This window comes from Bacteroidales bacterium (genome assembly GCA_016707785.1).
In the GTDB taxonomy this organism is placed as follows: domain Bacteria; phylum Bacteroidota; class Bacteroidia; order Bacteroidales; family UBA4417; genus UBA4417.
The window spans coordinates 1-51,096 of sequence record JADJGZ010000042.1; the positions used below are offsets into that span (position 1 = coordinate 1).

49 protein-coding genes and 2 pseudogenes are annotated in these 51,096 nt (G+C 40.8%); 22 read left to right on the top strand and 29 right to left on the bottom strand.

What is annotated here, in order from left to right:
- The first annotated feature begins 55 nt into the window (after positions 1 to 55).
- The gene (locus IPH84_16905; GenBank protein MBK7174860.1) at positions 56 to 340 is read left to right on the top strand and encodes a GIY-YIG nuclease family protein; all 285 of its coding nucleotides are present in this window, start codon (positions 56 to 58) and stop codon (positions 338 to 340) included.
- Positions 341 to 378: 38 nt separating this feature from the next.
- Positions 379 to 621 carry a GIY-YIG nuclease family protein gene (locus IPH84_16910; GenBank protein ID MBK7174861.1) on the top strand — a complete coding sequence of 81 codons (243 nt, stop codon included), beginning with the start codon at positions 379 to 381 and terminating at the stop codon, positions 619 to 621.
- On the opposite strand, the gene IPH84_16915 is transcribed toward IPH84_16910, so the two are convergent.
- From IPH84_16915 to IPH84_16975, 13 genes are all read right to left on the bottom strand, one after another.
- The gene (locus IPH84_16915; protein MBK7174862.1) at positions 614 to 1,705 is read right to left on the bottom strand and encodes a hypothetical protein; all 1,092 of its coding nucleotides are present in this window, start codon (positions 1,703 to 1,705) and stop codon (positions 614 to 616) included. The two genes, IPH84_16910 and IPH84_16915, sit on opposite strands and share 8 nt — an antisense overlap.
- 205 nt (positions 1,706 to 1,910) lie before the next feature.
- On the bottom strand, positions 1,911 to 2,255 hold the full coding sequence (locus tag IPH84_16920; GenBank protein ID MBK7174863.1) for a hypothetical protein: 345 nt from the start codon (positions 2,253 to 2,255) through the stop codon (positions 1,911 to 1,913).
- A 23-nt stretch (positions 2,256 to 2,278) separates the two neighbouring features.
- Positions 2,279 to 3,985 carry a response regulator gene (locus IPH84_16925; GenBank protein ID MBK7174864.1) on the bottom strand — a complete coding sequence of 569 codons (1,707 nt, stop codon included), beginning with the start codon at positions 3,983 to 3,985 and terminating at the stop codon, positions 2,279 to 2,281.
- Positions 3,986 to 4,264: 279 nt separating this feature from the next.
- The gene (locus IPH84_16930; GenBank protein MBK7174865.1) at positions 4,265 to 4,750 is read right to left on the bottom strand and encodes an NAD(P)H-dependent oxidoreductase subunit E; all 486 of its coding nucleotides are present in this window, start codon (positions 4,748 to 4,750) and stop codon (positions 4,265 to 4,267) included.
- 44 nt (positions 4,751 to 4,794) lie between these two features.
- A complete protein-coding gene (locus IPH84_16935; protein MBK7174866.1) occupies positions 4,795 to 6,564 on the bottom strand; it encodes an iron hydrogenase small subunit in 1,770 nt (589 codons plus the stop codon).
- 16 nt (positions 6,565 to 6,580) lie between these two features.
- Positions 6,581 to 8,374: an NADH-quinone oxidoreductase subunit NuoF gene (locus IPH84_16940; protein ID MBK7174867.1), complete on the bottom strand. Its 1,794-nt coding sequence runs from the start codon at positions 8,372 to 8,374 to the stop codon at positions 6,581 to 6,583.
- Between the two features lie 18 nt (positions 8,375 to 8,392).
- Positions 8,393 to 8,791: a (2Fe-2S) ferredoxin domain-containing protein gene (locus IPH84_16945; protein MBK7174868.1), complete on the bottom strand. Its 399-nt coding sequence runs from the start codon at positions 8,789 to 8,791 to the stop codon at positions 8,393 to 8,395.
- A 25-nt stretch (positions 8,792 to 8,816) separates the two neighbouring features.
- Entirely contained in the window at positions 8,817 to 9,383 is a 567-nt protein-coding gene (locus IPH84_16950) for an ATP-binding protein (protein MBK7174869.1), read from the bottom strand.
- A complete protein-coding gene (locus IPH84_16955; protein ID MBK7174870.1) occupies positions 9,380 to 10,120 on the bottom strand; it encodes a PHP domain-containing protein in 741 nt (246 codons plus the stop codon). Before IPH84_16955 ends, IPH84_16950 begins: the two co-directional genes overlap by 4 nt.
- Before the next feature lie 2 nt (positions 10,121 to 10,122).
- Positions 10,123 to 10,458, bottom strand: coding sequence for a serine kinase (locus tag IPH84_16960; protein ID MBK7174871.1), 336 nt, complete (start codon positions 10,456 to 10,458; stop codon positions 10,123 to 10,125).
- A gap of 12 nt (positions 10,459 to 10,470) precedes the next feature.
- Positions 10,471 to 11,808 carry a 4Fe-4S binding protein gene (locus IPH84_16965; protein ID MBK7174872.1) on the bottom strand — a complete coding sequence of 446 codons (1,338 nt, stop codon included), beginning with the start codon at positions 11,806 to 11,808 and terminating at the stop codon, positions 10,471 to 10,473.
- On the bottom strand, positions 11,809 to 12,237 hold the full coding sequence (locus IPH84_16970) for an anti-sigma regulatory factor (GenBank protein ID MBK7174873.1): 429 nt from the start codon (positions 12,235 to 12,237) through the stop codon (positions 11,809 to 11,811).
- A 12-nt stretch (positions 12,238 to 12,249) separates the two neighbouring features.
- Complete coding sequence (locus tag IPH84_16975) at positions 12,250 to 12,594, bottom strand: hypothetical protein (protein MBK7174874.1); 345 nt, start codon at positions 12,592 to 12,594, stop codon at positions 12,250 to 12,252.
- Between IPH84_16975 and IPH84_16980 the strand changes: the two genes are divergently transcribed.
- On the top strand, positions 12,551 to 12,655 hold the full coding sequence (locus IPH84_16980; GenBank protein MBK7174875.1) for a hypothetical protein: 105 nt from the start codon (positions 12,551 to 12,553) through the stop codon (positions 12,653 to 12,655). The two genes, IPH84_16975 and IPH84_16980, sit on opposite strands and share 44 nt — an antisense overlap.
- Before the next feature lie 242 nt (positions 12,656 to 12,897).
- Here the strand turns inward: IPH84_16980 and IPH84_16985 are convergent, their stop codons facing one another.
- The 3 genes from IPH84_16985 to IPH84_16995 are packed head-to-tail and all read right to left on the bottom strand — an operon-like array spanning position 12,898 to position 16,389.
- Complete coding sequence (locus tag IPH84_16985) at positions 12,898 to 14,679, bottom strand: iron hydrogenase small subunit (protein MBK7174876.1); 1,782 nt, start codon at positions 14,677 to 14,679, stop codon at positions 12,898 to 12,900.
- 46 nt (positions 14,680 to 14,725) lie between these two features.
- Complete coding sequence (locus IPH84_16990) at positions 14,726 to 15,895, bottom strand: NADH-quinone oxidoreductase subunit E (protein ID MBK7174877.1); 1,170 nt, start codon at positions 15,893 to 15,895, stop codon at positions 14,726 to 14,728.
- A 23-nt stretch (positions 15,896 to 15,918) separates the two neighbouring features.
- Positions 15,919 to 16,389 carry an NAD(P)H-dependent oxidoreductase subunit E gene (locus IPH84_16995; protein ID MBK7174878.1) on the bottom strand — a complete coding sequence of 157 codons (471 nt, stop codon included), beginning with the start codon at positions 16,387 to 16,389 and terminating at the stop codon, positions 15,919 to 15,921.
- Positions 16,390 to 16,641: 252 nt separating this feature from the next.
- Here IPH84_16995 and truA point away from each other — a divergent pair, with 252 nt between their 5' ends.
- On the top strand, positions 16,642 to 17,496 hold the full coding sequence (gene truA / locus IPH84_17000; GenBank protein MBK7174879.1) for a tRNA pseudouridine(38-40) synthase TruA: 855 nt from the start codon (positions 16,642 to 16,644) through the stop codon (positions 17,494 to 17,496).
- Here truA and IPH84_17005 read toward each other — a convergent pair.
- The gene (locus IPH84_17005) at positions 17,410 to 17,886 is read right to left on the bottom strand and encodes a DUF456 domain-containing protein (protein MBK7174880.1); all 477 of its coding nucleotides are present in this window, start codon (positions 17,884 to 17,886) and stop codon (positions 17,410 to 17,412) included. The two genes, truA and IPH84_17005, sit on opposite strands and share 87 nt — an antisense overlap.
- Positions 17,887 to 18,063: 177 nt before the next feature.
- On the opposite strand from IPH84_17005, the gene IPH84_17010 reads away from it, so the two are divergent.
- Positions 18,064 to 19,116: a hypothetical protein gene (locus IPH84_17010; protein ID MBK7174881.1), complete on the top strand. Its 1,053-nt coding sequence runs from the start codon at positions 18,064 to 18,066 to the stop codon at positions 19,114 to 19,116.
- A 128-nt stretch (positions 19,117 to 19,244) separates the two neighbouring features.
- A complete protein-coding gene (gene msrB / locus IPH84_17015; GenBank protein ID MBK7174882.1) occupies positions 19,245 to 19,640 on the top strand; it encodes a peptide-methionine (R)-S-oxide reductase MsrB in 396 nt (131 codons plus the stop codon).
- A 24-nt stretch (positions 19,641 to 19,664) separates the two neighbouring features.
- On the opposite strand, the gene IPH84_17020 is transcribed toward msrB, so the two are convergent.
- The 8 genes and pseudogenes from IPH84_17020 to IPH84_17055 form a co-directional block, all read right to left on the bottom strand.
- Positions 19,665 to 20,513 carry a hypothetical protein gene (locus IPH84_17020; protein ID MBK7174883.1) on the bottom strand — a complete coding sequence of 283 codons (849 nt, stop codon included), beginning with the start codon at positions 20,511 to 20,513 and terminating at the stop codon, positions 19,665 to 19,667.
- Positions 20,514 to 20,600: 87 nt separating this feature from the next.
- Positions 20,601 to 20,975, bottom strand: a complete 375-nt coding sequence (locus tag IPH84_17025; protein ID MBK7174884.1) for a diacylglycerol kinase family protein — start codon at positions 20,973 to 20,975, stop codon at positions 20,601 to 20,603.
- A gap of 9 nt (positions 20,976 to 20,984) precedes the next feature.
- Positions 20,985 to 21,764 (bottom strand): peroxide stress protein YaaA, encoded by a 780-nt coding sequence (gene yaaA / locus IPH84_17030; protein ID MBK7174885.1) that lies wholly within the window; start codon positions 21,762 to 21,764, stop codon positions 20,985 to 20,987.
- Complete coding sequence (locus IPH84_17035) at positions 21,761 to 22,504, bottom strand: ATP-binding protein (protein MBK7174886.1); 744 nt, start codon at positions 22,502 to 22,504, stop codon at positions 21,761 to 21,763. The genes yaaA and IPH84_17035 overlap by 4 nt, the downstream gene beginning before the upstream one ends.
- Positions 22,505 to 22,566: 62 nt before the next feature.
- Positions 22,567 to 23,820 carry a peptidase C1 gene (locus IPH84_17040; protein MBK7174887.1) on the bottom strand — a complete coding sequence of 418 codons (1,254 nt, stop codon included), beginning with the start codon at positions 23,818 to 23,820 and terminating at the stop codon, positions 22,567 to 22,569.
- Positions 23,821 to 23,884: 64 nt separating this feature from the next.
- Positions 23,885 to 24,343, bottom strand: coding sequence for an aspartate carbamoyltransferase regulatory subunit (locus IPH84_17045; GenBank protein ID MBK7174888.1), 459 nt, complete (start codon positions 24,341 to 24,343; stop codon positions 23,885 to 23,887).
- A gap of 28 nt (positions 24,344 to 24,371) precedes the next feature.
- Positions 24,372 to 25,281: pseudogene (gene pyrB, locus IPH84_17050) on the bottom strand (aspartate carbamoyltransferase).
- A gap of 185 nt (positions 25,282 to 25,466) precedes the next feature.
- Positions 25,467 to 26,810: a GTPase gene (locus IPH84_17055; protein ID MBK7174889.1), complete on the bottom strand. Its 1,344-nt coding sequence runs from the start codon at positions 26,808 to 26,810 to the stop codon at positions 25,467 to 25,469.
- 300 nt (positions 26,811 to 27,110) lie between these two features.
- Here IPH84_17055 and IPH84_17060 point away from each other — a divergent pair, with 300 nt between their 5' ends.
- Positions 27,111 to 28,898, top strand: a complete 1,788-nt coding sequence (locus tag IPH84_17060; protein MBK7174890.1) for an arginine--tRNA ligase — start codon at positions 27,111 to 27,113, stop codon at positions 28,896 to 28,898.
- 29 nt (positions 28,899 to 28,927) lie between these two features.
- On the opposite strand, the gene IPH84_17065 is transcribed toward IPH84_17060, so the two are convergent.
- Both IPH84_17065 and IPH84_17070 read right to left on the bottom strand, forming a co-directional pair.
- Positions 28,928 to 30,004 (bottom strand): acyltransferase, encoded by a 1,077-nt coding sequence (locus tag IPH84_17065; protein MBK7174891.1) that lies wholly within the window; start codon positions 30,002 to 30,004, stop codon positions 28,928 to 28,930.
- Between the two features lie 210 nt (positions 30,005 to 30,214).
- The gene (locus IPH84_17070) at positions 30,215 to 33,106 is read right to left on the bottom strand and encodes a C10 family peptidase (protein MBK7174892.1); all 2,892 of its coding nucleotides are present in this window, start codon (positions 33,104 to 33,106) and stop codon (positions 30,215 to 30,217) included.
- 288 nt (positions 33,107 to 33,394) lie between these two features.
- Between IPH84_17070 and IPH84_17075 the strand changes: the two genes are divergently transcribed.
- Positions 33,395 to 35,845, top strand: a complete 2,451-nt coding sequence (locus IPH84_17075) for a hypothetical protein (GenBank protein ID MBK7174893.1) — start codon at positions 33,395 to 33,397, stop codon at positions 35,843 to 35,845.
- Between the two features lie 8 nt (positions 35,846 to 35,853).
- Here IPH84_17075 and IPH84_17080 read toward each other — a convergent pair whose 3' ends face one another.
- A complete protein-coding gene (locus IPH84_17080; protein MBK7174894.1) occupies positions 35,854 to 36,495 on the bottom strand; it encodes a hypothetical protein in 642 nt (213 codons plus the stop codon).
- 151 nt (positions 36,496 to 36,646) lie between these two features.
- On the opposite strand from IPH84_17080, the gene ffh reads away from it, so the two are divergent.
- The 4 genes from ffh to IPH84_17100 all read left to right on the top strand — a co-directional run bounded on the left by ffh (position 36,647) and on the right by IPH84_17100 (position 41,008).
- Entirely contained in the window at positions 36,647 to 37,981 is a 1,335-nt protein-coding gene (gene ffh / locus IPH84_17085; GenBank protein ID MBK7174895.1) for a signal recognition particle protein, read from the top strand.
- 51 nt (positions 37,982 to 38,032) lie between these two features.
- Positions 38,033 to 38,911, top strand: coding sequence for a bifunctional 5,10-methylene-tetrahydrofolate dehydrogenase/5,10-methylene-tetrahydrofolate cyclohydrolase (locus tag IPH84_17090; protein ID MBK7174896.1), 879 nt, complete (start codon positions 38,033 to 38,035; stop codon positions 38,909 to 38,911).
- A 780-nt stretch (positions 38,912 to 39,691) separates the two neighbouring features.
- Positions 39,692 to 40,312: a 7-carboxy-7-deazaguanine synthase QueE gene (locus IPH84_17095; GenBank protein ID MBK7174897.1), complete on the top strand. Its 621-nt coding sequence runs from the start codon at positions 39,692 to 39,694 to the stop codon at positions 40,310 to 40,312.
- Positions 40,313 to 40,429: 117 nt separating this feature from the next.
- On the top strand, positions 40,430 to 41,008 hold the full coding sequence (locus IPH84_17100) for a hypothetical protein (protein ID MBK7174898.1): 579 nt from the start codon (positions 40,430 to 40,432) through the stop codon (positions 41,006 to 41,008).
- A gap of 11 nt (positions 41,009 to 41,019) precedes the next feature.
- Here the strand turns inward: IPH84_17100 and IPH84_17105 are convergent, their stop codons facing one another.
- Positions 41,020 to 42,315, bottom strand: coding sequence for a galactokinase (locus tag IPH84_17105; protein MBK7174899.1), 1,296 nt, complete (start codon positions 42,313 to 42,315; stop codon positions 41,020 to 41,022).
- Between the two features lie 893 nt (positions 42,316 to 43,208).
- On the opposite strand from IPH84_17105, the gene IPH84_17110 reads away from it, so the two are divergent.
- The 10 genes and pseudogenes from IPH84_17110 to IPH84_17155 all read left to right on the top strand — a co-directional run bounded on the left by IPH84_17110 (position 43,209) and on the right by IPH84_17155 (position 50,835).
- Positions 43,209 to 43,463 (top strand): hypothetical protein, encoded by a 255-nt coding sequence (locus tag IPH84_17110; protein ID MBK7174900.1) that lies wholly within the window; start codon positions 43,209 to 43,211, stop codon positions 43,461 to 43,463.
- Between the two features lie 218 nt (positions 43,464 to 43,681).
- Positions 43,682 to 43,903, top strand: a complete 222-nt coding sequence (locus IPH84_17115) for a hypothetical protein (protein MBK7174901.1) — start codon at positions 43,682 to 43,684, stop codon at positions 43,901 to 43,903.
- Between the two features lie 55 nt (positions 43,904 to 43,958).
- Positions 43,959 to 44,096: a hypothetical protein gene (locus tag IPH84_17120; protein ID MBK7174902.1), complete on the top strand. Its 138-nt coding sequence runs from the start codon at positions 43,959 to 43,961 to the stop codon at positions 44,094 to 44,096.
- A pseudogene (locus tag IPH84_17125) lies at positions 44,080 to 45,412 on the top strand (NAD(P)-binding domain-containing protein). Before IPH84_17120 ends, IPH84_17125 begins: the two are co-directional and overlap by 17 nt.
- 559 nt (positions 45,413 to 45,971) lie before the next feature.
- Positions 45,972 to 46,112 (top strand): hypothetical protein, encoded by a 141-nt coding sequence (locus IPH84_17130; protein MBK7174903.1) that lies wholly within the window; start codon positions 45,972 to 45,974, stop codon positions 46,110 to 46,112.
- A 389-nt stretch (positions 46,113 to 46,501) separates the two neighbouring features.
- Complete coding sequence (locus tag IPH84_17135) at positions 46,502 to 46,810, top strand: hypothetical protein (GenBank protein MBK7174904.1); 309 nt, start codon at positions 46,502 to 46,504, stop codon at positions 46,808 to 46,810.
- Positions 46,811 to 47,011: 201 nt separating this feature from the next.
- The gene (locus IPH84_17140; GenBank protein MBK7174905.1) at positions 47,012 to 47,248 is read left to right on the top strand and encodes a hypothetical protein; all 237 of its coding nucleotides are present in this window, start codon (positions 47,012 to 47,014) and stop codon (positions 47,246 to 47,248) included.
- Positions 47,249 to 47,776: 528 nt separating this feature from the next.
- Positions 47,777 to 48,325: a hypothetical protein gene (locus IPH84_17145; GenBank protein MBK7174906.1), complete on the top strand. Its 549-nt coding sequence runs from the start codon at positions 47,777 to 47,779 to the stop codon at positions 48,323 to 48,325.
- 338 nt (positions 48,326 to 48,663) lie between these two features.
- The gene (locus IPH84_17150; GenBank protein ID MBK7174907.1) at positions 48,664 to 50,265 is read left to right on the top strand and encodes a hypothetical protein; all 1,602 of its coding nucleotides are present in this window, start codon (positions 48,664 to 48,666) and stop codon (positions 50,263 to 50,265) included.
- Positions 50,266 to 50,295: 30 nt separating this feature from the next.
- Positions 50,296 to 50,835 (top strand): hypothetical protein, encoded by a 540-nt coding sequence (locus IPH84_17155; GenBank protein ID MBK7174908.1) that lies wholly within the window; start codon positions 50,296 to 50,298, stop codon positions 50,833 to 50,835.
- Positions 50,836 to 51,096: the final 261 nt, after the last annotated feature.

Sequence of the window (51,096 nt, forward strand, 5' to 3'; positions counted from 1 at the left end):
TTCTCCGCCTGAGGCGGATCGTCCCCGCTACTATTTTTTATCAATTTTTTAAATTATGGAATATTGTGTCTACATTCTCTATTCTGAGAAATTCAACAAAATTTACATTGGCTGCACCTCAAACCTGATCGAGAGATTCAAATCTCATAATGAGTTAGGAAGTAAAGGCTGGACAATAAAATTTCGGCCATGGAAGGTTATTTATTGTGAATTTACCAGCCAAAAGCTAATTGCTTTAACAAGAGAAAAGCAATTGAAAGGTGGAAAGGGTCGTGAATGGATAAAATCAAAAATGGAGATGGAATATACTAGAGTTGGATTCATATCCAACTCAGACTGATTGTCACTGCTAATATTTATTTATCAATTTAAATAAAAATAGAATTTTGTTTCTACATTCTCTATTCTGAGAAATTCAACAAAATTTACATTGGCTGCACTTCAAACCTGATCGAGAGATTCAAATCTCATAATGAGTTAGGAAGTAAGGGTTGGACCATTAGATTCCGCATTAGGAAGATCATTTATTGCGGATATACCGACCAAAAGCTTATGGATTGGGTGTTTAAGCAATGGGTAAAACTTCTAATCTGTCTCTCTAAAACTAAGTGGCTTATTTAACATCACCAATTAATTTCCCCAGGTCTCCAACCATTTCTAATCCTGCAATAGAGGTGCTATCACTAAACAGGATGTTTCCTTCATGATCCATGATCTTTAATTTCAACCTTGCATCAATACTTTCGGGAATGCGGCGATCCATTGACCCAAGAACAGGAGCTTGTAACAAACCGCTATTAGTTCGGATGGCCTCAATAATATAGGTATACTTCTTATCCCGTATATTGATGGATAGGCTGTCAGTACCGTGGTTGAGTATTTTCAACCTCGCATGGGTATAGGTAGCAAACCGAAATATTGTACTATCCTGTGAGAAGAAACCCAGGAATCCTGTGAAAGTCCCACCAAGCCAGGGAATGGTTGCCACTGATAGCATAAAGGAGGCGCTCTTTTGATTGAAATTATTGGACTGCATCCAAATCCAGGCTGAAGGCATGGAACTTCCCCAATCCTTTTCGATATAGCCTTTCCCTTTGTTAAAAAGGATATCCTTGTTATTCAAACGGATGCTGCCCTCCAATTCATGATTTAGGCTTACTACCCCATGATAACACTGCATAAATGGAACGAACCGGTACCAGCCCATAATTCCTGCATTCAGTATTTTTTTTTCGGGTAGTTCAAGCCGGTTTGCAAAATGAACTTCTCCTTGAAGGTGGTCCTCCAGGTCAAGAATAATTTTTTCACTGGAGAAGTAGTTTTTCCCTATCCTTATCGCAAATTCTTCTCCTGAAAAGTAGAAATCTTCTATTGGAAAGGTATAATAGGAAGTTTTGGCTGTTTTCCCATCAATTACCTGGATGAATGCATGTTGGTCCAGGCCTGAAGAAGATAGGGATATTCCTGGTATAATGGAAAGAATTGAGGCTCCATCTTCTGAAACCATCTTAAAATACCAGCCTTCAAAATATTGCTTATGACGGGCATTCCCCTGGAACATCTCCGGGTGTTTCATTTTCTTCGAAAAATACCCTGATAGTCTTTTATGTCTGCTAAACTGAACTTCATTTTTTAAATCCTGAGCCACTACCGGTATACCCGTAAGCAATAAATAAAGGGAAAATACAATCGTCAGATTTCTCATTTTCCGGGGAATCATGTTAGGATTCAATGAGTTTCATGGATAGAGTGAATGTGTTGATATGCTTAATCATCAAACACTGTCGGAGTGCCTGATTCAATTAACAGGCAGGCAGGGAAGAAGGTTTTAAAAGCACAATAATTTTCTCACTTAAGAAAATGAGACTGCTAAAATGAAAGGAAGATTGTATAGATATCCGGACTTCCTGTTAAATTTCAGGGACTCGGTCGTCTTCATCCTGAATCAGGGTAGCATCCTTTAGTACATCATTTACAAGTTGTTTAAGCTCTGTAATGATAATGAGTTCACTACTCCCCATATCAGGATCATTGGTCAGAAGATCATGAAGCCTTTTATACTCTTTATTTAAGCGATCATTGGCAGTTTTGTAGAAGTAACCCAGGAAATTCTCATTATAATCTTTAAACAGGCCATACAGGTATTTCAGGTATTCCTTCCTGTTGGATTGCTGGATATATACATTGAGGAATGCCTGATAGTCTTTTTCTGTCAGTATACGTCCGCTGGCGGCTTCCTGGTCAGTTGAAGTCATAGGTGTAGATTTTCGTATGCTGATTATATTTCACCTTTTTTAGAGTGAACTTTCCTTCCCCATCTTACAAGTACTTCCTGAACATCTTTGAAACGGATTGGTTTTGATAAATAATCAACCATACCAGCATCAAGGAATCGTTCGCGGTCACCTGGCATTGCATTGGCGGTAATCGCAATGATATAAGGTCTTTCATCATCTTTATACAGATCATGAATAGCGGCAGTGGCTTCCATCCCATTCATAATAGGCATCTGAACATCCATCAGAATGATGTCATACTTTTTGGTTTCCATCATGTCTAATACTTTCCTGCCATTATCTACTGAATCGATGTTATACCCCATTTTCCTCATCAGGGTTATGACCAGTTCCTGGTTGGTATAATTATCTTCAGCAAGTAATATGCTTAGAGGGAGTTTATCGGATAATTTCTTATCGAAATTATGATCTGCCTCAAGTTTCTTACGGTTACGGGCTTCTGCTATTACACTGAGTACCAGGTCGAACAACTCGGCGAGTTTGACTGGTTTTGTCAGCTGGGCATCAAATAAATCTGGAGGTAGGTTGCTTATTTTCCCTACCGAAGAAACAAGCACAAATGGAATGTCACCTTTAAAAGGAATAGTCCTGACGGCTTTGGCAAAATCAACTCCGGTCATATCCGGGAGTTGCATGTCTATAATACCGAGGTCAAAATAATTATCTTCACTTTCAATGACTTTCAATGCTTCTTTAGCAGAGGCGGCATTGTAGGCTTTCATCCCCCAGGAGTCGAACTGTACAGAGAAGATCTGTCGGGTAGTAGCATCACTATCCACTACCAAAACCCTGTTATTTCTTAATTCCGGAATTTGTCCCCTGATGTATAACTTCGTTGTAGGTGTTTCAGCAATGCGGAGTTTAGCGGTAAAGAAAAATACAGAACCTTTTCCGGGAGTGCTTTCGGCCCAGATCTTTCCACCCATTAGTCCAACAACGTGCCTGGCAATAGCTAATCCTAACCCGGTTCCGCCATATCTCCTGTTTGAAAATGATTCACCTTGTGTAAAAGCTTCAAAAATCTGGGTAAGTTTATCTTTGGCAATCCCAATACCACTATCTTTTACAGAGAATAAAATCTCACAGTACTCTTTAGTTTCGGTGCCTTTTTCAGCTGAAATGAAGATTTCACCTTCATCCGTGAATTTAATGGCGTTATTTACAAGGTTACCAATCACCTGGCGCAGCCTTTTCATGTCACCGACAAGATAGGGTGGTACATCAGGTTGCAACATATAAAGCAGGTCAACCCCTTTATCTATGGCTTTTTGTGCATATACATCCAGTGATTCTTCAATACACCTGCGGAGTTCAAATGAGTTCTCATCAAGCGTGAGCTTATCAGACTCGATTTTTGAGAAATCAAGAATGTCGTTGATGATCCCCATCAGGTTATCAGCACTTACCCGTAAAGTTTCAAGATAATTATGCTGTTCAGGTGTAAGCTTGGTATCCATTAACAGGCTTGTCATACCTACTACTCCATTCATAGGAGTCCTGATTTCATGACTCATCATCGACAAGAAGTCACTCTTGATACGATTGGCTTTTTCTGCTTCTGCCTTTATCTCATCAGCCTTGATTTCAAGTTCTTTAAACTCTTGAATTTTACGCTCATCAGCCTGCAAAGCTAGATTCTCAACTTTCAGTCTCTCAATCTCCTGCTGTAAGCGGGAAATGTCATTCATATCAGATGTCATGCAACAAAAATTGGCGATTATTTAAGCAAATATAAGAATTAAAATGTAAACCAACAGTTTCAACATTTGGAGTAAAGCTATGGAATTTTCGGTGAAAAAATACAAACGCCTACACTTTATTGGCATTTAGAGGTTGTTAACATTTAAAGAACAAATCATACAGGCTCAAAGTTGAGGTGATTTAAAGTATATAAAATAAAAAAAACTGCCCTGGTTAGAAGGCAGTTTTTAATTAACAGAGATTCCTCGAATCGAATAGTATCTGGATTAATGATTGTATTCAGCAAGAATATCTTTCACGCCTTCGGGTGCAACCCTTCCAAATACTTTCTCACCTACCATTACAACAGGTGCTAATCCACAGGCTCCGACACACCGCAGGCAACTCAGGGAGAATTTCCCGTCAGGTGTTGTTTCACCCACTTTTACGCTGAGCAATCTCTTGAATTCATCCAGCACTTTTTCTGCACCCCTTACATAACATGCTGTTCCCATGCAGATGCTGATAGGGTTTTCACCCCTTGGCAGCATGGTAAAGAAGGAATAAAATGTTACTACTCCGTAAACATGTGCAACTGAAGTATTCAGATGTTTTGCGATAACTTCCTGCACCTCGGCAGGGAGATAGCCAAACAGATGTTGGGCTTTGTGAAGAACATTTATGAGTTCTCCTTTGTCATTATTGAATTCCTGGCAGATAGCCTGCAACTGATCCAATTTTTCCTGGTTGAGCTTTATATTTATGCTTGCCATAATAATTTCTACTTTTTATTGATTAAGCATGACCTCCGAATGTATTATTCGATTTCAACAGAATTGCTTTTGTCGAAATAATGGGTGTGCAGCAGATGATGTGATTTATGTCCGCAGGGTTTACCTAAGAATTCTTCATATAATTTCAGGATGAAAGGATTCTCATGTGATTTACGAATAGGTTTTGCCGTGTCTTCCCTGTAGATAGCTGCAGTACGTGCCTTTAGAATGGATGAATCACCATGGTGAAGGGGTTGGCCGCCTCCGCCGATACATCCTCCAGGGCATGCCATGATCTCGATAGCATGGAAATCAGCTTTTCCTTCCCTGATCTCTTCAAGCAGTCGCCGAGCATTTCCCAACCCATGAGCTATACCAATTTTAATAGGGGTGCCGTCAAAATCAACAGTCGCTTTACGGACCCATTCCATTCCACGAAGTTGTTCAAAATCTACTTTTTCAAGTTTCTTTCCTGTAAATACTTCGTAAGCGGTTCGTGTAGCAGCTTCAATTACACCACCAGTTACTCCGAAGATAACACTGGCTCCTGTAGATTCCCCCATAGGTTTGTCGAAATCTTCATCGGCAAGACCCTTGAAGTCAATATTGGCTTGTTTAATCAGGTGAGCCAGTTCTCTTGTTGACAAAGCAAAATCAACATCAGGATTTCCATCTACTTTGAATTCTTCCCTGGAGCATTCATATTTCTTGGCCAGGCAGGGCATAATCGATACCACTACCATGTTCTCGCGTTTGATGCCCAGTTTATCTGCAAAATAGGTTTTTGCAATAGAACCAAACATCTGCTGAGGAGAACGGGCAGTGGAGGGAATGTCAAGCATGTCGGGGAACTGATGCTCAAAGAAATTAACCCAGCCAGGACAACAGGATGTCAGGATAGGTAATTTCACGGTTTTATCACCGGCCAGGTGTCTTGAAAGCCTGTCGAGAAGTTCTGTGCCTTCTTCCATGATGGTTAAATCGGCAGCAAAATCTGTATCAAAAACAAAATCAAAGCCCAGGTTTCTTAAGGCAGCAGCCATTTTGCCAGTCACTAATGTACCGGCTTCCATCCCAAATTCTTCGCCAAGAGCAGCGCGTACTGCGGGTGCAGTCTGAACAATTACCGTTTTTGATGGATCTGCCAATGCACGGATCACTTTATTGGTATGATCGACTTCGGTAAGGGCGCCGGTTGGACAAACAGCTACACACTGACCGCAATAAGTGCAGGTACTGTGATCAAGGTTCATTTCGAAAGCAGGGGCTACAACAGCCATGAAACCTCTGTTTACAGCAGAAAGAACACCAACTGTCTGAACATCATTGCACATCATCTCACAACGACGGCACATGATGCATTTATCGACATCCCTGATGATAGCCGGGGAGGTGTCTTCGCGATAGGTCGATTGTTCCCCCTGGTAACGTATTTGCCTTATCCCCATTTCCTGGGCAAGGGTTTGCAAATCGCAACTCCCACTTTTTGGGCAGATGAGGCAATCTGTTGGATGGTCGCTAAGGATGAGTTCGAGTACGGTCTTTCTCGAATTGAGAACCCTGATATTATGGGTGTTAACTTCCATCCCCTCCATGCATTCAGTGACACAGGCAGGAGCAAGGTTTTTTCTCCCTTTAACTTCAACTACACATACTCTGCATCCTGCAGGCTTATTTGTAATATTAAGGTCATGAAGATGCAAATAGCATAAGGTTGGAATGTTAATACCGACTTTTTTAGCTGCATCCAGGATGGTTGTTCCTTTTTCAACCTCAATAACTTTATGATCAATTGTTACTTTTATCATTTCCATGGTTCGTTCCTCTTAATTATTTAATGAGCACGGCATTGAACTTGCATTTTTCGAGACAGGCTCCGCACTTGATACATACTGCCTGATCGATGAAATGAATACCTTTCCTTTCACCGGAGATGGCATTCACAGGGCAATTGCGTGCACATGCTGTACATCCTACGCAGTTTTCTTCTTCAATTATATACTGCAGCAAGGCTTTACACTGACCACTTGGGCACTTTTTGTCAATGACGTGTGCAATATATTCTTCATAGAAATTTTCCATCGTGGAAAGAACCGGGTTAGGTGATGTCTGGCCTAATCCGCATAGTGAGGTGTCTTTAATGACCTGGCTCAGGTTCCGGAGGTTTTCCAGATCTTCCATAGTGCCATTGCCTTTACAGATTTTTTCAAGAATTTCGATTAACCTCTTGTTGCCAATCCGGCAAGGAGCGCATTTTCCACAGGATTCTTCAACGGTGAAATCAAGATAGAATTTAGCGATAGAAACCATACAATCATCTTCGTCCATCACGATCATACCTCCTGATCCCATCATTGAACCTGCACTGATCAGGTTATCATAATCAATAGGAGTATCAAGATGCTTATGGGTAAGACATCCACCTGAAGGTCCTCCGGTCTGGACTGCCTTGAATTTTTTCCCATCCTTGATTCCACCGCCAATCTCAAAAATGACATCCCTGAGGGTAATTCCCATTGGAACTTCAATAAGACCCACATTGTTGATCTTACCTGCTAATGCAAATACTTTGGTTCCGTGTGATTTTTCAGTACCAATTGAAGCAAACCATTCAGGTCCCCTGTTAATGATCACCGGGACATTGGCAAAGGTTTCCACATTGTTTACATTGGTGGGTTTGCCAAGGTATCCTGAAACTGACGGGAACGGTGGTTTCATCGTTGGTTCACCGCGGAATCCTTCCATCGAATGAATCAAAGCAGTCTCTTCTCCGCAAACAAAAGCACCTGCACCATATCGTAATTCAATATCGAATTCGAAATGGGTGCCTAATATATTTTTGCCCAGTAATCCATATTCCCGGGCTTGATTGATGGCAATTTTCAGGCGTTCGATGGCCAGAGGATATTCAGCCCTGATATAAACCAACCCTTTGGATGCCTCAATGCAATAACCGCATATAGCCATGGCTTCAATAACGGAATGAGGGTCACCTTCAAGAATGGAGCGGTCCATAAATGCTCCCGGGTCTCCTTCGTCAGCATTGCAGACAACATATTTCTGATCAGCAACTGATTTGCGGGTAATTTCCCATTTCAACCCGGCTGGGAATCCTCCACCCCCACGGCCTCTTAGTCCGCTCTTTTTTATCTGGTCGATAACTTCTTCCGGTTTGAATTCAGTCAGGCATTTTCCAAGGGCCTGGTAACCATCGCGGCTTATATATTCATCAATATTTTCAGGATCAATGAAACCACAATTCCTGAGTGCAATCCTGAGCTGTTTCCGATAGAATCCCATATGCTTTGAATCCTCCACCTTTTCATCAGTTTCAGGATTCACATAAAGAAGACGCTGTACTTTACGGCCTTTGATCACATGTTCTTCAATGATTTCAATGGCATCAGCCGGCGTTACCTGGGTATAGAAAGTATTGTCAGGCATCACTTTTACAATCGGTCCCTTTTCACAGAAACCGAAGCATCCGGTAGTAATCACCTGAACTTCATTCTCCAGCCCTTTATTTACCAAAGCTGTTTTGAGTTCATGAAATAAGGCTTCGCTCTCAGAGGCCCTGCAACCGGTACCCCCACAGACGAGCAAATGCATTTTGAATTTTGTCATTTCTAAATCCTCCTTGTTTTACTTGTCGTCAATAGATTCGTAATTCACAGGAATGATACCCTCCACGAGTTCACCATTCTTGATATATTTTTCGATAATCTGGTCAGCCTTCTTATTATCAACATATCCGAATACAATAGCCTCCTTACCAGGTAAAGTCACTTCAATGGTGGGCTCGGCATAGCAATATCCCATACAACCGGTCTGGGTAATTACTGAGGCAATATTCCTCTTTTCCAATTCTGTGATCATGTAATCCATGACCGTTTTGGCACCGGAAGCAATGCCACAGGTAGCCATGGCTACACGAATCTGGACCAGTTTTTCCGGATTATCGCTTCGTTCCCTCAACAGCATTTTTGATTGAACGGCGGATTTGATTTTTCTTAAATCATCCAACGATTTGATAGTTGTCATTTTTTTTAATTTAGGTTTATATGTTTTAGATCTTTTCAGATATAATATTTCTATTGAGTAAGGGTTGCAAATTTTCAAACAGCATTTCCTTCAGGAATCTTCTGACATCAGGTTCATTGATGGGTATATCACCCAGAATTTCCTTAATGGTCTTTGTACTCATTTCATAACTGCCATGTTTTGTGGAATAACTGAATGAAAAGTCTTTTTCTGGATTGGCACTGATGAGAAGAGTTATTACACCTGCCAGGTCACCTTCCGGCAAAAGATCGATATGACTCAATTTAGAATTCGAAATTACCTTTGTTCCGACTCCTTTCTCAGAACTGATCTCGAATTTACCTTCCGTTCGTTCTGTATTCTGTTTTAATAAAGGAATTCCAAGCCCGACTTTCCTTGTAGTTCTTGATGTAAAGAAAGGATCCATCGCTTTTTCAAGGGTGATAGGATCCATTCCCGATCCATTATCTTCAATTTCCAGAGAGTAACTATCTTTTCCTTCATCTACCCTGATATGGATAGAAATGTGATCAGCCCCGGCACGAAGGGAATTCTGCACTATATCCAGTATATGTAAGGAAAGATCTTTCATTTACTTACGGGATTAACAGTTTTGCTGGTTTTCAATGCCAACCTGAAGTCCTCAAATTCAGGTTGTTCCATGGTTAACATTGTAAATATTTCTCCAATTTCTTCCAATGAATGAGCATCTGAATTTCTTATGATGAATAGGTCTTCAAATCCTTTCAAATAAGAGAACATTTCTGCGGTTGTACTGTGTTTTGAGATTTCAAAAGCATCTGGGACAAGGTTTTTTGGTATGAAACCTAACTGACTGATGAGACTGTAGCGGTTTTTGTCGATGTGAGCCGGTATAAAAATGCCTCCAAGTGAATGAACGTGCCTTTCAACCTGTTCAACCGATTGATCAATGGCTGTAATTAAAAGGCGTTCTTCCTGCCAGAGTATCTGTTCGTTTTCATCCACCACGACCTGGTATCCAAAGACAGATGGATCATTAGGGATATTGGGAAGATGAAAATCAAGGTATTCCTGCATTTTATCCAGTTGATTATCTGTTTCAAAGTAGGCCAGGCAGTGAATTTCTTCTTTAGTGGTGATTTCAACCCCCATGAAAAGAGTAATGCCTAATGGTTGTGCAAGTTGTTTGACGAGTTTACAATGATGCGTACTGTTATGATCGGTGATTCCAATTATTTTAAGCCCTTTATCAAGTGCCTCTTTTACAATATTCTTAGGGCTCATCTCCAGGCCAGCGCAAGGAGAAAGAACCGTATGAATATGCAGATCAGCCTTGTAAAGGTTCATTGTTATTTGGTTAGCAAGTTATAAAGTTTTCCTGATATAATAAAGGCAGAATCATATGTTCCAAGAACCGGTATTCCTTCTTCATTCGCCTGGGTAAGCATGTCTTCGTCCGGCTCAAATCCTTTGACCAGGATAATGGCTGCAAGGTCTTTCAGAGAGGCCACAGCAAGTACATTCTTATGTGTTTGAAGGGTAATCCAAACCTGCTGACTGGCAGCAAAACCCATAACATCACTGAGTAAGTCACTGGTATAACCTCCGTTAGCTTCACCGGATAAGCCGGCAATCCCTCCAAAAATGGTGAGATTCAATTCTTTTGCTATATCTTCTACTTTCATGGCAACTATAGATTAAAATTTGTCATTTCCCCATATTTCCTTGAGAATCTGTAATGATTCTTCAGGGGTAAGTTCGCCAGTATGTTCACGGCTTTTCTGAACAAAAATGCATTGACGAATACTGGCTTCACCCTGAACTATATCATTGGCGAAGGCCTGGCAATTGGGAGATCCGCAGGCTCCGCAATCTGTTTTCGGGAGAACCTGCATAAGCATTTGAACTTTATCCATCTTTCTCATGGCTTCTGCCATATCCTCATCCAACTTCATCATTGACCGTGGTTTAATCTCTTTGATGAAGATCCTGCGTTGAAGATACTCTTCATACTGATGGATTCCGACAACTGTATTATTGTCAATTGATTCAATTTCAGGTTGTTTTTTTCGAAGCCTTTCAGTAATCAGAAAGCGGTTGGTGGTATTTAGAGCACCCCCTGCACAACTTTCATCACAGGCCCTGAGTTCCAGGAAATCGATGTCTGAAATCTCTTCATTTTCTACCTTCTCCAGGAATTCAATAACATTATGTATTTCATCTATGGCGAGGCTACGACCAGGTATATTGTCAGCTTCACCATGAGTAAGAGTCCAGCGGACAGCATAACCAGGTAATGGCAGATTGGGAACAGGTATTTCATCATTCAACAATCCATTTTTAATGATCTTGTTGACTTTGTTATAGATGAAATCCATATTTATGACACCTGTAATCATGGAATAATCTTCTCCAACCGGACTCTTAATGGCCGCAATTTTTGCTGCACAGGGAGTGAAATAAAAGACTCCTACTTCAGCCGGATTTACCCCCTGATCGGTAAGAAGTTTACGGCAATAAAGAGCTGTTATATCAAGAGGTGGTTTCAGCAACATGATATTATTTACCAGGGAAGGGAATTTCACCTGGATTAGGCGGATGATTGCAGGGCAGAAGGATGAGATAAGAGGTTTGATTCCGGGGTTTTCCTCAGCATACTTCCTGATTTGTTCAACGAGGAGAATAGTACCAAGTTCAACTTCATAAATTTGGGTAAATCCACAAGCTAGGATCGCTCTGTAGATCTGTTCACGACTGATATTTTCAGGGAATTGGCCAATAAAAACGGCTGGAACCAGGGCTATGCGATGTTTAAAAGTGCTAATCCTGCTGAAATCATCATGATCGATATTGATTGCTTTTACCGGGCATACTTTGAAGCATTCACCACAATCCACACAGCGATTTTCGTACAGGATGGCTTTCCCTTTTCTTACTCTTATGGCTTCAGTTGGACAGACATTCATACAGTGGGAGCATCCTGTACAGAGCTCTTCACTAATCCTGAGTGCATGATGAAAATGCCTGGTTTCCATTTATTCTGATTCCTGCCCTTTTAGATAAACAATAATCTCCAACTGTGTCCCTTTGCCAACTTCACTACTAATTCTGAATTCGTCTGCATTATTTTTTATGTTCTGAAGTCCCATTCCTGCCCCGAACCCCATTTCCCTAACCTTTGGGGAAGCTGTAGAGAACCCTGCCTTCATTGCTTTCTGGATATCAGGTATCCCGGGACCTTTATCTTCGAGCCTTATTTGAACTTTCTCGATGTCAACATAAACCCTGATGATGCCTTCGAATGCATGTGCAACAATATTTACTTCAGCTTCATACAATGCCACAACGATCCTTCTGATGATAGCAGGATCCACATTTAACTGTTTTAATACCTTCTTAAACTGGCTGGAGGCTGTTCCTGCCTTTGTAAAATTTCCGCCTTCAACCGGGTATTCGAAATGCATTGACCGATGGTATTAATAAACGGGTTTCAATCCTGCATTGTAAAGTAACCCACATGATCTGAACATGGAGTAACTGCATTCAAGCATCACCATTCCGTTTTCTTCTGCTAAACGCAGCATTTCAGGATCTGCTTTTTTATCTCTGACGAGAACAATATTTGTGATATCAGCCATCTCAGAGGTTCTAATGGTTTGAATATTGGTCAGCCCTGTAAGCAACAAGAGGTTGGCACTATCCAGGGTAAGTACGTCACTCATCAGATCGGAAGCAAATACATGGGAAATCTCCCTCTGAAGATGTTCTTTCCCGCATATGACTTTTGCATCAAGTATTACTGCAATTTCTGAAAGCTTCATTGATTTTTCCTCCACTTTGTTTCCTAACTATTCATTTTTCCAGCCAACTAAATGTTGGTAAGACCTTTGAATTTTCCACTGCAAAAGTAATCCACATTCAACTCCCAAACAAGTTATTTGTTATTAATTTCACAATGTGAATCAAATAACAATCAATTTAGATAAAGTCTAAATAAGTAAGGGTTGGAGTGGGTCCAAAAGCAAAAAGAGCCGGATAATTCCGACTCTTTTTACTGAGTCCTAGTGTTGTTTGGAGGGGGGGCTTGCTTTTGCAGCTTTTGCATTTTTAAATTTTACTTATCACTAGTACCTCTTTCTGACTTTGTAATGAGTATGAAGCAATTCATGCGACTTATGTCCGAGTGGAGTTCCCAGGTAATCCGTATAGACTTCTGTGACTTCCGGATTTTCATGCGATTTTCGCAGACTCTTACCCATGTCTTCTGCATAGATGGCTTCAGTTCTCTTTCGGCGAATTTCAGGGGATGTAGGGATTGGCTGACCCCCACCTCCGATGCAACCACCAGGGCATCCCATGATTTCAATGAAATGATAGTTGGCTTCACCTCTCTTGATGGCTTCCATCAATTTTTTGGCATTGGCTAATCCATGTGCGACCGCAACATTAAGTTCAACCCCTTCAAGGAAATTCCATGCTGGAACCGTATTCTTGATTTTAATAGATGCTTCCTTCACGCCTTCAATACCCCTGACCGGTTTGATGTTCAGGTTGGTAAAGGGAACCTCATGACCGGTAACAATTTCATAAGCAGTACGTAAGGCTGCTTCCATTACACCTCCGGTAGCTCCGAAAATTACAGCTGCTCCGGTAGATTCACCCAATATACTGTCATAATTATCATCTTCCAGTTTATCGAAATCAATACCGGCTTGTTTCACCATCATGGCTAATTCGCGGGTTGTAAGAACATAATCTACATCTTTGAATCCACTGTCTCTCATTTCCGGACGATTGCACTCAAATTTTTTGGCGGTGCATGGCATGATAGAGACAACGATCATATTTTCTGCTTTGATATTGATCTTATCGGCATAATATGTTTTTGCAAGTGCGCCAAACATCTGCTGTGGTGATTTGCAACTGGAAAGGTTATCAAGCAACTCAGGGAACATATGTTCCTGGAATTTAATCCATCCTGGTGAGCAGGAAGTCATCATTGGAAGTTTCACGGTTTCATCCTTGTCAACGATTGCTTTTTTCAAACGGGTCAGGAGTTCAGTCCCTTCTTCCATAATGGTGAGGTCAGCAGTGAAATCTGTATCCAACACTTTATTGAATCCCATTTTTTTCAATGCTGAAACCATTTTTCCTGTTACCCTTGTCCCGGTTTCAACTTCCAGATCTTCACCCAATGCTACGCGTGTGGCTGGGGCAGTCTGAACAACGACAAACTTCCTTGGATCATAAATAGCATTCCAAACTTCCTCGATGTAATTACGTTCAGTGAGGGCACCAGTCGGGCAACGGTTAATACACTGTCCGCAGTTGGTGCAAACTACATCATTCATTGGTTTATTAAGGAAAGTGCTGATGGACTGGTGGTTGCCTTTATGAACTACAGCCAGGGCGCTAACAGCCTGGAGTTCTGCACAGGTTCTTACACAACGCTGACAGCGGATACATTTGCTATTATCCTTCACAATGGAGGGGGATGATATATCCTGGATTTTATCTTTGGCTTTCACCAAATCCAGGAAAACATGATCACCGATCCTGTATTCACTGGCTAATTCCTGCAATTCACAATGTCCGTTCTTAAAACATTTGGTACAGTCGCTATTATGTTCTGACAGCAATAGTTCAACCACATGTTTACGGGCAATTCGCACCTTTTCCGAATTGGTGAAGACTTCCATTCCTTCTGAAACAGGGGTTGCGCAGGAAGCGGAGAGCAAACGTGCTCCTTTTACTTCAACGACACAAACCCTGCAATTACCGGCAACGCTCAGGTCGGGGTGGTTACAGAGGGTCGGAATTCTGAAATTCAGTCGTTTAGCCGCATCCAGAATGGTAGTGCCTTCTTCAACGGATATCGGTATATTATTGATTTTTAGATTTACCATATATTTACTCATGGCGGGTTCTCCTTTTCTTTAGATGTTCAAATGATTAGTAAATGATCTCTTCCTTGAAGTTGTCAACAATCGAGATGAATGGATTTGCCACTGACTGGCCCAGTCCGCACTTAGCGGCAATTTTCATGGTTAAAGTCAGTTTTTTCAGATCTTCGAGGTAGGTAGGAGATTTTTCACCTTTCTTGACGGCTTCGATTCCTTTAAGGAGTTGCTGGCATCCTACGCGGCATGGTGTGCATTGTCCGCATGATTCTTCAGTGAAGAATTCAAGGTAATCGTGCAGCACATTATACATTGAACGGGTGGAGTTGAAGATCATCATGGATCCTCCGGTAGGAATACCTTCGAAGCCGATAATCGTTTCATTGAATTTTTTCCTGGGAACGCAATGTCCGGAAGCTCCTCCGATTTGAACCGCTTTGGCATCACCGTCAGCGAATTCTTCTACGAAGTCTTTCAGAGGCATACCGAGTTCCAGTTCATAAATCCCTGGGGTAGGAGTGTCACCTGAAACAGAAAATACTTTAGAACCGCGTGAATCGAATGTTCCGAAAGACTTGAATTTTTCGGAGCCCATCCTGCAAATTTCGCAAGTATAGACAAGTGTTTCAACATTATTGATCACAGTTGGCTTGCCATTGTATCCTGATACGGTAGGGTAAGGAGGTTTATTCCTGGGTTCTCCGCGTTTTCCTTCCATGGATTCAAATAATGCACTCTCTTCACCACAAACATAAGCCCCACTTCCGGACCTCAGGTAAATAGTGAAATCTGATTTTCGTTCAGCGAGTTGCTGGTTGAAGAGATCCACTTTTTTCTGCAGACTTTTAAGTAAGAAATTATATTCACCCCTCACATAAATATAACCTTCCCTGGCGCCAATCACATATGCGCAAATAGCCATCCCGGTGAATACTTTTTCCGGGACCCTGTCGAGGATTTCCCTATCCTTAAAAGTTCCGGGTTCTCCTTCATCTGCATTGCAGATCACATATTTTGCATCGGAATCTTCATTCCTGGTAAATTTCCATTTTAAACCAGTAGGGAAGCCTGCACCTCCACGGCCTTTCAAACCTGAATCAATCATATCCAGGATAATGCTGTCGGCTGATTTTTTTATGGTTTTATCATAAACATCTATTGGGGTAACTTTTTCGTCCCAGCCAAAAATGATGTCAACTTTCTTAAGTTGTAATTGTTCCATTGTATATGGTTTTAACCGGTGGTCTAATTTGATTTCTTAATATATTCTTCAACGATCTCAATGGCTTTCTGAGGGGTAACTTCAGGGAAAACCTCATCATTTACCAGCATAACGGGACCTTTATGGCACCAGCCCAGGCAATTGGCTGTTAACAAGGTAAATCTCTTGTCATGTGTTGTTTCACCCACCTTCACTTTCAGTTGATCCTCCAGGACGGCAATAATTTCATCCTTATTGCGCATGTGACAGGAAATAGTTTTACAAATCCGGATGATGTTTTTACCTCTTGGAACCGTATCCAGGAAAGTATAGAAAGATGCAGTTCCGTAAACATCGGCAGCTGATAGGTCCAACTCCTTTGCAATCGCAATCATAGCTTCTTCAGAAAGAAATTTCTCCTGTGAAACTAACCCCTGTAATATTGGCATCAGGGAATTGCGATCACGACCATGCTTTTCTACAAGTTCATGAACTAAATTTTCAGTGTTTGTCATTTAGACCTCCATGATTTTTTTAATTAAAAGAATTACAATGAATTACATTGTTAAATGAATAACAATAATGAAGCAAATTTATGAATTTTCATTGTTATTAAAATAACAATACAGGTTTTTTTAGCCAGTAGTGATAATTTATAATCAATCTAAAAGAATATGAAGTAAAAGACTTGAAATTACAGGGAAATGGTACATAATTTATGATGATGAATCCTGAAAATAAAGTATTTTTATCCCTCATTCTTTTGCATGCCATACAGGTACTTCATTCAACTTTCATACGATGGTTCGTCCTATAGCGGATGGCAGATTCAGCCCAATGCCTTGACTATTCAGGCTCTTGTGGAGGATGGTTTGGGAAAACTACTCGGACAAAAAACTTCAGTGACCGGATGTGGCAGAACAGATTCAGGTGTACATGCAAAGAAGTTTTTTGCTCACTTTGATGTGGAGAATCCTGTTTCATCACCTGAACAACTGGCGTATAAATTAGACCGGTTTCTTCCTGATACTATCGGAATAGAGGCTGTAATTCCTGTTTCAGCAGGAAGTCATGCCCGCTTTAGCGCGGAATGGCGAGAATACCAATACACCATCATCCAGAAAAAGGATCCCTTCCTGATTTCAAAAGCTGCGCTAATTCCGTGGAAACTTGACCTGGATCTTATGAATAAAGGAGCCCAATCACTTATGCTTTATTCAGATTTTGAATGTTTCAGTAAAGTGAAAACCGATGTTTCTAATTTTCGTTGCAGGATTATCGCTGCTAATTGGACTCAATCAGGGCATATCCTGGTATTTCATGTCAGAGCGGACCGTTTCCTCAGGAATATGGTTAGGGCAATGGTTGGAACTTTGTTAGACTTGGGAAGAGGAAAAATCAATATGGATGATTTACATTCTATATTGGAGAGCCACGACAGAAGAAAAGCCGGAACTTCTGTTCCAGCAAAGGGTCTGGTTCTATGGGATGTAAATTACAAGGATGAAATATTTATTCAAAAAGCAGAATGGTTTTCATATGAGTGCCCTGATGAAATAGAATCCCATAATAATAACAACTCCAAGTTTCATCATGGTTCCGGCAAGGAAGCCTATGAATGAGCCAATGGCAGAACGCAGGGCAAGTTTATTATCCTGTCCATTGATGAGTTCTCCTAAGTAGGCTCCTACAAAAGGACCGATGATAATGCCAAACGGGGGGAAGAGAAAAAGTCCCAGTACCAGTCCTATGGTTGCTCCCCATGTTCCTCCTTTTGTTCCACCAAATCGTTTCGTTCCCCAAATGGGAATATAATAATCGGCCAGTACTACAATTGTGGTAACTATCGCCCATATGACCAGGAAATTCACTGAAAACGGTTCTTTCTCAGTGAATTGCAATAGCAACAAACTTCCATAGGCCAGGGGTGGACCAGGTAGTACCGGAAGCAAACATCCTGCTAATCCTGCAAGTAACAAAATGCTTCCTATAATGATCAGTGTAATATCCATTGCTAATAAATCAGAGAGTGTAAATATGTTTTCGATTTTCTGAACGGAAAATTTTCAGGGAAGTGCTATATTTGTGTGACATCAATATTACATATTTTAGAAATATCAGTCAAGATCAACACTTTTCCTGGCATTAATTTTGATAATTCTCCCACCATCCTTTCATTTCCAATCTATATGAAAAAAACACAGATTACACTAAGCACAGGCATCTCAATGCTTCTTTTCATCACATTATTTTATTCATGCAGTACCAGGAGTATTCCGATGAAATTACTGGTCCCTGCTGAGGTTACTATTCCAAAGGATGTTCAATCAATTGCGATTTTAAACCATTCTCTCCCGGCTAAACAGGAGCAGTTTATTAATATCCTTGAGGGGTTCATCACAGGAGAATCGATTCTCGCTGACCGTGAAGGTTCTTTTCAGTGCATCAGGGGAGTGGAAGCCAGGTTGAATGAATCTCCCAGAGTGAAAGCCTTTGCACTTGAAACTGATGCATACAGAGGGACAGGGACGCGCCAATTCCCGGAATTCCTTGATTGGGAGACAATTGATGCCCTTTGTGATCAATATAAAGTTGACGCTATACTCTCACTTGAAACTTTCGATTCTGATTTCGGCATCAAAAAACATACTTCTGAATACAAGGAAAAAGTGAATGGGAGGGAAGTAAAGAAAACCGAGTACCATGCAGATTTACGAATAGATGTCAATTCAGGATGGAGGTTTTATGACCGGAAAAACAGGAATATGATTGACCAGGTAAGTTTCTCTGACAGGAAAGAATGGAGTGGCAGCGGAAAAACTGAACAGGGCGCCCTTAATGATCTTCCATCAAAAAGAAGGGCTATCAATGAATCAGGCAGGTTTGCCGGTTTTCAGATGGCCAATCGCATCTCCCCCAACTGGCGGACTGAAACCCGGACTTATTTTGTGAAGGGTAATGAGGATCTCAAGGCAGCAAAAGTCCAGGTGAAATTCAATAATTGGGATGAAGCTATTAATATTTGGAAGAAACTTAGTGAAAACAAAGATCCGAAGATAGCAGGCAGGGCTTGTTATAACCTTGCTCTGGCATCTGAAATGAAAGGGAATATGGATATCGCCATTGTTTGGGCAGAAAAAGCCATGAAAGTTTACCATGTGAAGAAAGCACGCAACTATGTCGATGTACTCTATACCAGGAAAGACAATGAATTGAGATTGGATAAACAAATGAACCGATGAGAATGAACAAAAAGACAGCTAAAATGCTTGGTATATTAAAATTCATACTGATGATCATACTGCTTGGGTCGGGCTTATATGCCTGCAGCCAGAAATCAGTAGATTCAACGAAGAATAACAATAACCAGATGGAATACGAGATAAGCAAAACAGATGCTGAGTGGAAAAAGGAACTTAGTCCAACTCAGTTTGAGGTTCTTAGAAACAAAGCCACGGAAAGACCTTATACAGGCATTTATGATAAGTTTAACAAGCCTGGTACTTACTATTGTGCAGCTTGCGGTGCAGAGTTGTTCAAATCGAGTACCAAGTTTGATGCAGGTTGTGGTTGGCCTTCCTTCTACGATCCTTCAAAACCCCACCAGGTAAAAGAAATCCCTGACAACAGCCATGGTATGGTTAGGATGGAAGTGGTATGCGCCAAATGCGGAGGACACCTGGGTCATGTTTTTGACGATGGACCGGAACCTACAGGGAAACGTTATTGTATCAATTCTGTCAGTCTTGAATTCAGAACTGAATAGTAGGTTTTTACTTTGATCAACAAATTACCCAATTTCAGTGAGGTGATATTCAACCAGTCCATCGATAGGTGCTTGAATAATTCTGCCTACATGTGACCCGAATTCCTGTCCTACTTCATGCAGAAATTCCTGGTAGTGGTAAGCTACTGATCCCACGAAATGGATGGGAACACTTTGGTGATGCGGGTAACACGCTACCTGGTAGGTGAAGAATTGTCTGAAATTATGCAGGATAAGTTCCCTGATAAAGCTATGCTCGCGATTGTTATAGATGAATGTTGAGAATGATGCCAGAAATCGGCTTGGAGCAGGTTTGTTATATACCGAATCGAGGATGCTTTCCATACTCATCGGGTATTGGTCGATAAGCTTTTTTGTCAGTTCTTCAGGGAGTTCCTTATGCAGATACGCTGAAATCAGGTTTTTTCCCATAAAAGCTCCACTTCCTTCATCCCCAAAAAAGAAGCCCAATGAAAATATGTGGTCTGTGATCATTTTCCCATCATAATAACATGAATTGGATCCTGTTCCCAGAATAGCTGCAATACCTGCATCATTTCCACATAATGCTCGTGCGGCACCTAAAAGGTCATGGTCAATAGAAATTCTTGCTGAAGGAAATACCTTTTCGAGAGCAGATTCTACTACTTGATTTTTATTGGCAGTTGAACATCCTGCTCCGTAATAATATATTTTGCTGACTCCTGTATTGTCAATATATGGTTGCAATTCTTTCCAGAGTATTGATTCAATCTCTTCGCTTCCAAGTAAGTATGGGTTAAATCCTGTAGTTTGAACTTGTTTATATTCTTGTCCATCCCTGAGTAATCGCCAATCTGTTTTGGTTGATCCCCCATCTGCAATAAGAATCATTTTAATGTATGTTAATGAATAATTCAATGAAATTATTAATCCCTGGAATCTATTGAATTCTTAATGATTTGGTCAACTAAAAAGAACTTAAAGATTAAAGAGAGCGATAAAATAAGGTACAAAGATAATCAGACCAATGATCACTGCAATAAATGAAACGATGAGTACTGCCCCGGCGGCCGTATCTTTAACCCTTTTTATTCCCTCATTTAAGCCAGGATGTAAGGTGTCGCACAGTTTTTCGATGGCTGTATTCATTGCTTCCATTCCCAGAACAGCCCCAATACATATTAATACAACGCACCATTCAATGGTGTTCACACTGAAAAATGCTGACAATAGAAGGGCTATAATAGCAATGATTATCTGTACCCATGCATTTTGCTGGGTTTTAAGAAAGTACTTTATCCCGGCAAAAGCAAATCCAAAACTTCTGAACTGTTTTTTAATAGAGAATTTCATTTTGAATGTTTAAACCTGTGACTGTCCCCTGGTAAAAACCCAGTTGGAGGAATTTGATAATGCTGCATTAAAAATGTATCCCGCATCATCAAAGGCTTTTAAATGTTCAGGATCAGAGATATTGTGCCGGATGATAAACCTTGCCATCATTCCCCTTGCTCTTTTTGCAAAAAAGCTGAGGACTTTGTATTCATCTCCTTTTTGTTCCTTAAAAACAGGGGTAATGACCCTTATGTTTTTAAGTTTTTTATCGATCACCTTATAATATTCCTGGGATGCGAGGTTGATAACCAATGGATTATCCTGTGTTTCCAACTCCTTCAGGATCAGGTTAGCCGGCTGTTTTCCCCAAAATTGATAAAGGTCTTTATGCTTGTTAATCGCAAAAGGAATTCCCATTTCCATCCTGTATGGTACAATCAGGTCCAGTGGCCTTAATACACCATAGAGTCCGGATAAGATTCGGATGTGTTCCTGGGCAAAATGGATTTCGGTTGAAGTCATTGAACCTGCTTCAAGTCCATCATAAACATCCCCATCGAAAGCAAATATAGCTTGTTTCCCATGCCCTGGCTCTGTAGCCAGGTGCCAGACAGAATACCTTCCGGCATTGAGAAGGGCAAGTTGTGGAGAGATATTCAGTAAGCGGGCTAACTTAACAGGGCCCAGTTTTTTCAATTTAGCAGCCAATAATCTCGCTTTCTCTCCAAATTGAGGCAGGGTATAATCCGAGACGGGGCTATTCGAATCAAAATTAAGGCTTTTGGCTGGAGAGAGTACTACAATCATGTCTTGGTTTTGCTGGACGAAACCTGAAGTATTTGTGTTTTTCTTTCTTCAGGTGTCATCGAGAGGTATTTGTCAGATAATGAATAAGATGTGCCACTCTCTGAGAAGATAATGCCAAGCATATCAATGGCCAGGAATCCTGCTACAATATTTTCGGCTTCTCTTCGCGCAAGTCCTGTAAGTTTACAATACCTTGTCAATGTTATTGAAGGGTTCTCTTCAAGGAAATGGAGGAGAGTCATCTCATGCTGAGAATAACGAATAAATACTCCTGCCGGGTTTTTCTTCCATTTATAGGCTTTAATCCAGACACTGTTTACTGTAAAGTTTTCATCTTTCACCCGGATGTAGGCCAGGTATTGTTTATTCTTATCAGGTGCCAGGTAAAGTTCTCCTTCACTTTTTTGAACAATAATTTCCAAAACTTTTCTTCCATCGATGGTCCATTCCTTAACCTCAAATGGAACCTGGGGCTTGGTATAAAGTTCTGATGCTGCCTGCACCATATAGAATTCTTCCTCACTTCTAACCCCGGCGATACTGCCGTTATCCTTAACCCCAATAAGTAATCTGCCCCCATCGGTATTGGCAAAAGCTACCAATGTGCGGGCAATTTTTCTTGAATCATTGATCCCAAATTTGAAATCAAGTTGCTGATGCTCTCCCTGGGATATCAATTTCCGGATATGCCCATCTGAAGGTTCTGCCTGGTGTGTGATCCGGGAATGTTGTTGAGGCATAACAGGAAACGAATTTAGTAGTGTTAAAGAATAGGAAATTTATTGTTGGCTGAGATAATTGATTATTTGTTAGGAAATTTTGGAAGGTATTCTTTCATCATGTCTTTATGGACCATGATATCCATGATTTTCAGTTTAATATAGTCTTCATGGAAGAAATAGTATCCGAAATTGGCATTTTTCTCTCTGCCACCGGTCCGGCTGCCTGCTCCTGAATCCTTTACGAGAAACCAGGTAGTTCCGTCTTTTTCAAGATATCCTACCACATGCATTCCATGGTCATCGGTTGTTGTTTCATTACTAAACCTGAATTGGCGTGCATTTTCATCAATATTTGCTGATGGGATGTCAAAAGTTGGTACGATAGCAGCATTTGCTTCCCTGGCTAAAAATCCAGCCTCTGAAACATCTCCCCCGATGGCAAAAGTATACCCTTTGGAAATAGCATTCCTGATTACTTTCATGTAATCATCCAGGGGTAAGTTATAATAATCCTTATTATGCCACCAGTTATCAGGAACTTCATATTCAACTTTCTGCCAATAAGGTTGCTGCATATAGCTCATTACATCACAATAATCATCAGGGTTCATTTTCAGGTAATCGGATAGATATTGGGCCGGAGTATAAGTTTTCCCATCAACGGTAACAACTGTTGGCGGTTCACCCATATAATGATTGAGAATACTCTTGAAATTACTGATAACAGCAGCTTTATCCCACAGATTATTCTTTTTAACGAAATCAGCATATCCTTTCAATTCCTCGAACATTTTCTCATGGGAATAGAAAGACTGGCCATTTAATAATCCTGTATAAGCTTCATAGGGAATACAGCCTGTTTTTCTCCATATTTTCGTCACGGCGTTACCTTCAGAACCTTCTCCGAAAAACATCTCACCCCGGGTATCAACCCAGGCTTCCGCCCGTTCCAGGTATTCACAATACACAGTATACATCTCAGAGATTCGCACTTTTTTCCCACTGAGCCGATAAGCTTCTGATTCAAGAAATGATGTAGTGGAAAAACTCCAGCAGGTATTGGTATTTCCCTGGGAAATAGGGGGATTATGCCAATAGGTTTTGAAATCATCCTTTGATTTTGGGATCTTAAGATTTGCAGGATCTGCTTTAAATGTTTTTTTCTCTTTAGCAATTACCCTGGAGGATTCAAATTCCTCAACACCCTTCAGAATAGAGTTCTGAAAATATCCTGGTTCGTAAACTTTGAATATCCCTTTATTCGGGACAGGTTGCTGTGCATTAATAACGAAAATCAGGCTGAGAAATAAAAATAGCAGGATGGCTCTTTTCATTGGTTTATGGTTTGATGAAGAATTGGATAAATGTAAAAGTCAAAAAATCAGTTTATGATGATGACTATAAGAAAACAATATTATTCCTTACAGTTATTTTTTCACAGTAATGACATTGTAATTTTAAGGTTTCCTTATCTATCACTGTGAACCGGGTTGAAATTTGTTCAACATTCGTGATACAATTGGGGTTGAAACATTTCACAATATTTACAATCGTATCAGGAACCTGGACCTGTTTTTTTGAAATTACTTCAAAATCCCGAATCTCAATAATCGTGGCTGTTGGGGCAACCAAAGCTATTTTGTTGATTTCATTTTTATCGAAAAATGTGTTGCTAACCTTAATCAGGCCCTTCCTGCCATGTTTCTTGCTGACAAGGTTGTCGCCAAAAAGCACCTGGTTCTTATTGTTTTCTATATCCAGGATATGAAGGACTTTAAAAACATTGTTTGCTGGAATATGATCAATAACAGTCCCGTTTTCAATGGCTGTTACATTAAGTTGTTTCTTATTTTCCATTTGAAATAAATTCAATTATTATACTCAGTTATTTAACTCCAGCAATGGCTGCCAGCAGAGCCTGCCGAACATAAACTCCATTTTCAGCCTGCTTGAAATAGAATGCCTGGGGAGTGTTGTCCACATCTTCGCTGATTTCATTCACCCTTGGAAGCGGATGGAGGATTTTCATGTTTTGCTTGCAGTTTTCAAGCATGGAACGTTGAAGAACATAAGAGTTCTTGACTTTTTCATATTCCATAGGGTCACTGAATCTTTCTTTCTGGATCCTGGTCATATAGATGATATCAGCTGTTGGGATGATATCTGATAATTCAGTGTATTGATGGTAATCAAGTTTGGCATTTTTAATATGCATTTTTACTGAACTGGGAAGTTTAAGCTCTTCCGGTGATACAAGGTGGAATGTAGCATTGAAATTGCACAAAGCTTGTACCAGTGAGTGGACAGTTCTGCCATACTTCAAGTCACCGACGAAAGCAATATTTAGATTTTCGAGCGTACCCTGAGTTTGAAAAATGCTATATAGGTCGAGCAGGCATTGTGTAGGATGCTGATTAGCTCCGTCGCCTGCATTGATAACAGGGACAGGAGATACTTCAGAAGCCCAGCGGGCGGCTCCATCCCTTGGGTGACGCATCACAATGATGTCAGCATAGCTGCTCACCATGATAATGGTATCTTTAAGGGATTCTCCCTTTTTTTACGCTAGTAGATCCGCTATCACTGAAACCAATCACCCGGGCACCCAGGCGATTCGCGGCGGTTTCAAAACTGAGTCGCGTTCTGGTGCTTGGTTCAAAAAACAAGGAAGCGACCACATGATCATTTAATAATTTCTGGTTGGGGTTTTGCTCGAATCCGGCAGCAATTTCAAGGATTCTTAGATATTGTTCCTTGTTGTAATCTGTAATGGAAATCAGGCTTTTATCTTTCATACGGAGATTTTATTTTCGGGTGTTAAAGATACAAACTATTGATTCTTCCCTGTAAGAAGAGATGATTGTAAGTTTTCAAAAGTTGTCAACGACTTTAGATATGGTACAATATGATGGAGAACATTGATCCTTTCATGGAATTTCAAAAAAAAAGCGGCTCGTAAGCCGCTTTTTCATGATAAAAATTATTTAACGAGGTTGTGTTTTTTGACAAACTCATCAAGGATATCGGTTAGATCGGGTTTGCCGATTTCCTGGAGGTCATAACCAACCTTCACGGTAGGTTTGTCAATTTTTACAATACGTTTCAGGTCAATTGGAGTTGCAATTACAACAGCATCACAAGGAGTGTTGGCAATTGTTTTTTCCAGGTCGCGGGTTTGTTCTTCACCATATCCCATAGCTGGCAGCAAAGTGCCAATATTTGGATAGATTTTGAATGTTTCGGCCAGTTTCCCAACGGCATAAGGACGAGGATCGACCAGTTCAGCAGCTCCATATTTGTTGGCAGCAACTGTTCCGGCACCGATTTTCATTTCACCGTGTGTTAATGTTGGGCCATCTTCAACCACAAGAACTCTTTTTCCGCGGATAAGTTCTGGTTTATCAACAGTTAATGGTGATGCGCCGTCAATAATCTTGGCATTAGGATTGATTTTTGCGATGTTATCGCGAACTTTCTGAATATTGGCTATATCAGCAGAATCAATCTTATTGATTACGATTACATCTGACATACGAGCTACAACTTCACCAGGATAATAGGAAATTTCAGCACCCGGGCGATGTGGGTCGGCAACACCTACTGTGAGGTCCGGTTTATAGAAAGGAAAATCATTATTTCCACCATCCCATAACACTACATCACATCCATCAGGATCGTTTTCTGCTGCACGAAGAATTGCTTCATAATCCACCCCTGCATAGATCACATTTCCACGGACCACATGAGGTTCATATTCTTCCATTTCTTCAATGGTACATTTATGTTTAGCAAGGTCTTCCACTTTTGCAAAGCGCTGTACTTTCTGTGCATTGAGGTCACCATAAGGCATAGGATGGCGTACTGCAACCACTTTCAAGCCTTTAGCCATCAGGATTTCGATTATCCTGCGGGAAGTCTGACTTTTTCCGCAACCTGTGCGTGTAGCACCAACTGCGATCAATGGTTTTGTACTGGGGATCATGGTTTCACCAGGTCCCAGTAAAATAAAATTGGCTCCGGCTGCATTAACTGCGGCACTCATATTCATGACTCTCTGGTAAGGAACATCACTGTATGAGAAAACGCAATCCAGTACTTTCAAGTCTTTAATTAACTTTGGAAGGTCAGATTCAGCAAAAATTGGAATTCCATCAGGGTAGAGGTCGGCACCAGCTAATTCTTTTGGATACTTACGGCCATCAATGTCAGGAATCTGGGCGGCAGTGAAAGCAACAACATTATATTCAGATTTTCCCCTGAAAAAAGTGTTGAAATTGTGAAAATCACGTCCTGCTGCTCCGATGATGATTACGTTTCGTCGCATAAACAAATTGTTTTGGTTTAACTATAATTATTGTTAATTAAATAGCAATAGAATGAGGGCAAAGTTAGTGGTTTAAACTTGCTGGCAAAATTTTTTATTAATTCCTGTAACCTTGAATTGACAAAGGTTTTCATTCTCCAACTTATTATAAGTCAATGGTAATTGGAAGAATTTAACATTGATGTGCTATAAGCCACTATTGATCAATCATATGGTTATATCTACATTGTTAGTCTTAAATATCGGTGCATACACCATCGGCAAAAAGTGTAAATTTGTGCTTCCTATCCTATTAAAAAAATGATTGAAGAAAAACTTACCAAAAAGGCGGCAGAGGCTGTAGCATTTCTTTATAATCTATCTGTTTCACCAGCTCAAATACAACTTCAAAAGACCCGTAAAGAATTTGAAGGTGAGTATACTATAGTGGTATTCCCTTTCACAAAAATGTCCAGAAAATCCCCTGAAATTACTGCTCTTGAGATCGGTGAATTTATGAAGAAGGAGATGGGAGAAATAGAGTCTTTCAATGTTATAAAGGGCTTTTTGAATATTGGTTTATCAACTGCTTATTGGGTTGAGTTCTTCAATGAATATTCAATTACTGAGAATTATGGTTTTAAACAGGTGGATGAGAAACAACCTGTTGTAGTTGAGTTTTCTTCACCCAACACCAACAAGCCTTTACATCTTGGTCATATTAGAAACAATCTTCTGGGTTTTTCCCTTTCACGCATACTTGAAGCCAATGGAAACCCTGTGAAAAAGGTAAACCTGGTGAATGACAGGGGCATCCATATCTGTAAAAGTATGTTAGCCTGGAAGTACTGGGGGAATGGTGAAACACCTGAGAGCAGCGGACTGAAAGGTGATCATTTAGTAGGAAAATACTATGTTATTTTCGATAAACAATTTAAAGCCCAGGTTGCTGAAGCTGTTGCAGCAGGCATGAATGCTGACGATGCAGCTAAACAGTCTCTTCTGATGAAAGAAGCACAGGAAATGCTTCGCAAATGGGAGGCTCATGATCCGGAAACCCTTCAGTTGTGGGAAATGATGAATCAATGGGTATATGATGGATTCCATCTTACCTATCAGGCACTTGGAATTGAATTCGATAAGACTTATTACGAATCAAAGACCTACCTCCTGGGAAAGAAAATTGTGGAAGAGGGTTTGCAGAAAGGTGTTTTACAACAAAGGGAAGATGGTTCTGTCTGGATTGACCTTTCCGATGCAGGCCTCGATGAAAAGCTCCTGTTACGTTCTGATGGTACTTCTGTATACATCACTCAAGATCTGGGAACCGCCCAGCAGCGCAACGATGAATTTCATCCCAGGCAACTGGTTTATGTTGTCGGGAATGAACAGGAATATCATTTCCAGGTTCTGAAGCAGGTGCTCAAGCATTTAGGAAGGGATTGGTCTGATGCCATTTACCATCTCTCCTATGGCATGGTTGAGTTGCCTGAAGGGAAGATGAAATCCAGAGAGGGTACGGTCGTTGATGCTGATGACCTTATGCAGTCGATGTTTGAAACAGCGGAAACTACTACAAGGGAATTGGGAAAGGTTGATGATTTCAGCGAAGAAGAAGCATTGGGTTTATTCAGAAAAATCGGCTTAGGAGCTTTGAAGTACTTTATCCTAAAGGTGGATCCCCGGAAGAATATGCTTTTCAACCCTTCAGAATCTATTGATTTCAACGGGAATACCGGCCCATTTATTCAATATACCTATGCCAGGATTCAATCAGTTTTGAGAAATGCAGAACGATCCGGATTGTCATCCGAGGTTAGAAATTTTGACAACATCACTATTTCGGGACAGGAAAAATCGGTTATCAGGATATTACATGATTTTCCGGGCATCCTTAATGAAGCCGGTATTGAACATAGTCCGGCTTTGATTGCCAATTATGTTTATGAGTTAGCCTGCGAATACAATCGCTTTTATCATGATATCACAATCCTTAAAGAAGAAAATGAGATTTTGAGAAATTTCAGGTTGCAATTATGCATCTTCACAGGGAATGTGATCCGTAATTCAATGTGGCTTCTGGGGATAGAAGTACCCCAGCGCATGTGATCTAATATTTCGACCTGTGAAAAGCCGGATCAGCCTATCAATTGTTTCCTGATCCTGTTATACACTACGACTTCAATCGTATAGGAGAACATGATCATTATGAGGATATACAGCCCGTATTCGATCACTTTATTATTCAGAAACTTCAGATATGTGGCATCCACGACAAGGTAAGCGTGGGAAATGTACATTACATAAGAGCAAGGGGCAATATATTTGAATACTCCGAAGAACAGATCAAATCCAACCCATTTTATATTTTGCCAGGCGATGGCTCCGAACATCACTATGATGGCAAAAACGAAATGCCTGAGTTCAATGATTGGGTAAGCGACTAAAGGATAGCTATAGGTCTTGGTGGCAGCGAAATGAATGTACAGGTTCAAAGCGAGTAAGCCTGTTATTGCGAAAAGAACATACCCGTAGGGCATGATGGAACGGAATGTATATTTTCCTCCTGAAAGATAGGTAGTGGCAAAACGAACTCCAATCCACCAGATCGCAAAGTACATCATGAGCCTGTTGACGATAAAAGGATAGAATATATAACTGGCTGCTGCTGAAATCGCCAGAATATTTACCCATTTATTTAATTTGTCACTTTTGATCCAGGTCACCAGAACAAAGAAAAGCATATAGAACCACCACTCATAGGAAAGAGACCATAGTACCCCATTCCCCATATAAGAACCGGATACGACATTGGGTTTCAAAGTAATGACATCCTGGAGCATAAAAAGGTTACCCAGCAATGTGATCCACTCAGGATCTGCGAGCTTTCCTTCACCATAACATTTGATCAGATATCCAAGAACATAGATAAAGAAGAGAGGGATATACAGTCGGATAAATCTTCGGATAAAATAGAACTTAAAGGATTTATCTTTTGATTTCTCATAGGTAAATTTTATTACAAATCCGGAGAGTACAAAGAATACAATCACAGATTCAGGGCCGAATCGGAACAATAATCCCACATTTACTCCAAATAATTCGATTTTTTGTGGAAGAGCGTGGAAAAATACAACATACAATGCTGCAAATCCCCTTATAGCTTCAAGCTTTTCCAGACGGGGTTTCCTTTTAACAGTGATTGGATTCGTCACAAAATATGATTTAATAATTACTGTTGGATTTATTATTGAATCATGGCAAAACTCAATGTGTCATGATTTGGATCATTAATTTATTCTTTATTCTGTAAAAAGTAATATCGATCAGCGGTATTTGAAAATGCCCCAATCCTATTTCGAGAGTTAAGGGCATAAAAAAAGCCTCTTGCCATTGACAAGAGGCTTTTTAGCATTAAACGATGATTACTTGATGGTAATCTTCTTACTGATTAATTTGTTATCAGCAACAATATGAAGGATATACATTCCTGGTTCGAAGCCATCGGTGAGGATTCGCAGGTTATTTCCGGGTGCATTGTAGTTGTATACTTCCTGACCAAGCAGTGTAAGCATACGTACCTGGGTAAACTGAACAGGAGAGATGATATTGATTACTCCACTGGCAGGATTTGGATAAACCCTGAAAGCAGAAGGATCGGTATTTGGAACACCTACGGTAATCCATGCATCTACACAAACTGGCAGTGATTCGCCTTCATCATAAACTGCAGTAACGCAATAAGTCTGTTTCCCGTTAGCAACAGGATAGTCGTGGTAGAATAATTCTGAAATAGGAGAAGTATTCATCAGGGTATCATTACGATAGACATTATAACCAACAAGAGCTTTTCCAAGTGGGGCTGTCCATGAAAGGTGTACACTATTATCAGCAACCTGGGCAGCAAGACTTGATACAGTGCTCAGTGTTGAACCTGGTTCCAGAACACCTACATATTTGAACATACCGCCTTCTGTTTCGCTAACGTTGAAGCCACCGGCCCAACCACAATGGTTATTAACGAAATCAACTGCGAGGAACTGATCAGCTTCGGTACCTAAGAATGGTGCCCATGAGTGACCGCCGTCAAAGCTATAGAATGAACCCAATGTAATATCAGGATTTGCTTCGGTTGATACCCAGGTATTTTCGGTTCCGGGAACAAAGCAATAGTCATTAGTTCCAATCTGACCTGTACTTGTAACTGCACTCCAGGTTACGCCACCATCAAAGGTTTCTGAAAGATTTCCTGTTGTACTGGCATCTTTATTCTGGGCCAGACCATGAAGTTCGGTAGCCATTTCAATATCAATAAAAATAGCACCGAGAGTGGTTGTGCTTACATCCCAATGCAAGCCTTTATCAACTGTGCGGTAAACCCGACCTTTATTAGTTCCGAACCATGCTTTATCACCAATGGCTGAATAATATCCAACAATTCCCCATTCACCTGAAACAGGATTGGCAATATTTCCACCGGGTACGACTGTCCAGGTAGTGCCACCATTTGATGTTGTATAGATTTCAAAATCACTATTAATAGGATCTCCCATACAGAATCCATCATTTGCATTGAAGAAATGCACCACATTTGGGAAAGATGCGCTATTAGTAAAAGAAGCTGTGGTCTGACGAGCCCAGGTAGTACCTCCATCGAAAGTGGCGTAGATACCCTGAGGTTTGCTACCGGATTGCCTGTACATGGGGCAATAGGCAGTGGTATTGTTCAATGCATTGATCATAGCAGGTTCCAGACCGGCGCAGTTAGGAATAGTACCAGTGATCCAGGTGTTTCCTCCATCTTCGGTACGGGTCCATTCCTGGATGTAGTTGGTGGTAGTTTCACCATCATAGGCTGTTCCCCATGCAGTTAATGAATCGACGGCACACAAATATTTTACTCCGCGTGATGAATTTGTGAAACCACTTGCCTGTGGGATCCAGTCGCTTAATCCGACAGTAACTTCATGATAAACGGTGTCTGTAGCATTTAATGCCTGAACCCTGAGTAAATGGCTGCCTTTTGTTGATTCGGTTGTATTCCATGGGAAAGTGAAGGTGCCTTGTGAAGTTGTGTAAATCTGCTCACCGTCAAGTAGGAGGTTAACAGTTGTAGCAGTTCCATCAAGAACGGAGCAGCTCACATTGAAAATTCCACCGAAGCCGATTACCTGGCTAGGCTGAAGATTGGTGAAACGAACTACCAGATCAGGGTTGCCTGGTTTTATACCGATGATAGCCCTGTTGTTGCTGTTTGGTGTATAGCCGCCGGCATTCAGTGAGCCAATGGCGAAATAACCATTATACATTCCTGACCAACCCCAGTTCATATGGAATTTACTGTCGCTTGTGCGATATCCGTCACAAACCCATGCGTGACCGGAAGTTCCGTCATCACCGGCATAATAAATAGGACGCATCAGGTCCAGTTCAGCGGTGAGCATATTTTTCCAACCCGTAGTTGTATAATTTTCCTTTGATTTGAGGGAAATCGTAGAAGGATCATAGTTAAAATAGGTAACCAGAGCCCAGGGAACATCTTCACTAAATGCGCCGGATGCATCAACACCATATTGCATATTAACAGAAACACCATTCTGATACATGATGGTTGCTACATTAGCATTAGCACTGGTAATATTATTTCCCATTGCTGACCATGTATAGGTACTGGTGCCGAAGTTGGCTGTTTGTGATCCATAAGTAGGATGGATATAGGTATGTGACAGATATCCATGAGCAGGGAAAGAATGGTATTTCTGGATTTGGCTCATGGTAGTAGCCACACATCCTGTAGGTGCATGATTGCAGGTCATTGGGGCCGAAACAGATGGAGTCTGGGCATTGTAGTAACAACCCTGATCCCAGGTAGTGGTGAGTAAAGGGCCAATATCATTGGTAGATTTTGGGAAATCATTTCCAATTAATTGATTCCATTCTGCCAGGGTGGCAGTATTGTCATATTTGGCTGAAATGATATGAGCAATATCCTTGTTATAATTATCGAACCATGATTTTACAACTGGAACAGAAATTTCCTGCTCGAAATAACCGGTATTTGATTCTGCAAGAACCGGAATAATAGCATCATCGGCTGCTATTACAACGAAACCACCTGCACTGTAATTGAATACATGATAGGTTGTAATTCCATTATACGACTGACTAAATGAGTTGAGTAGATTCAGGTCGCTTTTACCCGAAAAATGCTGGTAATAGTTGTCTGCAGCCTGACGAGCCTGGTCAATGGTTACAGTTTTACCGAAGGCAAAGCCCGCAATCAGCAAGCAGAGGATCAGTGTGGTAAGTTTTCTCATGGTTGGTTGATTATGTGATTATAGAGTTAGAAAGCATTCTTAAAGGAAGGAAATAAACAATTGCTGATCACAATTTATAGGATCAGTAAAGTGCAAATTTATAATTATTATGTTTGGATATATATTTTCTCAATTATTTTTTGCATAGATTTTGGACTATTTTCTACATTATTTCTGAATGAATCCGACGTTTTAGCAATTTTCATTTCATTGAAAATTAAGCAAAAAAGAATTTTAGTGTTTCAATTGATCGTACTTCTGTAATTTAGGGGCAATCAAATCGGATGAATGAGAATGTTTTCAGCGGAGTTTATGCGCCAGGCCAGGCACGGAGATTTAGGAACCTTTGTGGTTGTCATCATTTCTGTAATACTGGCTATTATTACATTCCCTGAGCTGAATCCGGTATATGCGAATGGCATCGATCCACCCTTATCCTGGGTATTTAATTTCCTGGTAAAGGGTCGGCTTCAGTTGGGAAAAGATATCATTTTCCCTCACGGTCCATTGGCATTCCTTATGTATCCACTGCCCGTCGGCAATAATCTTTTTATTACTGCAATTATTTATTTCCTGGCAAAAGCTTCATTTTCCTATTCTCTGCTCACCTCACGGATATCCAGGGGACTTGTTCCCATGATTTCCAGTTTGATTTTTTCATTTCTTTTATTGGCATATCTTGATTTTCTGCTGATCCTCATTGGGATTGTGCTCATTGGATACCTTAATTATTTTCTTAGCAGAAACCTGACCTGGTTATTACTCCCGATATTGGTAACAACGGCTGCAATTTATATCAAAGCTTTTGTCGGGATTGTTTGTGTCATGCTCAGTATATCATTCATCCTTATTCTTATCCTGGAAATAATTCTGGAGAAAAGATCATTCAGGCATCTGTTCTTCATCCCTGTCATCCCATTGTCCATCTTTGCCGGCTGGTTTCTTTTATACGGGGATTTTCATGGATTTTCCAGGTACTTTAAAGGAATGCTCGAATTGGCTGGTGATAATTCTGCTGCAGTCGCCTATTATCCTGCAAATAATTGGTATTATCTTTCAATTGCAGGGTTACTTTCTGGTTTCATGGCTTTCCTTCAAATCAGGCAAGCGAATGCTGTTAAATACGTTATTTTGGTATTGCCTTCCTTATTTGCTGTATGGAAATACGGAATGGCCAGGGAGGATTATCTGCATGCCAGCATGTTTTTTCTATATGTAGCTGTTACGATACTAATATTCCTCCTGTTAGCAAAACATCACCGAATCGTGATTTCTGTCATGGGTGGGCTCATATTACTTTTGCTCTATGGTAATCTTCAAAAATCTTACTATTATGAACCTATCAGGGGCTCATTCAATGGTCTTCGCCAACTAAATCAGCTAGTGTCCGGTTATCAATACTTTGCAGATACCTGTAATGATGCTTCAATAGAAAATGTGCAGCGAAACAGGCTGGAATCCGCATGCAGGGAGAAGATTGGTAAAGCTACTGCAGATATTTATCCATGGGATTATTCTTATATTCCAGTCAATCAACTGAACTGGCAACCCCGTCCTGTACTTCAAAGTTATGCTTGTTATACACCCTGGCTGGATGAGCAAAATGCCAGCCATTTTAATTCAACGAAGGCCCCGGATTACCTTATATGGGAATTGAGAAAGATCACTCATGATATTCATAATGGAACCCTGGAAAGTATCGATGGAAGGTATTTATTAAATGACCAGCCAGAGACAGTTTTATCCATTTTAAGCAGGTATCAACTCGCCTGCAGGCAAGGGGGGACATTTCCTGCATTAATTTTTCAAAAGAGGGAATCACCTCTGGATCTGAAGAAAAATACAATTTCAACGGATACAGCTGCCTGGAATCGTTGGGTGGATGTGCCGGATGTTAAGGAAGGAATATTGCGGCTGAAAGCATCAATAAACAGAAGTCTGTTGGGTGATCTGAAGAGCTTTTTATATAAGGATGAAGCCTGTTATGTTTATTATTTGCTGTCGACTGATGAAATAAGGATATATCGTATCGTACCCAAAAATGCGATTCAAGGAATATGGGTAAATCCGCTTATTCTTAATGCCGAATCGAATCGTTCTGAGCCAATTGTAAAAAAGATTATGTTCCGGTGTTCAGAACCGGGATTGATGAAGGAATTGATTCCCTATGAATGGGAAAATGTACAGTTTGTTTCAAAGGATTCAGAAAACAGGAAGGATGCTATTTCCTATTCGGATGTAGATATTATGTTTGGGAAAGTAGAAAAGGTTGATACCTCGTTTTCCATTTTCTCTTCAAATGATCTAGAATCCCGATATATTTACTGGTCAGAGAACCTGAACCCTGAAACTGAACATTCATTTTCAGGAAAAACCAGTTGCAGGCTGAAATCTGAGTCCTATTCATTTTCTTATGAAATATCACTGGATACACTCCTAAAAATAAGTGATGATACTTCCTGGATAATCAGGACAGATGCCTGGGCTTATGCGGAAAATGACGTTGACGGTAGTTTTGTAATCTCCATTGAGGGAAGCAAAGAGCCTGTAATATGGAAGGGTATAAGGCTAAATGATTTCCTGTTTCAGAAAGGGGAATGGAATTATGTGACAAATTTCCTGACGATCTCCAGGGATTTACTCTTGTCGCAGCCACTGAGATTAAAGGTATATTCCTGGAATCAGGGAAATGAAGAGTTTCTCATCGATGATTTCAGGATTTTTATAAAACCAGAATGAGGGTTTACCTATTTTCTCTGACTCTTAAGTGTTTCCAGTAATTTCCGTTCTTTTTCCAACACCGAAGACTGATCTTCCTGCTCTTTTTTGTTTTTAGCAATACTGGCTTCTATATCAGCTTTCTTGCCTTGAAGGGATTCACCTGTTCCAATTAAGGAATTATAAGTTTTTTCTGCTTTTTTGATAATAGCCTCTTGCTCAGTAATATTGATTTCAAGCTGGCGGGATTCAAATTTTGGTATCAATCCCAATAAATAGGCTGATGCTGATTTGAAGGTTTCGGGGTCCCCTGAAGATGACACAAAGCTTTCCGGACCTTTAGTGATAATCATGGTAACGATTGATTTGTCTTTCTCTTTTTTTACATCATCCACTTTAATGTAGAGATCAATTTTATCAGTTGTAATTTTCTCGAAAACAATCGCTGTATAAAATTTAAAACCTTTAGAATCGGCAGCCTTAGGAAAACCATTGTATTTGAGGTCTTCAAGAATTACTGATTCAACAATTTCGGGAGAGAAGTTAAACTCACCTACCAGGGTCGGACGGTTGATTTTATTCAGGGTAAACTGCCCTTCAGTGATCTGTGCATACAGAAATGAACCTGCCAGCAGCAAGGTCATAGCTAAAAGTACTTTAATAATTTTCATGGTGGTTTATTTTTGAAACCGTATAAAATTACAATAATTATACCATGAATCATCCTGTTATACGCAGATATGAGTGAGAGTTATGCATCCTTAATCTATAGAATCGTGGAAAATTGTACCTTTGCACCTCGTTTAAAGAATCTGAAAAATTATGTTTGAAAGTCTAAGTGACAGGCTGGACAGGGCATTTAAGCTCCTCAAGGGCCACGGTTATATTACAGAGATCAATGTTGCAGAAACCCTCAAGGATGTTCGTAAAGCGTTGTTGGATGCTGACGTCAGTTATAAGGTTGCCAAAGAATTTACGGACCAGGTAAAAGTAAAAGCCTTAGGACAGAATGTTCTTACTTCGGTTTCACCCGGTCAGTTAATGGTTAAAATCGTTCATGATGAACTGGCTGAACTGATGGGAGGGGAGAAGGTTGAACTGAACCTGAAAGGGACTCCTACTGTCATTTTAATGGCAGGGCTTCAAGGTTCGGGTAAAACAACTTTTTCTGCAAAACTTGCACATTACCTTCATACTAAAAAAAGCAAGAGCCCTTTGCTGGTGGCTTGCGATATTTACCGTCCGGCTGCTATCGACCAGTTAAAAGTGTTAGGTGAGCAGATTGGAGTGGAAGTTTATTCAGAACCGGATACCAAAGATCCTGTCAGGATTGCTAAAAATGCAATGATTCATGCCAGGGACAGGGGTTTCAATACAGTGATCATTGATACTGCAGGTCGGTTGGCAATTGATGAGCAGATGATGAATGAGATTGCTGCTATCAAGCAAAGTGTGAATCCGCAGGAAACTTTGTTTGTGGTGGACTCCATGACTGGCCAGGATGCGGTGAATACAGCCAAGGCTTTTAATGACAGGCTTGATTTTGAAGGAGTCATTCTTACCAAATTGGATGGTGATACCCGCGGTGGAGCTGCCTTAACCATCAGGTCGGTTGTAAATAAGCCAATCAAGTTTGTTGGGATTGGAGAAAAGATGGACGCCATTGATGTTTTCTACCCGGAACGTATGGCTGACCGAATTCTCGGAATGGGTGATATTGTTTCACTTGTTGAGCGTGCCCAGGAGCAGTTTGATGAAGAAGAAGCCAGGAAACTGCAAAAGAAACTTGCCAAGGATCAGTTTAATTTCAATGACTTCCTTTCCCAGATTAAACAAATCAAGAAAATGGGGAATGTAAAGGATTTGATGAGTATGATTCCTGGTATGGGTAAAGCATTGAAAGATGTGGATATTGATGATAATGCATTCAAAGGAATAGAAGCTATAATTTACTCCATGACACCTGCAGAAAGGGAAAACCCTATATTGCTCAATGGCAGCAGGCGAAAGAGAATTGCAGCCGGGAGCGGTACTGATATCCAGGAAGTCAATCGGCTGGTTAAGCAATTTGATGACACCCGTAAGATGATGAAGATGATTTCTACAGGGGGAGGCCGTCAGATGGCGCAACAGATGCGAAATCCCAAGAAACGGTAGAATTTCACCAGCATTTTTTATTACCTCAGGACTTCAAAATCACATTTGAATATGCAACTCATTGATGGGAAAAAAATCGCAGCTGACATAAAGCGTGAACTGGCTGCAAAATCGGTAAAGATTATTGACAGAGGAGATCGTACTCCGCACCTGGCGGCTATTTTAGTCGGCGAGGACCCGGCAAGTCAGTCCTATGTGAATGGCAAGGAAAAGGCTTGCCAGGAAGTGGGTTTCACTTCAACCATCTATCGCCTGGAGGAATCTACTTCAGAGAAAAGACTTCTGGAGATCGTCGATTTTCTGAATAATGATGATGAAGTAGATGGATTTATTGTCCAATTACCTTTACCAAAGCATATCAATGTTGATAATGTTATAAACCGAATAAATCCCCTTAAAGATGTGGATGGTTTTCATCCTGAAAGCCTTGGCAAGATGATGCTCGGACAACCTACATTTTTATCGGCTACTCCTTATGGAATCATGCAGATGCTTGAAAGGACCGGCATCGAAACTGAAGGGAAGCATTGTGTTGTTCTTGGACGAAGTAATATTGTCGGAACCCCACTGAGTATTATGTTATCGCGCAAAGCAAATCCCGGCAATTGTACGGTAACTTTGTGCCATACAAAAACACCAAACCTGAAGGAAATTGCAGCAACTGCTGATATTCTGGTTGCAGCTATGGGCCAACCCTTGTTTGTGACTGCTGATATGGTTAAACCGGGTGCAGTTGTGATTGATGTTGGTATTCATCGTTTTATAGATGAGTCTCCTAAAGGTTATCATATTGTTGGTGATGTCAAATTTGATGAAGTTGCACCAAAATGCAGTTATATCACTCCTGTTCCGGGAGGAGTAGGCGTTATGACGGTGATTTCACTGCTGATGAATACTTTGAAGGCGTATGAGAATAATTTGAAAATTTGAAAATTTGAGAATTTGAAAATGTGGAGATTAGGAGATTAGGAGATTAGGAGATTAGGAGAGGAGGAGAGGAGGAGATTAGGAGATGAGGAGATTAGGAGATTAGGAGATTAGGAGATTAGGAGATACGCAAATTTATCCGTCATCCTGAGTGGAGTCGAAGGGTGGGATTTTCAATAGAAAAATTGAAGCATGAAAATCAGATCAGCTTCCTGGAGTGAATAAGTTGTTACCATGAAATAATCATCCACAAATCACTCAAATGCCGCACAAATAAACACAAATGACCTGCAAGCAAGATTCAATGATTTGTGTCAATTTGTGAATAATTTGAGCAATTTGTGTTCTGATTTTTTGCCTGAAGGATTTACATTCTGATGGAAGTTAATGCTACTGGCGAATTATAATGCCACGAATGCACGAATAAAACACGAATGTTTTCGTTCGTAAACAGGGGGATTCGTGGAAATTCCTGGACTACAAGAAAAATATAAGCCATAGTTCCGCGTTTCAGCCGCCAGCTGGCAGACCAAATCCAAAATCCATCCGCCAGCTGGCGGACCAAGTCTCAAGTCCCAAGTCCCAAGTCCCAAGTCCCAAGTCCCAAGTCCCAAGTCTCAAGTCCCAAGTCCCAAGTCCCAAGTTCCAAATCCCAAATCCCAAATCCCAAATCCACAATCCGCAATCCAACATCCAACATCCAACATCCGACATCCGACATCCAACATCCGACATTCAACATTCACGACATTCAACATTCACCATTCAACATTACACTTAATCATGTCAGACTTGACTCAAAACGGCAAAAGACTTCCCCTGATGGAAGATTTTTATACTTTACAGGGGGAAGGGGCGCATACAGGGAAAGCTGCTTACTTCTTGAGAGTAGGAGGCTGCGATGTGGGTTGTTATTGGTGTGATGTAAAGGAATCCTGGAATCCTGATCTTCACCCACTTACTGATATTGCGGGAATAATTGACAGAGCCAGTATAAATCCTTCAGGTACAATCGTTCTGACTGGTGGGGAACCGTTAATGTATCCTTTAGGACCTATATGTGAAGGCTTAAAAAATGCCGGTCAATCGGTCCACCTTGAAACTTCAGGATCTCATCCTTTCAGTGGCAGTTTTGACTGGATTTGTCTATCCCCCAAAAGAAAAAGTCCTCCCCTGGATGCGATTTTCCCGTTGGCAAATGAATTGAAAGTGATCATTTTTGATGACTCAGACTATGCCTGGGCTGAGGAAAATGCTGCCAAGGTGAATAGCGAATGCATGCTCTTTTTACAACCCGAATGGAGCCGATTTAAAGAAGTCACTCCCGGAATCGTTGAATATATCATGAAAAATCCAAAATGGAGAGTTTCCCTGCAGGCGCATAAATATCTTCATATTCCATAATAGTTTACAATCCATAAAAGTATTTCCGGCATAACATCCCAAATTATTCATCTCTGATGATGAGTAATTTAGAGATTCCTTCATTATATTTACATATTGTATTTTAAGATATATGATATGAAAAGAGTTTTTTCATTTTGGATTATCTGTATCCTTATCATCGGTGTTCTTCCAACTTTTGCCCAGAATAAGGATGCTAAAAATATTGTGGGTTTTGGAGTGTTCTATACTCCTCCCATGGAACAAGGGATGTATTTTGATTCACCTTTTGACATATGGCCTGACCAGGAACCCAGTGGATTTGGCCGTGTTTTTTATGCCCGGCAATTGAGCGATGCGTTTCGGTTGGGGGCCTATTGTGAATATGGAAGGAGCCGGTTCTCAGTGGATGGAGGAGAAGTGCGGTCATATCGAAGGACCCTTGGTGGTCTTGATTGGCTGGTTCAATATCCTCATACTCCTTTGCATCTCCAACTTGGCGGTTACTTTGGCTTTGGCAGGATTAAGGCGGACAATTGGAACAACCTCAAGGGTGCAGATTTTGGAATGCTGGCAGGTCCGGCTTATGATTTCCGGCACTTTGGTATATCTGTTCAGATGAAGGCCGGGTTTGCTCCCTTTGGTGCAACAGGCACACCTGAAGGAGTGCTGATGTATGCACCAGGGGTGCTGTTTAAGTTATACGGGAAGTTTTGACCCTGGGAATATTATGATCCCTCTGGAAAATTTAGCCTGATAGCACCTTGTTTCCGGATGCTTAGCTTATGACACGCATTTTCACCAAACACTTGCGTCATCATTTTGGTATATGTTTCCAGGAGTTCAGAAGGTACGAAAGCCTGAATGGTGCCAGCAAAACCTCCCCCATGAACTCTCCAGGCACCTTTTCCTTTGAGGAGGATTTCACTCAGTGCCAAGGCAAGAGACACTCCCTGTTCTTTTACATTATGTACCGGGTAAATATTCTGGTTATACATAAATGAACTAAACCCTGATGCAATCACCATTTCCAGGAATGCACCAAAATCATTCTTTTCAAGGGCTTCAACCTGATCTGCCACGCGTTGGTTATCACCCTGGAAATGCAAAGCCCTTAATATAGCCCTGTCACCAGTAATGTTTCTTAGTTCCGGAATGGCATGGATAATGCTTTCCAGGCTCACTTCCCTAAGCACCGTAGCTCCCAGAGCGGCAGCAACAGATTTCATTTCTATGGGAAGGGATGCATATTCCTCATTCAGGTCAGCATGATTTCCACCTGTGTCGGTGATAACAAGATAGTAACCTGTTAATTGAAAGTCAAAATCAATCTTTTTGACGATTGGGTGACTGGGATCCTTGAAATCAATAGTAATAAGTCCGCCAACGGAACAGGCAGTTTGATCCATTAAACCGCAAGGTTTTCCAAAATATTTATTCTCAGCATATTGTCCAATCAGGGCATTCTGAATGGGATCAAGTTTTCCATCATTGAAAAGGTGGTTAATAAATGCACCTACCAGTACTTCAAAAGAAGCGGAAGAGCTCAATCCTGAACCTTTTGGGACAGCTCCGTCAATACTTGCATCAAATCCGCCAACGATAAAGCCCAATTCTTTCATACGGGCACAGATCCCCCTTACCAGGGAAACAGAAGTAAATTGTTCGGAAGCCTTTGGTTCCAGATCAGTGATATCTAAAACAATATCAGGGTAACCTAAAGAGGTAATGTGAATTACTGAAGTTCCATTAGCTGCTGCTATAGCTATATTATCGAGATCAACTGCCCCGGCAAGCACTCTGCCATAGTTATGATCCGTGTGATTTCCACCAATTTCGGTACGGCCGGGTGAACTGAAAAATTGGATATTTTCTCTTTGAAACTGCTGGGTAAAGGAATCCAAAAGCCTTAGATATCTTTGTTTCTGAATTTCAAGTGTACTTTTTTCCTTACCATATAATTCCTCCAATAGGGGCGGAACAGGGAGTTGAAGATAGCTTATAATTTCACTACTGTTTTTCATGAGAAATTTGATTGAAATCGTTGGAATTTGAATGCTAAAATTCTTTAACTTGTTCTAGTGTATTGGCAAAGCAATTTACTCAAATCATTGATTTAAGGATGCATGTTATGGTAAATTTTGAAATTTTACGCTAATTGCTGGACGAAGGAGGTCAAATTGAAGAGCAAACAAAACCTATAGTGTTTGTTTGACAAAAAACTTGGAATAAGTCTATTTTATAATAAACGACAATCTCATTTCTTCCTTGGATCATTACCCAAGGAATATGATTTTACCATTTTAGTGAAGCGGGACGAATCCTGTTATTTTTTTTGGATAGTTTGATCAGGAATCTTATTATGACTATAGAATAGTCGTGAACAGTCAGATAATAGACTGATGAACGCTTTTGATAAAGATCCTTATGTACACAAATAACCATCGAGGCACTCTAACAGTTGGATCATTATAGTTTACACCGACCAGATTTTTTGAGTCCAAACTTCCTAATCAGAATAATAATATAAACTACATTAGTAGTCAAGATGCTATCATTAGTTTAAGTATAAGAAATGAAAAAGAATAATCAAGTTATATCAACACATATAAATAAATAAATATTAATATATTATTAATTAAGAATTTAATGTATTTGTATGAAATCGCATAATTGCAAATTGGACTTAGCAAGCTATTATTCAGTATTTTCTGTCAATTACAATGAAGTGCTTTTCTCATGATTATCATATATTGATCTAGCCTGATATTTGGACTTTAATGAGTCCAAAATGACAATTTAGAATAATTCTAAAATTAAAATAAATGCAATAGTTTCTTGGTTATTAATATTAAATTTGGTTTTCTCAATCAAATGGAAACTCTACAACTATTTGATACACAATTAATTAAATTGGATGACTAAAATTGCTCACAGAATCTACCTGGTAACTCTTTCATTAATTGTGATCGTTGCCCTGGTTGCCCTTTTCATGAAGGGATATGCTTACTATATAACCAGCCTGGAAGAGAGAGCATTCCATCCGGAACATTCCATGCTCAAACCCAGTGGCATTCTTGGTCATGGAATGCGGGATTATTGGTTCTTTATTCATGATTTTCGGTGTCATTCTTTATATGGCCCGAAAAGGTACAAGATATTTTCAAGTTAGGTGTTCTGAAGCATTGGCTTGAATTCCATATCTTTCTGTGTACATTAGGTCCAATCCTGGTTTTATTCCATACCTCATTCAAATTCGGTGGTATTGTTTGCCATCAGTTTCTGGAGTATGGTAGCTGTTTTTCTCAGTGGAATCATCGGAAGATTTATCTGCATTCAAATTCCCAGGAGTTGAAGGCCGGGAATTGAGTCTTCAATGAAATAAGGGACTTGAAAGGAGATATTGGAGCAGCCTTAAATCAATCGGTACAACTGGATGAAGGCAGTTTTGAAATGATTGTCGCCTCCACCCGCTCAAAAATCAGTCGTTTTCAGGGCAATGTGTTTTCACGTACATTGAAACGTTACATACAGGATAAGAAAGCGCTACGTAGTGTAAAAAATGTGCTGAGAAGCAATAAGATACCCAAAAAGCAGAACGTACACAAGTAATCAGGTTGGTAAACAATGAAATTTCCTGAACCGACGCATAGAGCGCCTGGTTACCATGCAGAACCTATTTAAATACTGGCATGTGGCACATTTACCTTTTGCCTTGGTAATGCTGGTGATCATGGTGATTCATGTGGAGTCACTATTGTTTTGGTTACAGATGGATATTCTGAGTTATGGAAATTCTCATTGAGCAAGTCGCAATTTATTCAGTTGCAGTATTATTCTGCCTGATCGTTGTTTTCATTTATCTCCGCAAACAGAAAAGGGATTCTAAAAAGTAGAAGAGAAGATCATCAAGGCCAAGCAAGATGGATTATTTGAGCCTATCTCTCTGCACCCGGTTATTGATGCAAATAGCTGTATCAAAACCGAGCCTGTGTTGCTGCATGTCCTGAAAAAGACATTATTGGCATAAAAGACGGGAAAGCCACAACTATTAATGCATCGAGATGTATTGGTCATAGGTGCATGCTTTCATGCCTGTCCTACACAAGCGATCATGTTATTATTGAACAGAAACCCGGGTGTTGATTTACCCCATGTCAATCAGAATTTTGAAACCAATGTCAATGGAATCTATATCGCCGGTGAATTGGGAGGGATGGGACTCATCAAGAATGCTGTAGAACAAGGCAAACAGGCGGTCGACAACCTGGTCAGAACGCTCAGGGGAAGTCATGATGCTACCTATGATTTGATAATAATCGGGGCGGGCCTGGCGGGTATTTCAGCTTCCCTGACCGCTAAAAAGCACAACTTAAAGTTTCTGACCCTGGAACAGGACACACTTGGAGGTACTGTTTATACTTTCCCCAGGCAAAAGATTGTAATGAGCTCAGCCATGGAGTTGCCTCTTTTTGGTAAGGTCAAACTCTTTGAAACCAGTAAAACCGAACTCCTGGATTTATGGCAAAACGCATTATTAGGGAAAAATCAGCTGACTATCAGGAAAATACTAAAGTGGAAGCCATTCATAAGGAGAATAACCATTTTCTGGTTGAAACCCCTGGCAGGCGAAAAAACTTTCAACCAAAACGGTTTTAATCGCCATTGGCCGGAGAGGTACTCCACGAAAGCTGGGGGTTCCGGGTGAAATGCTGGAAAAGGTAGCTTACAGATTATTAGAGCCCGAAGATATCAGTGGTAAAGATATTATGGTAGTGGGAGGCGGTGATTCTGCTATTGAATCAGCGTTGCTTTTTGTGACCATAATAATGTAACCTTATCTACAGGGGTGATACTTTTAGCCGTTTGAAACCCATGAATAGCGAAAGAATTGGTATTGCTTCATCTTCTGGCAAAGTAAGGGTACTCTTTAATACCTCACCGGTTGAAATACTAAAGGAATCTGTGTTACTAAAGGATTTGAAGGAGGACAAGGAGATACATGTTGTCAATCAATTCGTTTATATTTTTGCCGGGGGTGAATTACCTATCCAGTTTTTACAAAAGGCTGGAATTATGATTACCAAAAAGTTTGGTGAAGCCATTTTGAAACACACTTAACAGAAACTGTCCAATTAATTGAAGAAATGATTTATCCTACTAACCTCTTTAAAGTATTTCTGACAGATTATTCCTGTTTCAACTTTGCTTTTTGGTTGAGGTTAAATCACAGATATCTCGGAGACCTTGCCAAAGTGCATTCACATCTGGAGGGAATGTCAAACTGTACCAAGTGTCATATTCTGGGTGAAAAAAGTCTCGAATGATAAGTGGCTACCTGCCATACTGAACTGAAGAGCAGGATCAGCAGTAATAAGGGATATCACTCATCCGCTGAGGTGAAAGGGAAACAATGCATCCTGCCTAGTGACCATCACGGAGTTAATTTTCAAATCATCCGTTCCGATAAAACCAAGTTCAATCATGCCTTACCGGATACAAACTCATTGGGGCTCATAGCAAAAAGAAGTGCGAGGATTGTCGCAAACCCCAGTATATTAAAGATGCCAAGATAAAAGCAAAAAATACACATTTCTCGGGATGGGCACTGATTGCTTGTCGTGTCATACTGATTATCATCAGAAATCTCTTTCCAGCAATTGCACTGATTGTCATGACAATGAAAAGTTTAACTGCCACTAAATTTAGTCATCAGAAATCCCTCTTTAAACTCACGGGCAAGCACCAGGATGTTCCCTGCGCTGAATGCCATAAAACTTCCATGAGAAGTGGCGTAAAATTCCAGGAATTCAAAGGTTAAGTATGCAAATTGTACGAATTGCCATAAGGATGCACATGATAATAAATTTGGGCAGAAATGCTCTGAATGCCATAATGCTGAGTCTTTTGCAGCTGTTGGTGGTGTAAAGAATTTTGATCACAGTAAAACAGATTTCAATTTAGAAGGCAAGCACCAGGCAGAGTTGTAAGTCATGCCACAAGATAAAACTTACTACACCATTGCTGCATAAAAATTGCACGGATTGTCATGTGGACTATCACGAAAGCAATTTGTTATGAACGGTGTTTCTCCATCATGTTCTGAATGCTATTCAGTGCAAGGATTCAAAGGATCTTCCTTTACCATTGAGAAACACAATTCATCAGGATTTTCATTGAAAGGCAATACATGAAAACACCTTGTATTTCGTGCATAAGAAAGAGACTAAATGGAAATTTAAAGAGATCGGGAAGAATTGTAAAGACTGTCATGAGAACATTCATACAGGGAAGATCTCAGAGAAATACTATCCGGAAGAGAATTGCGAAAAATGTCACACCAATAATCGTTGGAACCAGGTTGAATTTGATCATAAAACCACACAGTTTATTCTTGAAGGTGCACATGAAACCAAAACCTGCAGGGATTGCCATTTTAACAAGGAAGTGAAAGGCCATGCCAACCAGGCTTTTAAAGATTTATCCATGAATTGTAGTGACTGTCATACCGACACATAATCAGCAGTTTGACGAGAATGGAAAAACAGATTGTAAAAATGTCATAATTCAATAGCTTTCAAACCAACCGTTTCTTTTGATCACAACAATCACAATTTCCATTGGATGGCAAGCATTCAAGGCCTCCCATGTGAAAAAATGCCACCAACCTGTCACTATTGGTGAAGCAACTTTTATCCTGTATAAAACTAAGAAAATCAAATGCGAAGACTGTCATCAATAATCCTGTTCATACTGATCATTTCCGGGAGTATTTTTGCCCAGAAATCTCCCCATGGGACTGGTTTTGCCATCAGTTGCAAGGATTGCCATACTACGGATGGCTGGAAGATTGACCTTGCCAAGTTAGCCTTTGATCATAGTGTTACCAAACCCCACTGGTTGGGCAGCACCAATCTGTTTCCTGCAAGGATTGCCATACCTCCCTTGAATTTGTAAAGACTCCTGCTGATTGCAATGAATGTCATATCGATATTCATGAGCAAACTGTGGGGACTGATTGCTCCCGATGTCATACGCCTAATTCCTGGGTGGTTACAAATACTACCCAATTGCATCAAATGAGCCGTTTCCCTTTAATCGGGCCTCATACCCAGGCGAATTGTTCCTGATTGTCATATTAATCTTTCACCGGCTGCGAATGGCTTAGGAACAGCTTCTGCATTACGTTTTGATCCCCTGGGAGTTGAATGTTTTGATTGTCATAAAGATAACTACCTGTCTACTACGAACCCTAATCACACCCAAGCCGGTTATTCAACAAATTGCGAAGAATGTCATAATATAAACTCTTTCGAATGGTCCGGAGCCGGTATCAATCACAATTTCTTCCCACTTACGGGCGGCCATGAAATCAGTGACTGTAAAACCTGTCATACTTCAGGTTCCTATGCAAGCATTGATGCGGCATGTGTGAGTTGTCACCAGGCAGATTACAATACTGCTGCAAGTCCTAATCATATCTCTTTGCATTTTTCAACTGATTGTAAGCAATGTCACAACCTTAGTCCGGGTTGGAGTCCGGCTGAATATAAAGATCATGATTCCCAGTCGTTTCCTATTTATTCAGGAACTCATAAAGGAGAATGGGATAATTGTTCCGACTGTCATACAAATCCTTCAAACTATGCCCAGTTTACCTGCACTAATTGCCATGAGCACAACCAGGGGGATACTGATGATGAGCATGAAGGAGTAAGCGGATACACCTATAATAGTATAGCTTGTTTTGGATGTCATCCCAATGGATCAGGAGATGGAGCATTCGACCATAATTCTACCAGCTGTCTTACCTCCCAGTATGCCGGAACTCCAACCACTTGCTCCAGTTGTCATACCAATGCCTATACCCAAACTACCAATCCAAACCATATTGCATCCGAATTGGAAATGATTAGAACCTGCCATACGACTCTTCCTGATTGGAAACCAGCATCTTATCCCAATCATAATACAGTTTATCCGTTATTGGGAGCTCATCTGGCAATTGCGAATGATTGTTTTTTCCTGTCATAAGGGCAATTATACCAATACACCAAATACCTGTTTTGGTGCCATGCGACCGATTACAATGAGGCCAATGATCCTTCGCATGCTGCCGCCCAGTTCCCAACAACCTGTGAAGACTGTCATAATGTAAATGCATGGTCGCCCGCTACTTTCAATCATGATGGGTATTTTCCTATTTATTCAGGGAGCCACCAGGAGAATGGAACGAATGTTCTCTGAATGTCACACCAATCCGGGAAACTATAAAATTTTCAGTTGCATAGATTGGTCGCGAGCACAACCAATCGGATACGGATGATGAGCAATTAGGGGTTGGAGGATATGCCTACAATAGTATTGCCTGTTTGGAATGCCACCTTGCAGGAATTCTAGGAAGTTTCAATCACAATACATCCGCATTTCCATTAACCGGTGGTCATGCCGTTAATGATTGCAACAGTTGCCATGCGAACGGATATGCCAATACCTCTACCGTATGTGCCAGCTGTCATACCAATAATTATAATCAGACCACAAACCCGAACCATACAGGAATCGGAATATCCAATGATTGCGCGGCCTGTCATACTACAGGCCCGGGATGGACTCCGGCAGCTTTCCCTACCCACAGCAATTATTATGTGCTTGAAGGTGCACATGCTGGAATTGGCAATGATTGTGCATCCTGTCACCAGGGAAATTATACCAATACTCCAAATACCTGCTCAGGATGTCATATTGATGAATACAACCAGACGAATGATCCGGCACACGCTACTGCTCAATTCCCAACCACCTGTGCCGATTGTCATACTCAATCATCCTGGACTCCGGCTACTTTTAACCACGATGGCCAGTATTTTCCTATTTATTCAGGACAACACCAGGGAGAATGGGATCAATGTTCTGATTGTCATACCAATCCAGGTAATTATGCAGTGGTAACCTGCACATCTTCGTGTCATCAACAGAATTCCACTAATAATGAGCATCAGGGTGTCGGGGGATATGTTTACACTACTGAAGCTTGCCTGGCCTGCCATCCTGATGGAAACTCAGCCGGCAGCTTCAACCACAACACTTCTCTATTCCCTTTAACAGGCGGACATGCAGGTACTGATTGTGCCAGTTGTCATACGAATGGATATGCGGGGACACCCAGCGATTGCGCAAGTTGTCATATCAGTAACTATAACCAGTCAGCAAACCCAAGTCACACCTCTCTTGGTCTCTCAAATGACTGTGCAGGTTGTCATACAACTGCTCCGGGTTGGGCTCCAGCTACTTTTGCAGTTCATAACAACTATTATGCTCTGCAAGGTGCTCATATTGCCATTGCATCCCAGTGTGTTGATTGCCACAATGGCAACTATAATACAACGCCCAATACCTGCGATGGATGTCGTATTGATAATTATAACCAGACTACCAATCCAAATCATGTTGCATCGCAATTTGCCACAACTTGCCAGGATTGCCATACACAGACTGCATGTTCCTTCAACATTCGATCCGACAATACCTACCCTTTGACAGGGTGCCCGTGCCATTGCTTCCTATTGTGTGCAATGCCATCCGAGTATACAAATACCCCAAACACCTGCGAGGGCTGCCATCAGAACAACTATAGCCAGCTACCAATCCCAACCATGTATCCCTGGCAATTCCCAATGACTGTGCAAGCTGTCACACTACAAATCCAGGATTGGCGCCTGCCAGCTTCCCAATTCATAAACAATTACTATGTGCTGAAGGGGACATATTCCTGGGCAGACCAGTGTGCCACCCGCCATAATGGTAACTATAACACTACTCCAAATACCTGCGACGGTTGTCATATTGACAATTATAACCAGACAACCAATCCTAACCATGTGGCTTCCCAATTTGCCACAACCTGCCAGGATTGCCATACACAGACTGCATGGGTTCCTTCAACCTTTGACCATAATTCCACCTATCCTTAATCAGAACATGCAACCATCGCAACCAATTGTGTGCAGTGCCACGCCAACGGTTACAGTAATACCCGAACACCAGAAGGATGCCACCAGAACAATTACAACCAGGCGACAATCCAACCATGTTCCACTTCAATTCCCAATGAATGTGCAACCTGCCATACCACTAACCCCGGCTGGGCTCCAGCCACCTTTCCTATCCATAATAACTATTATGTGTTACAAGGTGCCCATCTTGCCATTGCTAATCAGTGTTCTGATTGCCATAACGGGAATTATACAAACACTCCCAACACCTGTTCCGGTTGCCATATTAATGATTACAACCAGACCAATGACCCAAACCATGCATCAGCTCAATTCCCGACTACCTGTGAAGATTGTCACTCTCAAACTGCATGGCAACCATCTACCTTTGACCACGACAATCAATATTTCCCAATCTATTCCGGAAACCACAATGGGGAATGGAACACTTGTTCTGATTGCCATCCCAACTCAACCAATTACTCGGTATTTACCTGCACCACTTCCTGTCATCCGCAGAGTTCAACGAATAATGACCACCAGGAGTAAGCGGGTATTCATACAACAGTGCTGCTTGTCGAACTGCCATCCAAAATGGGAATGACCAAATGATCAGAAATTTCATTAGAAGCAACTAGTAACTCAGTAGAGTGAAGATCAATGATTATAATTATTGTACTTACTCTTTGGAAACGACATTTCAGGCCAGGAGCTTTCGTCTCTTGTTGAGAGGTGTTATTTCCTATACTACTTCTCTCAAAACATTTATGTAAAATTCGAAACTACCGACGGACTTAAAGCAGGCGATAC

Coding starts and splice junctions, on each gene's coding strand:
- IPH84_16905 (MBK7174860.1), top strand. CDS start 56: ATGGAATATTGTGTCTACATTCTCTATTCTGAGAAATTCAACAAAATT.
- IPH84_16915 (MBK7174862.1), bottom strand. CDS start 1,705: ATGAGAAATCTGACGATTGTATTTTCCCTTTATTTATTGCTTACGGGT.
- IPH84_16920 (MBK7174863.1), bottom strand. CDS start 2,255: ATGACTTCAACTGACCAGGAAGCCGCCAGCGGACGTATACTGACAGAA.
- IPH84_16925 (MBK7174864.1), bottom strand. CDS start 3,985: ATGAATGACATTTCCCGCTTACAGCAGGAGATTGAGAGACTGAAAGTT.
- IPH84_16930 (MBK7174865.1), bottom strand. CDS start 4,750: ATGGCAAGCATAAATATAAAGCTCAACCAGGAAAAATTGGATCAGTTG.
- IPH84_16935 (MBK7174866.1), bottom strand. CDS start 6,564: ATGGAAATGATAAAAGTAACAATTGATCATAAAGTTATTGAGGTTGAA.
- IPH84_16940 (MBK7174867.1), bottom strand. CDS start 8,374: ATGACAAAATTCAAAATGCATTTGCTCGTCTGTGGGGGTACCGGTTGC.
- IPH84_16945 (MBK7174868.1), bottom strand. CDS start 8,791: ATGACAACTATCAAATCGTTGGATGATTTAAGAAAAATCAAATCCGCC.
- IPH84_16950 (MBK7174869.1), bottom strand. CDS start 9,383: ATGAAAGATCTTTCCTTACATATACTGGATATAGTGCAGAATTCCCTT.
- IPH84_16955 (MBK7174870.1), bottom strand. CDS start 10,120: ATGAACCTTTACAAGGCTGATCTGCATATTCATACGGTTCTTTCTCCT.
- IPH84_16960 (MBK7174871.1), bottom strand. CDS start 10,458: ATGAAAGTAGAAGATATAGCAAAAGAATTGAATCTCACCATTTTTGGA.
- IPH84_16965 (MBK7174872.1), bottom strand. CDS start 11,808: ATGGAAACCAGGCATTTTCATCATGCACTCAGGATTAGTGAAGAGCTC.
- IPH84_16970 (MBK7174873.1), bottom strand. CDS start 12,237: ATGCATTTCGAATACCCGGTTGAAGGCGGAAATTTTACAAAGGCAGGA.
- IPH84_16980 (MBK7174875.1), top strand. CDS start 12,551: ATGACTTTTGCATCAAGTATTACTGCAATTTCTGAAAGCTTCATTGAT.
- IPH84_16975 (MBK7174874.1), bottom strand. CDS start 12,594: ATGAAGCTTTCAGAAATTGCAGTAATACTTGATGCAAAAGTCATATGC.
- IPH84_16985 (MBK7174876.1), bottom strand. CDS start 14,679: ATGGTAAATCTAAAAATCAATAATATACCGATATCCGTTGAAGAAGGC.
- IPH84_16990 (MBK7174877.1), bottom strand. CDS start 15,895: ATGGAACAATTACAACTTAAGAAAGTTGACATCATTTTTGGCTGGGAC.
- IPH84_16995 (MBK7174878.1), bottom strand. CDS start 16,389: ATGACAAACACTGAAAATTTAGTTCATGAACTTGTAGAAAAGCATGGT.
- truA (MBK7174879.1), top strand. CDS start 16,642: ATGCCATACAGGTACTTCATTCAACTTTCATACGATGGTTCGTCCTAT.
- IPH84_17005 (MBK7174880.1), bottom strand. CDS start 17,886: ATGGATATTACACTGATCATTATAGGAAGCATTTTGTTACTTGCAGGA.
- IPH84_17010 (MBK7174881.1), top strand. CDS start 18,064: ATGAAAAAAACACAGATTACACTAAGCACAGGCATCTCAATGCTTCTT.
- msrB (MBK7174882.1), top strand. CDS start 19,245: ATGGAATACGAGATAAGCAAAACAGATGCTGAGTGGAAAAAGGAACTT.
- IPH84_17020 (MBK7174883.1), bottom strand. CDS start 20,513: ATGATTCTTATTGCAGATGGGGGATCAACCAAAACAGATTGGCGATTA.
- IPH84_17025 (MBK7174884.1), bottom strand. CDS start 20,975: ATGAAATTCTCTATTAAAAAACAGTTCAGAAGTTTTGGATTTGCTTTT.
- yaaA (MBK7174885.1), bottom strand. CDS start 21,764: ATGATTGTAGTACTCTCTCCAGCCAAAAGCCTTAATTTTGATTCGAAT.
- IPH84_17035 (MBK7174886.1), bottom strand. CDS start 22,504: ATGCCTCAACAACATTCCCGGATCACACACCAGGCAGAACCTTCAGAT.
- IPH84_17040 (MBK7174887.1), bottom strand. CDS start 23,820: ATGAAAAGAGCCATCCTGCTATTTTTATTTCTCAGCCTGATTTTCGTT.
- IPH84_17045 (MBK7174888.1), bottom strand. CDS start 24,343: ATGGAAAATAAGAAACAACTTAATGTAACAGCCATTGAAAACGGGACT.
- IPH84_17055 (MBK7174889.1), bottom strand. CDS start 26,810: ATGCGACGAAACGTAATCATCATCGGAGCAGCAGGACGTGATTTTCAC.
- IPH84_17060 (MBK7174890.1), top strand. CDS start 27,111: ATGATTGAAGAAAAACTTACCAAAAAGGCGGCAGAGGCTGTAGCATTT.
- IPH84_17070 (MBK7174892.1), bottom strand. CDS start 33,106: ATGAGAAAACTTACCACACTGATCCTCTGCTTGCTGATTGCGGGCTTT.
- IPH84_17075 (MBK7174893.1), top strand. CDS start 33,395: ATGAGAATGTTTTCAGCGGAGTTTATGCGCCAGGCCAGGCACGGAGAT.
- IPH84_17080 (MBK7174894.1), bottom strand. CDS start 36,495: ATGAAAATTATTAAAGTACTTTTAGCTATGACCTTGCTGCTGGCAGGT.
- ffh (MBK7174895.1), top strand. CDS start 36,647: ATGTTTGAAAGTCTAAGTGACAGGCTGGACAGGGCATTTAAGCTCCTC.
- IPH84_17090 (MBK7174896.1), top strand. CDS start 38,033: ATGCAACTCATTGATGGGAAAAAAATCGCAGCTGACATAAAGCGTGAA.
- IPH84_17095 (MBK7174897.1), top strand. CDS start 39,692: ATGTCAGACTTGACTCAAAACGGCAAAAGACTTCCCCTGATGGAAGAT.
- IPH84_17100 (MBK7174898.1), top strand. CDS start 40,430: ATGAAAAGAGTTTTTTCATTTTGGATTATCTGTATCCTTATCATCGGT.
- IPH84_17105 (MBK7174899.1), bottom strand. CDS start 42,315: ATGAAAAACAGTAGTGAAATTATAAGCTATCTTCAACTCCCTGTTCCG.
- IPH84_17110 (MBK7174900.1), top strand. CDS start 43,209: ATGACTAAAATTGCTCACAGAATCTACCTGGTAACTCTTTCATTAATT.
- IPH84_17120 (MBK7174902.1), top strand. CDS start 43,959: ATGCAGAACCTATTTAAATACTGGCATGTGGCACATTTACCTTTTGCC.
- IPH84_17130 (MBK7174903.1), top strand. CDS start 45,972: ATGAAAAGTTTAACTGCCACTAAATTTAGTCATCAGAAATCCCTCTTT.
- IPH84_17140 (MBK7174905.1), top strand. CDS start 47,012: ATGCGAAGACTGTCATCAATAATCCTGTTCATACTGATCATTTCCGGG.